At 71.8% G+C, this 55,545-nt stretch carries 55 protein-coding genes and 2 tRNA genes (1 of these 57 only partly in view); 33 read left to right on the top strand and 24 right to left on the bottom strand.

Going from position 1 to position 55,545, the window contains the following annotated elements; genetic code table 11:
* From VAB18032_RS25175 to VAB18032_RS25155, 5 genes are all read left to right on the top strand, one after another.
* A protein-coding gene (locus VAB18032_RS25175; RefSeq protein ID WP_193386271.1) for a UPF0182 family membrane protein crosses the window boundary here: on the top strand, positions 1 to 985 show its 3' end. It extends 2,021 nt beyond the left edge of the window; the window shows 985 of its 3,006 coding nt (coding positions 2,022-3,006); its start codon lies beyond the left edge, outside the window; its stop codon occupies positions 983 to 985.
* Between the two features lie 166 nt (positions 986 to 1,151).
* Positions 1,152 to 1,225 (top strand) — tRNA-Met (locus VAB18032_RS25170).
* Between the two features lie 263 nt (positions 1,226 to 1,488).
* Positions 1,489 to 1,562, top strand: a tRNA-Met gene (locus VAB18032_RS25165).
* A 116-nt stretch (positions 1,563 to 1,678) separates the two neighbouring features.
* Entirely contained in the window at positions 1,679 to 1,915 is a 237-nt protein-coding gene (locus VAB18032_RS25160) for a hypothetical protein (protein ID WP_013735750.1), read from the top strand.
* 82 nt (positions 1,916 to 1,997) lie between these two features.
* Complete coding sequence (locus tag VAB18032_RS25155; protein WP_013735749.1) at positions 1,998 to 2,831, top strand: phosphoribosylaminoimidazolesuccinocarboxamide synthase; 834 nt, start codon at positions 1,998 to 2,000, stop codon at positions 2,829 to 2,831.
* On the opposite strand, the gene VAB18032_RS25150 is transcribed toward VAB18032_RS25155, so the two are convergent.
* Positions 2,832 to 3,302: an ATP-binding protein gene (locus VAB18032_RS25150; protein ID WP_043721844.1), complete on the bottom strand. Its 471-nt coding sequence runs from the start codon at positions 3,300 to 3,302 to the stop codon at positions 2,832 to 2,834. It abuts the gene before it with no gap.
* A gap of 117 nt (positions 3,303 to 3,419) precedes the next feature.
* On the opposite strand from VAB18032_RS25150, the gene macS reads away from it, so the two are divergent.
* Both macS and VAB18032_RS25140 read left to right on the top strand, forming a co-directional pair.
* Positions 3,420 to 4,538, top strand: coding sequence for a MacS family sensor histidine kinase (macS, locus tag VAB18032_RS25145; RefSeq protein WP_232510859.1), 1,119 nt, complete (start codon positions 3,420 to 3,422; stop codon positions 4,536 to 4,538).
* A gap of 14 nt (positions 4,539 to 4,552) precedes the next feature.
* A complete protein-coding gene (locus VAB18032_RS25140) occupies positions 4,553 to 5,191 on the top strand; it encodes a response regulator (RefSeq protein ID WP_043721841.1) in 639 nt (212 codons plus the stop codon).
* Between the two features lie 10 nt (positions 5,192 to 5,201).
* Here the strand turns inward: VAB18032_RS25140 and VAB18032_RS25135 are convergent, their stop codons facing one another.
* Positions 5,202 to 5,771 (bottom strand): DUF5709 domain-containing protein, encoded by a 570-nt coding sequence (locus tag VAB18032_RS25135; protein ID WP_013735745.1) that lies wholly within the window; start codon positions 5,769 to 5,771, stop codon positions 5,202 to 5,204.
* 71 nt (positions 5,772 to 5,842) lie between these two features.
* Entirely contained in the window at positions 5,843 to 6,841 is a 999-nt protein-coding gene (locus VAB18032_RS25130) for an SDR family oxidoreductase (protein ID WP_043725707.1), read from the bottom strand.
* A gap of 139 nt (positions 6,842 to 6,980) precedes the next feature.
* On the opposite strand from VAB18032_RS25130, the gene VAB18032_RS25125 reads away from it, so the two are divergent.
* Entirely contained in the window at positions 6,981 to 8,183 is a 1,203-nt protein-coding gene (locus VAB18032_RS25125; protein ID WP_013735743.1) for a glycosyltransferase, read from the top strand.
* Here VAB18032_RS25125 and VAB18032_RS25120 read toward each other — a convergent pair.
* From VAB18032_RS25120 to aroA, 4 genes are read right to left on the bottom strand one after another with little or no spacing between them, the layout of a single operon-like run.
* Positions 8,138 to 9,121: a hypothetical protein gene (locus tag VAB18032_RS25120; RefSeq protein WP_013735742.1), complete on the bottom strand. Its 984-nt coding sequence runs from the start codon at positions 9,119 to 9,121 to the stop codon at positions 8,138 to 8,140. The two genes, VAB18032_RS25125 and VAB18032_RS25120, sit on opposite strands and share 46 nt — an antisense overlap.
* A gap of 59 nt (positions 9,122 to 9,180) precedes the next feature.
* Positions 9,181 to 9,984, bottom strand: a complete 804-nt coding sequence (gene hisN / locus VAB18032_RS25115) for a histidinol-phosphatase (protein WP_013735741.1) — start codon at positions 9,982 to 9,984, stop codon at positions 9,181 to 9,183.
* A gap of 49 nt (positions 9,985 to 10,033) precedes the next feature.
* Positions 10,034 to 11,182, bottom strand: coding sequence for a ribosome small subunit-dependent GTPase A (gene rsgA / locus VAB18032_RS25110; RefSeq protein ID WP_081476312.1), 1,149 nt, complete (start codon positions 11,180 to 11,182; stop codon positions 10,034 to 10,036).
* A complete protein-coding gene (gene aroA / locus VAB18032_RS25105; RefSeq protein WP_013735739.1) occupies positions 11,152 to 12,453 on the bottom strand; it encodes a 3-phosphoshikimate 1-carboxyvinyltransferase in 1,302 nt (433 codons plus the stop codon). The genes rsgA and aroA overlap by 31 nt, the downstream gene beginning before the upstream one ends.
* Positions 12,454 to 12,557: 104 nt before the next feature.
* Here aroA and VAB18032_RS25100 point away from each other — a divergent pair, with 104 nt between their 5' ends.
* The 5 genes from VAB18032_RS25100 (at position 12,558) to rsrA (ending at position 15,939) form a co-directional block, all read left to right on the top strand.
* Positions 12,558 to 13,268, top strand: a complete 711-nt coding sequence (locus VAB18032_RS25100) for an SOS response-associated peptidase (protein WP_013735738.1) — start codon at positions 12,558 to 12,560, stop codon at positions 13,266 to 13,268.
* Between the two features lie 199 nt (positions 13,269 to 13,467).
* Positions 13,468 to 13,860 carry a WhiB family transcriptional regulator gene (locus tag VAB18032_RS25095; protein WP_043721834.1) on the top strand — a complete coding sequence of 131 codons (393 nt, stop codon included), beginning with the start codon at positions 13,468 to 13,470 and terminating at the stop codon, positions 13,858 to 13,860.
* A 91-nt stretch (positions 13,861 to 13,951) separates the two neighbouring features.
* Positions 13,952 to 14,566 (top strand): alpha/beta hydrolase family protein, encoded by a 615-nt coding sequence (locus VAB18032_RS25090; RefSeq protein WP_013735736.1) that lies wholly within the window; start codon positions 13,952 to 13,954, stop codon positions 14,564 to 14,566.
* 268 nt (positions 14,567 to 14,834) lie between these two features.
* Entirely contained in the window at positions 14,835 to 15,650 is an 816-nt protein-coding gene (locus VAB18032_RS25085; RefSeq protein ID WP_043721833.1) for a sigma-70 family RNA polymerase sigma factor, read from the top strand.
* Position 15,651: 1 nt separating this feature from the next.
* Complete coding sequence (gene rsrA, locus VAB18032_RS25080) at positions 15,652 to 15,939, top strand: mycothiol system anti-sigma-R factor (RefSeq protein WP_013735734.1); 288 nt, start codon at positions 15,652 to 15,654, stop codon at positions 15,937 to 15,939.
* A 110-nt stretch (positions 15,940 to 16,049) separates the two neighbouring features.
* Here the strand turns inward: rsrA and VAB18032_RS33575 are convergent, their stop codons facing one another.
* The gene (locus tag VAB18032_RS33575) at positions 16,050 to 16,124 is read right to left on the bottom strand and encodes a 50S ribosomal protein bL37 (RefSeq protein WP_370461611.1); all 75 of its coding nucleotides are present in this window, start codon (positions 16,122 to 16,124) and stop codon (positions 16,050 to 16,052) included.
* A gap of 197 nt (positions 16,125 to 16,321) precedes the next feature.
* Here VAB18032_RS33575 and VAB18032_RS25075 point away from each other — a divergent pair, with 197 nt between their 5' ends.
* Positions 16,322 to 16,537: a biotin/lipoyl-binding carrier protein gene (locus VAB18032_RS25075; protein ID WP_013735733.1), complete on the top strand. Its 216-nt coding sequence runs from the start codon at positions 16,322 to 16,324 to the stop codon at positions 16,535 to 16,537.
* Positions 16,534 to 17,040, top strand: coding sequence for a GNAT family N-acetyltransferase (locus VAB18032_RS25070; RefSeq protein WP_013735732.1), 507 nt, complete (start codon positions 16,534 to 16,536; stop codon positions 17,038 to 17,040). The genes VAB18032_RS25075 and VAB18032_RS25070 overlap by 4 nt, the downstream gene beginning before the upstream one ends.
* Before the next feature lie 164 nt (positions 17,041 to 17,204).
* On the opposite strand, the gene VAB18032_RS25065 is transcribed toward VAB18032_RS25070, so the two are convergent.
* Entirely contained in the window at positions 17,205 to 18,872 is a 1,668-nt protein-coding gene (locus VAB18032_RS25065; protein WP_043721830.1) for a tetratricopeptide repeat protein, read from the bottom strand.
* 193 nt (positions 18,873 to 19,065) lie between these two features.
* Here VAB18032_RS25065 and VAB18032_RS25060 point away from each other — a divergent pair, with 193 nt between their 5' ends.
* The gene (locus tag VAB18032_RS25060) at positions 19,066 to 20,097 is read left to right on the top strand and encodes an SIS domain-containing protein (protein ID WP_013735731.1); all 1,032 of its coding nucleotides are present in this window, start codon (positions 19,066 to 19,068) and stop codon (positions 20,095 to 20,097) included.
* 25 nt (positions 20,098 to 20,122) lie between these two features.
* On the top strand, positions 20,123 to 21,661 hold the full coding sequence (locus VAB18032_RS25055) for a sensor histidine kinase (RefSeq protein ID WP_013735730.1): 1,539 nt from the start codon (positions 20,123 to 20,125) through the stop codon (positions 21,659 to 21,661).
* Here the strand turns inward: VAB18032_RS25055 and VAB18032_RS25050 are convergent.
* Positions 21,651 to 23,114 carry a glycosyltransferase family 39 protein gene (locus VAB18032_RS25050; RefSeq protein WP_050814792.1) on the bottom strand — a complete coding sequence of 488 codons (1,464 nt, stop codon included), beginning with the start codon at positions 23,112 to 23,114 and terminating at the stop codon, positions 21,651 to 21,653. The genes VAB18032_RS25055 and VAB18032_RS25050 overlap by 11 nt on opposite strands.
* 443 nt (positions 23,115 to 23,557) lie before the next feature.
* Here VAB18032_RS25050 and VAB18032_RS25045 point away from each other — a divergent pair, with 443 nt between their 5' ends.
* From VAB18032_RS25045 to VAB18032_RS25035, 4 genes are all read left to right on the top strand, one after another.
* Positions 23,558 to 25,270: a nitrite/sulfite reductase gene (locus VAB18032_RS25045; RefSeq protein ID WP_013735728.1), complete on the top strand. Its 1,713-nt coding sequence runs from the start codon at positions 23,558 to 23,560 to the stop codon at positions 25,268 to 25,270.
* A gap of 13 nt (positions 25,271 to 25,283) precedes the next feature.
* Positions 25,284 to 25,445 (top strand): hypothetical protein, encoded by a 162-nt coding sequence (locus tag VAB18032_RS32415; RefSeq protein ID WP_013735727.1) that lies wholly within the window; start codon positions 25,284 to 25,286, stop codon positions 25,443 to 25,445.
* The gene (locus VAB18032_RS25040) at positions 25,442 to 26,203 is read left to right on the top strand and encodes a phosphoadenylyl-sulfate reductase (RefSeq protein WP_013735726.1); all 762 of its coding nucleotides are present in this window, start codon (positions 25,442 to 25,444) and stop codon (positions 26,201 to 26,203) included. The genes VAB18032_RS32415 and VAB18032_RS25040 overlap by 4 nt, the downstream gene beginning before the upstream one ends.
* A 77-nt stretch (positions 26,204 to 26,280) precedes the next feature.
* Positions 26,281 to 27,030, top strand: a complete 750-nt coding sequence (locus tag VAB18032_RS25035; protein WP_043725694.1) for a sirohydrochlorin chelatase — start codon at positions 26,281 to 26,283, stop codon at positions 27,028 to 27,030.
* A gap of 107 nt (positions 27,031 to 27,137) precedes the next feature.
* Here VAB18032_RS25035 and VAB18032_RS25030 read toward each other — a convergent pair whose 3' ends face one another.
* Positions 27,138 to 27,395: a WhiB family transcriptional regulator gene (locus VAB18032_RS25030; protein WP_007072794.1), complete on the bottom strand. Its 258-nt coding sequence runs from the start codon at positions 27,393 to 27,395 to the stop codon at positions 27,138 to 27,140.
* Between the two features lie 445 nt (positions 27,396 to 27,840).
* Entirely contained in the window at positions 27,841 to 28,785 is a 945-nt protein-coding gene (locus tag VAB18032_RS25025; protein ID WP_013735724.1) for a diacylglycerol/lipid kinase family protein, read from the bottom strand.
* A 43-nt stretch (positions 28,786 to 28,828) separates the two neighbouring features.
* Here VAB18032_RS25025 and VAB18032_RS25020 point away from each other — a divergent pair, with 43 nt between their 5' ends.
* Positions 28,829 to 29,218: a hypothetical protein gene (locus tag VAB18032_RS25020; protein WP_043725689.1), complete on the top strand. Its 390-nt coding sequence runs from the start codon at positions 28,829 to 28,831 to the stop codon at positions 29,216 to 29,218.
* Positions 29,219 to 29,226: 8 nt separating this feature from the next.
* Here VAB18032_RS25020 and VAB18032_RS25015 read toward each other — a convergent pair whose 3' ends face one another.
* Both VAB18032_RS25015 and sodN read right to left on the bottom strand, forming a co-directional pair.
* Positions 29,227 to 29,634 carry an ATP-binding protein gene (locus tag VAB18032_RS25015; RefSeq protein ID WP_013735722.1) on the bottom strand — a complete coding sequence of 136 codons (408 nt, stop codon included), beginning with the start codon at positions 29,632 to 29,634 and terminating at the stop codon, positions 29,227 to 29,229.
* A gap of 297 nt (positions 29,635 to 29,931) precedes the next feature.
* A complete protein-coding gene (gene sodN / locus VAB18032_RS25010) occupies positions 29,932 to 30,336 on the bottom strand; it encodes a superoxide dismutase, Ni (RefSeq protein WP_013735721.1) in 405 nt (134 codons plus the stop codon).
* 69 nt (positions 30,337 to 30,405) lie between these two features.
* Here sodN and VAB18032_RS25005 point away from each other — a divergent pair, with 69 nt between their 5' ends.
* The 3 genes from VAB18032_RS25005 to VAB18032_RS24995 all read left to right on the top strand — a co-directional run bounded on the left by VAB18032_RS25005 (position 30,406) and on the right by VAB18032_RS24995 (position 33,109).
* Positions 30,406 to 30,753, top strand: coding sequence for a S26 family signal peptidase (locus VAB18032_RS25005; protein WP_013735720.1), 348 nt, complete (start codon positions 30,406 to 30,408; stop codon positions 30,751 to 30,753).
* Positions 30,754 to 30,891: 138 nt separating this feature from the next.
* Entirely contained in the window at positions 30,892 to 32,070 is a 1,179-nt protein-coding gene (locus VAB18032_RS25000) for an NAD(P)-dependent malic enzyme (RefSeq protein WP_043721824.1), read from the top strand.
* A 76-nt stretch (positions 32,071 to 32,146) separates the two neighbouring features.
* On the top strand, positions 32,147 to 33,109 hold the full coding sequence (locus VAB18032_RS24995; protein ID WP_086011304.1) for a zinc-binding dehydrogenase: 963 nt from the start codon (positions 32,147 to 32,149) through the stop codon (positions 33,107 to 33,109).
* A 91-nt stretch (positions 33,110 to 33,200) separates the two neighbouring features.
* Here the strand turns inward: VAB18032_RS24995 and VAB18032_RS24990 are convergent, their stop codons facing one another.
* Positions 33,201 to 34,199 carry an alpha/beta hydrolase family protein gene (locus VAB18032_RS24990; protein ID WP_043721821.1) on the bottom strand — a complete coding sequence of 333 codons (999 nt, stop codon included), beginning with the start codon at positions 34,197 to 34,199 and terminating at the stop codon, positions 33,201 to 33,203.
* Between the two features lie 328 nt (positions 34,200 to 34,527).
* On the bottom strand, positions 34,528 to 35,424 hold the full coding sequence (locus VAB18032_RS24985) for an alpha/beta hydrolase family protein (protein WP_013735716.1): 897 nt from the start codon (positions 35,422 to 35,424) through the stop codon (positions 34,528 to 34,530).
* A 124-nt stretch (positions 35,425 to 35,548) separates the two neighbouring features.
* Here VAB18032_RS24985 and VAB18032_RS32410 point away from each other — a divergent pair, with 124 nt between their 5' ends.
* Entirely contained in the window at positions 35,549 to 35,719 is a 171-nt protein-coding gene (locus VAB18032_RS32410) for a hypothetical protein (RefSeq protein WP_013735715.1), read from the top strand.
* Between the two features lie 36 nt (positions 35,720 to 35,755).
* Here the strand turns inward: VAB18032_RS32410 and VAB18032_RS24980 are convergent, their stop codons facing one another.
* From VAB18032_RS24980 to VAB18032_RS24950, 7 genes are all read right to left on the bottom strand, one after another.
* Positions 35,756 to 36,871, bottom strand: coding sequence for an acetate/propionate family kinase (locus VAB18032_RS24980; protein ID WP_013735714.1), 1,116 nt, complete (start codon positions 36,869 to 36,871; stop codon positions 35,756 to 35,758).
* A complete protein-coding gene (gene pta / locus VAB18032_RS24975) occupies positions 36,868 to 38,958 on the bottom strand; it encodes a phosphate acetyltransferase (RefSeq protein WP_086011303.1) in 2,091 nt (696 codons plus the stop codon). Before pta ends, VAB18032_RS24980 begins: the two co-directional genes overlap by 4 nt.
* 67 nt (positions 38,959 to 39,025) lie before the next feature.
* A complete protein-coding gene (locus VAB18032_RS24970) occupies positions 39,026 to 39,205 on the bottom strand; it encodes a DUF6104 family protein (protein ID WP_013735712.1) in 180 nt (59 codons plus the stop codon).
* A gap of 92 nt (positions 39,206 to 39,297) precedes the next feature.
* Positions 39,298 to 43,068: a multifunctional oxoglutarate decarboxylase/oxoglutarate dehydrogenase thiamine pyrophosphate-binding subunit/dihydrolipoyllysine-residue succinyltransferase subunit gene (locus VAB18032_RS24965; protein ID WP_013735711.1), complete on the bottom strand. Its 3,771-nt coding sequence runs from the start codon at positions 43,066 to 43,068 to the stop codon at positions 39,298 to 39,300.
* Between the two features lie 281 nt (positions 43,069 to 43,349).
* Positions 43,350 to 44,165 (bottom strand): ABC transporter permease, encoded by an 816-nt coding sequence (locus tag VAB18032_RS24960; RefSeq protein WP_013735710.1) that lies wholly within the window; start codon positions 44,163 to 44,165, stop codon positions 43,350 to 43,352.
* Positions 44,162 to 45,097, bottom strand: coding sequence for an ABC transporter ATP-binding protein (locus tag VAB18032_RS24955; protein ID WP_013735709.1), 936 nt, complete (start codon positions 45,095 to 45,097; stop codon positions 44,162 to 44,164). The genes VAB18032_RS24960 and VAB18032_RS24955 overlap by 4 nt, the downstream gene beginning before the upstream one ends.
* Before the next feature lie 143 nt (positions 45,098 to 45,240).
* Positions 45,241 to 45,891 (bottom strand): hypothetical protein, encoded by a 651-nt coding sequence (locus VAB18032_RS24950; RefSeq protein ID WP_013735708.1) that lies wholly within the window; start codon positions 45,889 to 45,891, stop codon positions 45,241 to 45,243.
* 166 nt (positions 45,892 to 46,057) lie between these two features.
* On the opposite strand from VAB18032_RS24950, the gene VAB18032_RS24945 reads away from it, so the two are divergent.
* The 7 genes from VAB18032_RS24945 (at position 46,058) to VAB18032_RS24915 (ending at position 53,886) form a co-directional block, all read left to right on the top strand.
* Positions 46,058 to 46,822, top strand: coding sequence for a GNAT family N-acetyltransferase (locus tag VAB18032_RS24945; RefSeq protein WP_043721815.1), 765 nt, complete (start codon positions 46,058 to 46,060; stop codon positions 46,820 to 46,822).
* Entirely contained in the window at positions 46,819 to 47,757 is a 939-nt protein-coding gene (locus VAB18032_RS24940) for a lysophospholipid acyltransferase family protein (RefSeq protein WP_013735706.1), read from the top strand. Before VAB18032_RS24945 ends, VAB18032_RS24940 begins: the two co-directional genes overlap by 4 nt.
* 67 nt (positions 47,758 to 47,824) lie before the next feature.
* Positions 47,825 to 48,526, top strand: coding sequence for a response regulator transcription factor (locus VAB18032_RS24935; RefSeq protein WP_043725686.1), 702 nt, complete (start codon positions 47,825 to 47,827; stop codon positions 48,524 to 48,526).
* Positions 48,523 to 50,076, top strand: coding sequence for a HAMP domain-containing sensor histidine kinase (locus VAB18032_RS24930; protein WP_013735704.1), 1,554 nt, complete (start codon positions 48,523 to 48,525; stop codon positions 50,074 to 50,076). Before VAB18032_RS24935 ends, VAB18032_RS24930 begins: the two co-directional genes overlap by 4 nt.
* Before the next feature lie 62 nt (positions 50,077 to 50,138).
* Entirely contained in the window at positions 50,139 to 51,779 is a 1,641-nt protein-coding gene (locus VAB18032_RS24925; RefSeq protein ID WP_013735703.1) for a trypsin-like peptidase domain-containing protein, read from the top strand.
* A gap of 214 nt (positions 51,780 to 51,993) precedes the next feature.
* A complete protein-coding gene (locus tag VAB18032_RS24920) occupies positions 51,994 to 52,668 on the top strand; it encodes a BON domain-containing protein (RefSeq protein WP_013735702.1) in 675 nt (224 codons plus the stop codon).
* Between the two features lie 156 nt (positions 52,669 to 52,824).
* Complete coding sequence (locus VAB18032_RS24915) at positions 52,825 to 53,886, top strand: glycosyltransferase family 4 protein (protein WP_013735701.1); 1,062 nt, start codon at positions 52,825 to 52,827, stop codon at positions 53,884 to 53,886.
* Between the two features lie 9 nt (positions 53,887 to 53,895).
* Here VAB18032_RS24915 and VAB18032_RS24910 read toward each other — a convergent pair whose 3' ends face one another.
* Positions 53,896 to 55,473 (bottom strand): serine/threonine-protein kinase, encoded by a 1,578-nt coding sequence (locus tag VAB18032_RS24910; RefSeq protein WP_013735700.1) that lies wholly within the window; start codon positions 55,471 to 55,473, stop codon positions 53,896 to 53,898.
* Positions 55,474 to 55,545: the final 72 nt, after the last annotated feature.

The raw sequence follows: 55,545 nt of genomic DNA, 5'->3' as shown, positions 1-55,545 counted from the left end.
GGCCTTCGGTGGTGACCTGATCAAGCCGCGCGCCGAGATCCCGGAGGCGCTGGCCGCCCACTTCCGCTACCCGGCCGACCTGTTCAAGGTGCAGCGCAACCTGCTCACCCGGTTCCATGTCACCAGCCCCGGCGACTTCTACTCCGGGCAGGACTTCTGGCAGGTCCCGAACGTGCCGGACGCGCCCGACAGCGAGGTCAAGCAGCCGCCGTACTACCTCTACACCCAGTTCCCCGAGCAGGACGCGCCGACCTTCCAGCTGACCAGCGCGGTCACCCCGAACGGTCGACAGAACCTGGCGGCGTTGATCTCCGGGTCGTACCAGGACGGCAAGCCCAGGTTGCAGGTGCTGGAGTTGCCCGACCAGACCCGGGTCTCCGGGCCGGTGCAGGTGCACCAGCAGATGACCAACAACGCCAACATCCGGCAGCAGCTGAACCTGCTCTCCTCCAACCAGGCTCAGGTGCAGTACGGCAACCTGCTCTCCCTGCCGTTCGGCAACGGGATGCTCTACGTCGAGCCCGTCTACGTCAAGAGCAACCAGACCGACGCGTACCCGCTGCTCCAGAAGGTGCTGGTGTCCTACGGCGACGGCGGTTCCTTCGTGGTGCTGGCCGACAACCCGACCGACGGCATCAAGCAGCTGGTCGAGCAGGGTAAGCGGGCCAATGCGGGCAATCCGCCGCCGGCCACCGAGGAGCCGCCGGCCGGCGATGACGAGCCGTCGGCCACTCCGTCGCCGACCCCGCCGGCTACTGACGCACCGCCGCTCACCGGCGACCTGGCCGCGGCCGCCAACCGCGTGCAGGCCGCGATCACGGAGGTGCGGGCCGCGCAGACGTCCGGCGACTTCGAGCGGTACGGCCGGGCGCTGAAGGAGCTGGACGAGGCGCTTACCGCGTTCCAGCAGGCGCAGCAGGCGGCCAGCGGAGGCGGCGCCCAGGGCGGTGCGACGCCCACGGGTGCTCCGACACCGAGCGGCTGACGTTCGTCGACCGCGAGGGCCTGCGATGGTGATTCTCCGATCACCATCGCAGGCCCTTTCGGCTTTCATGGTGAGGCTGGTGACCGTGGGAGCGGCCCGGGCCGAGCGGCCGTTCCGGCGTCGTTTTGCGGTGGCCAGGGGTGGTGCGCTACGGTGGATCTACCGACGCGGGGTGGAGCAGCTCGGTAGCTCGCTGGGCTCATAACCCAGAGGTCGCAGGTTCAAATCCTGTCCCCGCTACTGCCAGACGATGGCCCCGGACTCAGGTCCGGGGCCATCGTGGTCTCGGCGCGCTGTCGTGTCGGGCTCCTCGCCGGGTCCGGTACCGCGTCCGTCGTCGGGTCGGTGCCACCGCTGGTGCTCCAGCGGCATGCGTATGTGGGTCATGACTCGCGGCGGTGGTGCGCGAATGGCCCCGGTGGGCGGTGTTCGCACCGACTGCGTGCCGATGGTGGGGGTGGGTGATCGGTGCAGCGGTGGGTGCGGTAGGCTGAATCTACCGACGCGGGGTGGAGCAGCTCGGTAGCTCGCTGGGCTCATAACCCAGAGGTCGCAGGTTCAAATCCTGTCCCCGCTACTGCCAGACGATGGCCCCGGACTCAGGTCCGGGGCCATCGTCGTTTCGCCAACTCGCGTCGTCGACACAGCTGCCGTTCGTCGACCACGGTTGCGCTCGTCGGCGAGGATGAGCCCATGTCTTCGTTCAGCAAGTGGTGGGGGCGGCTCAGCACGCTCCTGGGTGTGGTCGTGCTCTCGGTGTTCGTTCCGGTCGCCGCCTGGGCCTCGACCGGGACCGGGGAGCTGGTCGTCGAGGCCGCCCGACGGCGGCGTGGTGGCGGCTTCTTCGGCTTCCTGAGCCTGCTCTGCTGCCTGGCGGTGGTGGCGGTGGTCGTGCTGCTGGTGGTCCGGATGACGCGCCGCCGGCGTTGACCTGGGCTCGGCTCCCGCACCGCCCTCGCCGAGGGCACCTTGCTTTTCGGCACCCTGCGCGGCACGTGGTCTACTTGTCGCCGTGGAACTTCTGCATTCGGGCAAGGTGAGGGACGTATACGCCGACGGCGACGATCTGATTCTGGTCGCCTCGGACCGCATCTCCGTCTACGACGTGGTGCTGCCGACCCCGATCCCGGACAAGGGCAAGCTGCTCACCGCGCTGTCGCTGTGGTGGTTCGAGCAACTGGCCGACCTGGTGCCGCACCACGTCATCTCGGCGACCGACGTGCCGGCGGAGTTCGCCGGTCGGGCGATCCGCTGCCGTCGGCTGGAGATGGTGCCCGTCGAGTGCGTCGCCCGAGGCTTCCTGACCGGTGGCGGCCTGAAGGAGTACGAGCGCACCGGCGCGGTTTCCGGAGTCGAGTTGCCGCGTGGGCTGGTCGAGGCGTCGATCCTGCCGGAGCCGATCTTCACCCCGTCGACCAAGGCGCCGATGGGTGAGCACGACCAGCCGATGACCTTCGCCGAGGTGGTCGACAAGGTCGGTGCCCAGACCGCCGAACGGCTGCGTCAGGTGACGATCGACGTCTACTGCCGCGGCACCGAGTTGGCCGCGCAGCGGGGCATCCTGGTCGCCGACACCAAGATCGAGCTTGGTTGGGCGGCGGACGGCACGCTGGTCCTCGCCGACGAGGTGCTCACCCCGGATTCGTCGCGGTTCTGGCCGGCCGAGTCGTACCAGCCCGGTCGGGCGCAGTTCTCCTACGACAAGCAGTACGTGCGGGACTGGGCGGCCAGCAGCGGCTGGAACAAGCAGGAGCCGGCGCCCGAGGTCCCGGCCGAGGTGGTCGAGGCCACCCGCGCCCGCTACGTGGACGTCTACGAGAAGCTGACCGGCAACCGCTGGGAGTGATCACTCCAGCCGGTGTCGGCCGATGTGCTGCTCGGTCACCACGGTCGCGGTGAGGATGCGTACCGTGGTGCCGGCCGGGCCGGTCGCGACATCCATCGCGTCGGTCAGCTCGCGGGCCAGCCAGAGGCCCCAGCCGCCGGCCGTGTCGGGCGCCGGCCGGTTGCGGTTGTCGAGTCGCTGGGCGCTGATGCCCCGGCCGTGGTCGGAAACCTCGCAGAGCAGCTGACCGGGCTCCGCCCAGAGGCGCAGCCAGCCCTGGCCCCCGCCGTGCCGCACGGCGTTGGTGATCAGCTCGTTGACGGCGAGCACGAAGTCGTCCAGACGCTCGTCGCGCAGCCCGGCGGCGTGCGCGCAGGAGGCGACCGAGTGTCGAAGCTCGGTCACCTGAGCCTGGTCGAAGGCATCGGCGATCAGGAGGGCGTGTTCGATGGGCACCACCGTACGCGGTGTAGGCGGTTCTGCGTTTGTCATGGCCCTGTCCCGACAGAAGATCGCGGAGCTTTACGCGGCATTTACCACCGTACGTCAGGGTTCGTTGGGCCGCATGGGCCGAGGTGCCGGCTGATCGCTTGTGGCATGGTGACGCACGTGCCCGCGCCCGGTGGTTTCGAGGTCCCGCTCTGGCGTGCCGTCGCGGTTTTCCGGGTGGCTTCCCTGGCGTACGTCTGCGTGGTCGTGGCCCGCGACGCGGACCGGTACGCCCACCCGCTCGCCGCCGGTGCGCTGGTCCTGGTGATGGCGGCCTGGACCGTCGTCACCGCGTTCGGCTACGCGGCGCCGGCCCGGCGCGGCTGGCCGCTGCTCCTGGCCGACCTGGGTGTCGTGGTGGCGATCCTGCTGGTCACTCCGTGGGTGATGGGCCGGGAAGCCCTCGCCGCCGGTCTGCCGACGCTGGCGATCGCCTGGCTCAGCGGGCCGGTGCTGGCCTGGGCCGTCTCCGGTGGCCGACGCCGTGGCGTGACAGCCGCGCTGGTGATCGGCGGAACCGACCTGGTGACCCGGGGCATGGTCACCCCGACCGCGATCAACGGCACGATCCTGATGTTGCTGGCCGGTGTGGTGGTCGGGCACGTGGCCCGGTTGGCGGTCCGCGCGGAGCAGCGGTTGCAGCAGGCCGTCGAACTGGAGGCGGCCACCCGGGAACGGGAACGGCTGGCCCGCGACATCCACGACTCGGTGTTGCAGGTGCTGGCCCTGGTGTCCCGCCGGGGCGAGCACCTCGACGGGGAGGCCGGTGAGCTGGCCCGGTTGGCCGGCGAGCAGGAGGCGGCCCTGCGCGCACTGATCTCCGACGCCGGTCCGCGTGCCACCGACGGGCCGGTGGACCTGCGTGAACTGCTCGGTCGGTACGCCTCGGCCACCGTCTCGCTGTCCACCCCCGCCACCGCGGTGCCGCTGCCCCCGCGGGTGGCCCACGAACTGGCCGCCGCCACCGGGGCGGCACTGGACAACGTGGCCCGGCACGGCGGCGGGCGGGCCTGGGTGCTGGTCGAGGACGAGGACTCGACGGTGACCGTGTCGATCCGGGACGAGGGACCGGGTTTCGCCCCGGACCGGCTCACCGAGGCCGTCGCCCAGGGGCGGCTCGGCGTGGCCCAGGCCATCCGGGGCCGGCTGACCGACCTCGGTGGTACGGCCACGATCAGCTCCGTCCCGGGCAGTGGCACCGAGGTCGAACTCACCGTGTCGAGGAGGAGGAACCCGTGAGCGGCGTACGAGTCATGGTGGTGGACGACCACCCGATGTGGCGCGAAGGGGTGGCCCGCGACCTGGCCGAGGCCGGTCATCAGGTGGTGGCCAGCTGCGGTGAGGGCCGCCAGGCGGTCCGGGTGGTGGCTGCCGCCCGCCCCGACGTGGTGGTGCTCGACCTGCAACTGCCCGACGTCTCAGGCGTGGAGGTGATCCGTGGGCTGCGCGCCGCCTGGCCGCAGGTCCGCGTGCTGATGCTCTCCGCCAGCGGTGAACAGCAGGGCGTGCTGGACGCGGTCAAGGCCGGGGCGACCGGCTACCTGCTCAAGTCCGCCGCGCTCGCGGAGTTCCTCGACGCGGTACGGCGTACGGCGGCGGGCGAACCGGTGTTCACGCCCGGCCTGGCCGGGCTGGTGCTCGGCGAGTACCGCCGGCTGGCCGCCGCCGGTGGGCCGGAGCCGGGTCAGGACACCGCACCCCGACTCACCGAACGGGAGACCGAGGTGCTGCGGCTGGTGGCGAAGGGGATGTCCTACAAGCAGATCGCCGAGCGGCTCGGCCTGTCCCACCGTACGGTGCAGAACCACGTGCAGAACACGCTCGGCAAGCTGCAACTGCACAACCGGGTCGAACTGACCCGCTACGCGATCGAACGCGGCCTGGACGAGTAGCGCGTCGCCGTCACACCGAATGCGGCGGACGGGTCTCGTGCACGGCCAACTCCTCGGCGCTGGCCCCACCACCGGCGCTGCCCGCGTCGTACGCGATGGCCTCGGCCTCCTGGTCGGTGTGCGTGCCCTCGTCCGGTTGGACCAGCCGACCCACGGTGGCGTTGCCCGCGCCCAACTGTCCGTGGTCGTAGAGAGAGACCGGGGACTTCGGGTCGGAGGTCGGGCCGGGGTCCATCACGTCGGCGTCGAGTTGCGCCTGCGCCGCCTGTTCCCGACTGTCCGCCTCGGCCGCGATGTCCGGGTCCACCGGCGCGGCCAGCGGGTCGTCGACCGGCAACTCGAACTGCTCCCGGCTCAGCTTGTAGTCCAGCGACTCACCGTCGAGCTGCTCGTCGGCGGTGGTGCCGAACTCGTCCACCGCCACCGGCACGCGGTCGCCGGGCAACTGGGCGGGGGCCGGGCCGTCCGCCTCCCGTCCGGTCAGTACGTCGTCCCCAGCCGTCGAGTCGTCGTCGGCGGTGTCGGGCAGACCGTCGGCCTCGGGGTCGGACAGCGGGGTCGGGTACTCGTCTTCGCGCATACCTGCACCACTACCCGCTGCCCCGGTGCCGTAACCGGCATCGTCGGTGCCGATCGGGGACGCCGAGGCCGTTACCGGACCTGACGACGCTGGCGGGCCATCGCCGCGACGGTGCCGACCGCGGTGCCGGCGGCGGCCAGACCGAGGGCGGCGGTCACCCGGACCACCTGACGGCGGCGACCGTGCCAGCCGCCCTCCGGGACGCCGTCGGCATCCGGCCGGAAGACGTTACCGCTGCTGTCGGCGGGCGCGCCGGGGCCGAACTGGGTGCGCTGGGCGTACCAGGCGAGGACCCGCTCGGTCAGCGCCGGGGCCAGTCGCCACTGCAGGCCGAGCAACCGGGCGGCACCCCCGGCGTACGCCTCACGGCGGGGACGCTGCAACAGCCGGACGATCGTCTCCGCCACCATCGTCGGCGGGTAGACCGGCGGTGGCGGCGCGAACACCTGACCACTGTGGTTGGCGGCGTGCCGGAAGAAGGGCGTGTCGATGGCGGCCGGCAGCACCGTGCAGATCGAGATGTCGCCCCGGCCGGTGAGCCGCAACTCCTGGCGTACCGTGTCGGACAGCCCTCGGATGCCGTGCTTGGCGGCGTTGTAGGCGGACTGGTACGGCATCGCCACCTCGGCCAGCACCGAGGCGTTGTTGACCACCACACCGCCACCGGTGGCGCCGAGATGCGGCAGCGCGGCCCGCATGCCGTACGCGGTGCCGAGCAGATCCACCTCCAGCACCCGGCGGAACTCCGCCACCGGGATCTCGTCGAAGAGCCCGACCACGCCGACCGCGGCATTGTTGATCCAGGCGTCGATGCGGCCGAACTGGGCGACCGCGCTCGCGGCGAGCCGCTCGACCGCCGCCGGGTCGGTGACGTCGGTGGGTACGACAAGGCTCCGACCGCCCAACTCGTCGCAGCGCCGGGCCACCGCCAGCAGCGCCGGCTCGGTCCGGGCGGCCAGCACCAGAGCACATCCCCGTCGGGCCAGGGCGTACGCGGTCGCCGTGCCGATACCGCTGGAGGCGCCGGTGATCACCACGGTGCTGTCGCTGATCGGTCGAACGAGAGGCATCAAGTACCGATACCCCACCGTGTCGCCGGTCATGCCGCCGCCGAGCAGCGGCGATCTGCCAGGTTTCGGCTCGTCGGGCCCCGGTTAATGGGACGCTCTGACCGGAGGACCACCGCACAATTACGCATGGAGGTGACCCATGCGCGTCGGCCTTGTCTGCGCCCACGCCGCTGCGCCGACCTCCGGCGACGGGACCGTCGTCGGCACCTACCAGCACATCGCACGGGTCGCTGCCGAACTGGCCGGACGCGGGCACGACGTGCGGGTATACACCCGACGGGACGATCCGGACGTGGCCGACACCGACCTCGTCGACGGCTACCGGATCGAGCGGGCACCGATCGGACCGGTGGCCCCGACCCCCACCGCCGACCTGGTGCCCTACGTGTCGGAGTTCGGCCAGTGGCTCGCCGACCGGTGGGCGACCGACTGGACGCCTGAGGTGGTGCACGGTCACTACTGGATCGGCGGGCTGGCCGCCGCGCACGCCGTACGGGAGACCGACATTCCCGTCGTGCAGACGTTCCACTCGATCGGCATGGAGCAACTGCGGCACCTCGGCCCGCGCTACGACGGACCCGGTACCCGCATTCCGCTGGAGCGGGCGCTGACCCGGGCGGTGGACATCGCGGTGGCCCAGTGCAACGACGAGGTGGAGGAACTGACCCGGATGGGTCTGCAACGCATGTCGGTGGCGATGGTGCCGACCGGTGTGGACACCGGGCAGTTCCATCCCGACGGCGAGGCCGCGCCGCGTGACCAGCGCCCCCGGATCCTCTCCGTGGGTGGGCTGTCGCCCGGCCACGGTCAGGACGACCTGATTCGCGCGATGCGCCTGGTCGGCGAGGCGGAGCTGGTGATCGCAGGTGGCCCGCCGGCCGGTCAGCTGGCCGGTCACGCCGAGGCCCGCCGACTGCGCGAGCTGGCCGAACGGGTGGGCGTGGCCGACCAGGTGCACCTGGTGGGTGCGGTGCCGCACGACCAGATGGCCACCTGGTACCGCTCGGCCGACGTGGTGGCCTGCACCCCGCACTACTCCTCGGCCGGCCGAGTGTCCCTGGAGGCGATGGCCTGCGGCGTTCCCGTGGTCGGATACGCCATGGGCGGCATCGCCGACACCGTGGTCGACGAGGTCACCGGCAAGCTGGTGCCGCCGGGCGACGTACGCACACTCGGGATGACCCTGCGCCGGCTGATCACCGACAACGCGGGCCGGTTCGCGTACGGGCACGCGGCCGTCGACCGGGTCCGGTGCAGCTACACGTGGGAACGGACCGCGAGTGCCCTGGAACGGCTCTACGAGCGGGTGATCGGACGGCGTAAACCGGTCGAGGCGGCCTGAGTCGAGGCGGCCCGAGTCGGGCCGGTCGACTCCGAGTCGCACAGCCGACCCTCGGCCGGTCGAGGGGCCACCAGAGGCAGCTGCCGGCCGCCCACACCGCCGTCCAGCACGGCCCGGGTGGTCTCCTGCGCGACCGCGTGATGGTGTTGCGGCTCGGCGTACCGGGTGAGCCCGATGACCGCCGCAAGGGTGATCAGGAAGCCGGTGCCGGCGAGCCATTCCCGGCCGGGCCAGATCTTGTCGTTGAGCAGCAGCAGGCCGACGATCGCCGCGGGTACCGCCCCGGCCGCGTCCATCGCGGCCACCGCCGCCGTGGTGGAACCCCGCTGCATCGCCAGCCCCAGCAGCAGTTGGCCGACGATCGAGTGGCCGATGAGCAGGTACAGCAGCGGATCGGTGAGGAACGCGTCCCAGGTCGACGCGGAGGCCAGCGGCCGGGCGGCCACCGCGGCGGCGGAGAACCCCAACCCGGCGAGGGAACCGAGCGCCACCGAGCCCGGCGCGCCCTGCAACCGGACCGCGAAGATGCCCAGCACCGCGATCGCCCCCAGGGCCACCAACAGGGCGATCACCCCGGCCGTGCCGAGTGGCTTCGACGGTGCCGGCTGCGCGGAGAGCACCAGCGCGGTGATCCCGGCGAAGAGCAGCAGCAACAGGACGACCTCGGCCATCGGCAGTCGCCACTTCAACACGATCACGCCCAGCAGGGCGGTGACACCCAGCCCGGCGGCCACGCTCGCCTGCACCAGGAACAGCGGCAGGTCCCGGCGGGCCAGGAAGGCCAGCACGAATCCGCCCACCTGGCAGACCAGACCGACCAGGTAGGCGCGATGCCCGGCCAGCCGCAGCAGCAGCCCGGGATCGAAGGTGTGCTGCATCGTGGTGCGAGCGGCGGCGACCGACTGCAACAGGTTGGCGATGCCGTACGCGACGATCATCGCCGCCAGAAAACACCAACTCGCGGTAGCCACCTGGCGAGGATAGAGGCTACCGGGCGTCAGCGCGCGGCCGGCCGACCGAGCCTTTCGAGGATGTCCGGGTGCAGCATCGCGTTGCTGGCCACGGCGCTGGTCTCGGCTCCGGCGGGGGTTGGACGACCGTCCAGATCGGTGAATATGCCCCCGGCTTCGGTCACGATGGGTACCAGGGCGGCCACGTCCCACAGCGACAACTCGGGCTCGATCATGATGTCGAGGGCACCCTCGGCCAGCAGCATGTAGCCGTAGAAGTCGCCGTAGGCGCGGCTGCGCCAGGTGTCCCGCATCAACTGGAGCACCGGCTCCAGCCGGCCGTTCTCCTCCCAGCCGCTCAGCGACGAGTAGCACAGGCTCGCGTCGGAGAGTTGGCGTACCCCGGAGACCCGGATCGCCTCGCCCCGGTCGGGGGTCGGGCCCGCGTACGCCCCGCTGCCCTGCGCCGCCCACCAGCGGCGGCCGAGCGCCGGCGCGGACACCACGCCGACGACCGGACGACCGTCCTGCAGCAACGCGATCAGGGTGGCCCAGATCGGTACGCCCCGGACGAAGTTCTTGGTGCCGTCGATTGGGTCCACCACCCACTGGCGGGTGCCGGCGGTGGGTGTCGCGCCGTACTCCTCGCCGAGCAGGCCGTCGTCGGGTCGCTGCTGCGCCAGCAGCGCGCGGATCTCGCGTTCCACCGCGGTGTCCGCGTCGGAGACCGGGGTCAGGTCCGGCTTGGACTCCACCCGCAGGTCGAGGGCGCGGAACCGGGCCGTGGAGATGGCGTCGGCGGCGTCGGCGAGGCGGTGGGCGAGGGCGAGGTCGTCGGCGTACCCGGTCATGGGTTGCACCGTAGCGACGCCGCTGGGGTGCCGGCGGAGTGGGTCGCGCTCACTCCGCCCGCCCGCGCGGATCGTGCTCGGGCTCGTCCCGGGGGTTCGTCGCACCGCGCGGGTCGGTCTCACCGGCCCGGGAGGCCAGCAACCGGTGGTACGAGGCCAGCCGGCGCGGATCGGCCCGACCGTCGGCGACCCAGGCGGCCAGCGCGCACTCGGTCTCGTCGGCGGTGTGTGTGCAGTTCGCCGGACAGTCGACGGTGGCCTCGACCAGATCCGAGAAGCCGTGCAACAGGCTCTCGGCCGACACGTGCGCCAACCCGAAGCTGCGCACCCCGGGGGTGTCCACGATCCAGCCCGGGTCGTCCGGCAGGCCGGCCACCGTGGGCAGCCGCAACGCCACCGCACTTGTCGACGTGTGCCGTCCCCGGCCGATCGCGCTGACCGTGCCGACCGCCCGCTCGGCCTCCGGCACCAGGCGGTTCACAAGCGTCGACTTGCCGACCCCGGAGTGCCCGACGAGCACCGACACCCGACCGGCGAGCAGGCTGCGCAGCGCGTCCAACGACGAGTCCGGCCGGATCAGCACGTACGGCAGTTCCAGCTCGGTGTAGTAGTCGAGCACCGTTTCCGGGCCGGCCAGATCGGCCTTGGTCAGGCAGAGCAGCGGCTCGATGTCCGCGTCGTACGCGGCCACCAGGCACCGGTCGATGAAGCCGGTACGCGGTGGCGGGTCGGCCAGCGCGCTGACGATCACGAGCTGGTCGGCGTTTGCCACCACCACCCGTTCCAGCCGCCCTTCGGCGGTGCTGGCGTCGTCCTCGGCGGTACGGCGCAGCACCGACCGGCGCGGCTCGATCCGGACGATGCGGGCCAGCGCACCGGGGGCCCCGGAGGTGTCGCCGACCAGTCCGACCCGATCGCCCACCACCACCGACTTGCGGCCCAGTTCGCGGGCGCGCATCGCGGTGACGGTGGGGGCGTCCGGCGCGGCTGCGGCCAGCACGCAGGTGTACCGCCCCCGGTCCACCGCGATCACGAAGCCGTTCTGCGCGTCGGTGTGCCGGGGCCGGGTGCGGGTACGCGGACGGGACGATTTACCGGGCCGGACCCGTACGTCGTCCTCGTCGTACTCGCGCCGCTTGGTCGCCAGGACCGCTCCCGTCTCTGCGTTCAGCTCTTGCCGGTCACCATCGCCGACCACAGCGCCGGAAAATCGGGCATGGTCTTGGAGGTGCACGCCACGTCGTCCAGCTCGATCCCGGGCACGGCCAGGCCGGCCACGGCGGCGGCGTGCGCCATCCGATGGTCATCGTAGGTGTGGAAGACCCCACCGCGCAGCGGCCGGGGGTGGATCTGCAGCCCGTCGGCCGACTCGGTGACGTCCCCGCCCAGCGCGGTGAACTCACGGGACAGCGCGGCCAGCCGGTCGGTCTCGTGGCCCCGGATGTGGCTGACCCCGGTGAACACCGAGGGAGAGTCGGCGAGCATGGCCAGCCCGGTCAACGCGGGGGTCAGCTCGCTGACGTCCGACAGGTCGGCGTGTACGCCGCGCACCCTGCCGGTGCCCCGCACGGTGAGCCCCTCGGTGGTCAGCGCGACCTCCGCACCCATCTGCTGCAACAGCGAACGCAACCGCTCCACCGGCTGGGCGCTGCTGCGTGGCCAGCCCTGAAGGGTCACCTCACCGCCGGTGACCAGGGCCGCGGCGAAGAACGGCACCGCGCCGGACAGATCCGGCTCGATCTCCCAGCCGCGGCCGCTCAGCGGACCCGGCTCGACCACCCAGACGTCGGTCGTGCTGTCGTCGACCGCCGCACCGGCGGCCCGCAGCATCTGCACGGTCATCCGCAGGTGGGGCGCGGAGGGCACGGGCGGGCCGACGTGCCGGATCACCAGCCCGCGGTCGAACCGCGGCGCGGCCAGCAGCAGCCCGGAGACCAGTTGGCTGGAGGCGGAGGCGTCGATCACGACCTCACCGCCGGTGACCCGACCGGTGCCCTGCACCGCCAACGGCAGACTGCCGGTGTCGGGGGTGTCGACGCGTACGCCCAGCGAGCGCAGCGCCTCGATCAACGGACCGAGCGGGCGGGTCCGGGCGGCCGGGTCGCCGTCGAAGGTGACCCGGCCCTCGGCCAGCCCGGCCACCGGTGGCACGAAGCGCATGATCGTGCCGGCCAGCCCGACGTCGACGTGCGCCGGGCCGACCAGCCGGTGCGGCCGGACCAGCCAGCGCTCGTCGTCGGCGATCGACACGTGGGCGCCGAGCGCCCGCAGCCCGCCGGCCATCAGCTCGGTGTCCCGGGCGCGCAGCGGCTTGGCCAGGGTCGAAGGGCCGGCGGCCAGCGCGCTGAGCACCAGGGCCCGGTTGGTCATCGATTTGGATCCGGGCAGCCGCAGCGAGGCCGTGACCGGATTGCTGGCGGTCGGGGCGGTCCACGGCTGCAGCGGCCGGGTCGCGGTCAGGTTCCCCACGACTACATTCTGCCGCGTCGCGGTCTGGTGGTCCGCCCGCCGCCGGTACCACTCCCGGTGGACGGGACATCGCAATCGGCCGTCGGCGCGCTAGCGTGTGCGGCATGTGCGGGAGGTACGCCACGACCCGGAGCTCCGGTGAGCTGAGCGGACTGTTCGAGGCCACCGACGAGACCGAGGGTGCGCTGGTCGTCGACTACAACGTCGCGCCGACCGATCCGGTGCCCCTGGTCCGGCTCGACGCGCAGGGGCACCGGGCGCTGTCGCTCGGTCGCTGGGGCCTGCTGCCGGCCTGGTCCCGGTCGCCCGCCAACGCCGCCCGCATGATCAACGCCCGGGCCGAGACGGTGGCCACCAGTCGGGCGTACGCCCCCGCCTTCGCCCGCCGCCGCTGCCTGGTCCCGGCCGACGGCTGGTACGAGTGGGTCCGGCGGCCGGACGGCTCGAAACAGCCGTACTACATGACCTCGACGGACGATCCGGTGCTCGCCTTCGCCGGCATCTGGTCGGTGTGGGAGGGGCCGAGCGGTCCGCTGCTGACCCTCAGCGTGGTGACCACGGCCGCGCTCGGCGAGTTGGCCGAGGTGCACGACCGGATGCCGCTGTTGCTGCCGCGTCAGCGGTGGGCGACCTGGCTGGGCCCCTCGGACGACCCGGCGAGCCTGCTCGCGCCGCCGCCGCTTGAGTGGCTCGCCGGCGTCGAGATCCGGCCGGTGGGGCCGGGCGTGGGCAACGTCCGCAACGACGGCCCTGAGTTGATCGCCCGGGTGCCGTCGATGCCTGCGGCGGAGCCGGCGGACGTCACGCTGTTCTGACCGGTACGCCCGCGCATTGTCGGGAGTGATTTGCCGCGGTTGCGGATGAAAGGTCAGCTAATCGTTCTGCCAACTTCGCGGCGAAGTCTTGTCTCGATGTGCACAAGTGCGATAGAACACAGCGCCGGTGGTGGGTGTCGCTCTCTTCTAGTCGAGTGATATTCATCGATCTTGCTGGTCCCACGGGGGAGGTGGGTGGATGACTCGGGCACGTATGCCCCGTCCACATGAGGTCGCCGCTGCGCGGCGTGATCCGCGACTGTTGCGGGCCCTGCGCGAGCGTCGACAGGATGAAGCCTGGCGTACCAGAGGTACCTGCCAGAGCGTCGATCCGGAGACATTCTTTCCGGCGCCGAACGAGCCGGCCGACGCCGCCGTGGCGTTGTGCCGCAGCTGCGACGTGCAGGGCTCGTGCCTGGCCTGGGCATTGGAGGTCGGCGACTGCCACGGCGTGTGGGGCGGCACCACCCCCCGCGAGCGGCGGGCGATGCTGGTGGCCTGGCGTGACGAGGTGCAACCGGATCCCGATGTGGCGAGCGAGGCGGGCCCTCCCGTCCGCGACCAACTGCTCGCGCTGGTGACGTCCCGCTGAGGACCGGGCTGCCGCGTCGACCGTGACCGCGGCGCACCTTTCCTGCCGAGGTCTGCCTCGCGTCGGGGAGGCGGGGCCGCAGAATGAGGCGGTGCCGCAGGACGAGATCATCCAGACCCCGCGTGGCCCGGCCCGGGTGGACATCGACACGCCAACCGGACCGGGCTCGTCGCTGCTCGTGCTGGGCCACGGCGCGGGTGGGGGTGTGGATGCCCCCGACCTGTGCGCGCTGCGCGATGCCGCAGTGTCCGCCGGGGTGATCGTCGCTCGGGTGACCCAGCCGTACCGGGTCGCCGGTCGGCGTGCGCCGGCACCGGCCGGGCACCTCGACGAGGCGTGGGGCGTGGTGCTCGCCGTGCTGCGGGACCGCTGGCCGGGCGTACCGGTGCTGGTGGGTGGCCGGTCCAGCGGGGCCCGGGTGGCCTGCCGCACCGCGATCACGGTCGGGGCCGTCGGGGTGGTCGCGCTCGCCTTTCCGCTGCATCCGCCCGCGCGGCCGGAGCGCAGCCGGGCCGGTGAGCTGGCGAGCGGAGTGCCGACCCTGGTCGTCAACGGCGACCGGGATCCCTTCGGCGTGCCGGAACCCGCTCCGGGGGTGCACGTGGTGATCCGGCCGGGGGAGCGGCACGATCTGCGGCTCGACCCGACCGGCACGGCCGCTGTGGTGCTCGACTGGTTGCGCCGACACGGCTGGGCGCAGGACTGACTGCTGCAAGGCCGTCGGCACCGTGCTCGCGTCGGGCTGAGGCCGCTCTGCCGGGGTGGGTCGCCGTTTCCGGCTGCCCTCCGGGTCGTTGCACCCGATGGTGTCACCCGGGGTTCGGGTGGCACCGGGCTCCCAGGCCCTTTCCCGGTCCCGGCCGTGGTGCACCCACCCCCGGCCGGGACCAGGAATGGGAGGACCGAGATGGAATGCCCGGACCTGCGACGGATGTTGCACCCCACGGACGAACACTGTGCGAGGGGGGTGACCGGTGCCGATCCAGTTCCGGATCCGGGAGCGCGACGAACGGGAGGCCACGCAGCTCAGGCAGCTGTTGGCCGGACCGGAATGGCCCGCGGCGCAGCCGCCGGCCAGGGTGGTGACGGGCACACCCGTCGGAACCCGATCTCCCGGCAGGTCTGGACGCGTATCCTCGGCGAGGAAGCATCCGACCCGAGGGGATGTGCGGTTGACCACCGAGAAGACGGACGAGCGCAGGGCCCGGTTCGAACGGGACGCGATGCCATTCGTCGACCAGTTGTACGCGGCGGGGCTGCGGATGACCCGTAACCCGGCGGATGCCGAGGACCTGGTCCAGGAGACCTACCTGAAGGCTTACGCGGCCTTTCACCAGTTCGAGCAGGGTACGAACCTGAAGGCCTGGCTCTACCGGATCCTGACCAACACCTACATCAACACCTACCGCAAGCGGCAGCGACAGCCGGTGCAGGCGCCGACCGACGAGATCACCGACTGGCAGCTCGCCGAGGCGGAGTCGCACACCTCCAGCGGTCTGCGTTCGGCGGAGACCGAGGCGCTGGACCGGCTGCCCGACAGCGACGTCAAGGAGGCCCTCCAGCAGTTGCCGGAGGAGTTCCGGCTCGCGGTCTACCTCACCGATGTCGAGGGGTTCTCCTACAAGGAGGTCGCCGACATCATGGGTACGCCGATCGGTACCGTGATGTCACGGTTGCACCGCGGTCGTCGTAATCTGCGCAAGCTGCTTGAGGGCTATGCCGCGGAGCGCGGCTTCTCCGCCGCGCCGTCGGCCCGGAGTTCGGCCGCTGCCAGTGGCCGGGAGGTGTGACGTGAGCTGTGGAGATCCGCATGAGACGGATTGCCGTGAGGTTCTCGCCGAGGTCTACCTCTACCTCGACCTGGAGTGCGCGCAGGAGCGCCGGACGCTGATCCGGCACCATCTCGACGAGTGCGGCCCCTGCCTGCGGGAGTACGGCATCGAGCAGGAGGTCAAGGCGCTGGTGGCCCGCTGCTGCGGCAACGAGTCCGCGCCCGACGAACTGCGCGAACGGCTGCGGGTACGGATCAGCGAACTCGTCATCTTCGAGAGCACCGAATCGCGCGAACTGGCCGACTGAATCACTTTTCGTACGCCGACGCCGGTGGCCCGAACTGGGCCACCGGCGTTTTGGCTATGACCCGAGCCGGGTCATCGACGTTTCCTGTCCGGTCCGCGATGCGGACCAGCTCAGGAGTTGGGGCGCTTGCCGTGGTTGGCGGCGCTCTTCTTACGGGCCTTCTTCTTGCGAGCCTTCTTCGCCATGCTGACCTCCTCGTGATGGTCGGATCGCCTGCGCACGACCTCGGCGCCGGTGCACGCACCGGTCCTCCCGGCGCCAGGGTCCGACCTGTTGATGTTAGAGCCAGCTCCCGGCGAACGCGGGCGGGGCTGCTCCGGCCCATGGGCGGCCGTCGCATGATTTGATACGTCGCAGGCAGTCGCGAGGGAAGGGGCCGAAGATGGCCGAGGAGATCCGCGCCGAGATGGTGGCCAACGTGTGGAAGGTCGTCGCGGCGGCCGGGGACACCGTGTCCGAAGGCGACACCCTGGTGATCCTGGAGTCGATGAAGATGGAGATTCCGGTGGTCGCCGAGTCCGACGGTGTGGTGCAGCAGCTCGCGGTGAACGAGGGCGACGTGGTGCAGGACGGCGACCTGATCGCGGTGATTGGTTGACCGGCCCGCTGGTCCGTCCGGCCGTGCCGGCGGACTATCCGGCCGTGGCCCGGCTCACCGTCGCCGCGTACGAGGCGGACGGGCAACTCAAAGGCGAGAACGGGTACGCCGACGTGCTGGCCGACGTGGCCGGTCGGGCGGCGCACGGTGAGGTGCTGGTCGCCGCCGACCCGGCCACCGGGCAACTGCTCGGCTCGGTCACCTTCGTCCTGCCCGGCAGCCCGTACGCCGAACTGTGCGGTCCCGGGGAGGCCGAGTTCCGGATGCTGGCGGTGGATCCGGCGGCACAGGGCCGAGGTACGGGCGCAGCACTTGTCGAGGCGTGCGTCGCCCGTGCCACCGAGCTGGGCTGCACCGCCCTGGTCATCTGCGTACGCGACGGCCTGGCCGAATCCGCCCACCACCTCTACCGCCGCCACGGCTTCACCCGTACCCCCCGCCTGGACTGGACCCCCCTACCCGACGTCCACCTCCTGGCCCTCCGCCGCCCCCTCACCCCTTGACCCCCTGACTCCCCAAGGCCTCCCCGAGGCCTCCTCGCCGATCTTGCACTTTTGGTCGCCGATATGTCGTGCCTGTCAGCTTTATCCCGACCATAAGTGCAAGATCGCGGGGGCGGGCGCGGGCGCGGGGGAGGGGGAGGGCGCGGGGAGGGGGAGGGTAGGGGTTAGGGGGGTGGGCTGGGGAGGCGGGGGCGGAAGGGGCGGAGGAGGCGGCCGAGGAGGCCGCGGAGGGTGCCGCGGCCGGGGCGGGCGGGTGCGCCGGCCAGCATGCGGGCCAGGGTGGCGCATTCCGGGTCGAGGCCGGGGGTGGCCAGCGCCAGGTGGGCGAGGGAGACGGTGACCGGTAACGGTCCTGCCCGGTCGCTGGCCGCAGCCGCGAGCCGTTCGGTGACCACCTGGGCCACGTCGGGTCGGATCGACGGGTCGACCCAGGCTGCCGTCACCAGGGCGAACAGGGCCGCTTCGGCGATCTCCGCGGCCTGGGCCAACTCCACCAGCACCTGCCGGCGGGTCGAGGAGGGCCAGGGTTCGTCGGTGCGGTGGTGCAGCAGGCCGAGGCAGGTCCACACCTGCACGCACCGTACCCACAGGGCGGGGTCCTGGCCGGAAAGCACCCGTCCCAGCGCGTTCTCCGGGGTCTCGGGCGGATGCGCCAGCAGGCCGAGCAGGTCGGTCAGGTCGAGGGTGGCCAGTGCCACCGCCGTGTCGTACGCGGCCGGTGGGTGTGGCCAGGCCAGGTGCGCCAGTTGGCGCAGCCGGCGGGTGGCTTCCGCCGACGGGGGCGGGGTGCCCGGACGTCCTGTCGACGGTTCGGCGCTGGTGAGGGGCAGGGGTTGGGGGCGGACCGTCGGTGGAGTCAGCTGCCCCAGCCACGGGCGACCACGGCAGCATTCGGCCAGATCGGCGTGCTCGTGCGAGTCGTCCGGGTTGTCGCGGATGTAGTCGGCCAGCGCGACCAGGTGACGGACGTCGCCGTCGCGCTGGAACCGCAGCCGGTGGGCGGTGTGCACCGCGCAGTCGAAGGACGGGTTGCGTGCCAGGGCCCGCTCGATCCAGCTCAGCGCCTCGTCCAGCCGGCCGTGATCGGCCAACGTGCCGGCGATGTCGGCGTACACCGCCAGGTCGTCCGGGTCGTGGTCGACGGCGCGGCGGAGCGCGGCGAGGCCCTCACGGGTGCGGCCGGCGCTGCGCAGCGCGTACCCGAGCCAGACCTCGCCCATCTTGGACGGTGCCGCGCGTACTCCCCGGCCGGCCCAGCGCACCGCGAGCGGCACCTCGCCCGCGCGCCGGGCCAGCGCGGACGCCGTGCCCAGCAGCAGGGCGTGCTCGGGGTGAATGGTGATCGCGTTGCGGGCGAGCGTCAGGTACGGCGTCAGGGCGGCCCGGTCGGACCGGGGCACCGGGTCCGGGGCGGCGGCGCAGACCTGCATCAGCACCCGAGCCACCTGGTCCGGGCCGATCCGCTCGGCCAACTCGGGGGAGGTGACCCAGGGCACGCCCGCCCAGTCCGTTCCGGGTGCGTGCGCGGCGGCGGCGACCAGCAGGTCGAGCCCTTCGGCCGGGTGACCGGCCGCGGCCAGCAGGTGTGCCCGGGCGACCACCGCCCCGACGAAGGTGTGATGGTGCAGCGGGAAGAGGTCCAGACCGCCGGAACCGCCGGCCGTGGCCAACCGGGCGAGTGTCTCGTGCACCTCGGGCAGGGTCGGCGCCCGGGCGAGCGCGTTCGCGACATGGTCAGCGGCACGCGTCAGGTCACCGGCTTGCAGGGCCTCTCGGGCCAGTGCCAGTTCCTCCGTCGCCGGCAACGCCCGATCGTCCGTTCCCTCGGCCACGTCGTCCTCTCACTTGTCGGTACCGGTTGGCGGTGCGGCCGGGTCAGCGTAGGTGACGGCATCGACTTTTGGTGATTGGCTGCGCGATCCTGCTCATAAAATTGCATCTGGACGCCTAAAGGTGCAAGACTGAGCAGAAAGCGCGCGAGTATCGCGCAGGGGAGGAGTTTTCGTGACGCGCCCAGGAATCGGCATGGCCGCCGACATCGACGAGCAGCCGGCGGGTTACGAGCGACTGCTCTCCGCCGAGTACGCCGCACCCATCGCCCGCGTGGCGGCAGCCATCGCCGAGCGCCGACCCCGGCACGTGGTCTTCACCGCGCGGGGCACCTCGGACCACGCCGCGCTGTACGGCGCCTACCTGGCCGAGATCCGGCTCGGCCTGCCGGCCGGTCTCGCCTCCCCGAGCGCGATCACCCTCTTCGGCGCCCGACCGGACCTCTCCGACGCGCTGGTCGTCGGAGTCAGCCAGAGCGGCGGCTCACCCGACCTGACCGAGGTGCTGCGGGTCGCCCGCGAGGCGGGCGCGCTCACCCTCGCGGTGACCAACGCGCCGGACTCCCCGCTGGCGGCGACCGCCGAACTCGGCGTGGACATCGCAGCCGGGCACGAGCGGGCGGTGGCGGCCACCAAGACGTACACCGCGGAACTGCTCGCCCTGCTGCTGCTGGTCGAGGGCATTCGGGCCGGCGACGGTGTGCTGCCCGAGGAGGAACGCCGGGCCGTGGCCGAGCTGCCCGAGTTGGCCGCCCGCACGCTGGCCGACCCCACCGCGAGCGAACTCGCACCGCGCTACCGGTTCGCCGGGCAACTGGTCACCACCGGCCGGGGGTACGCGTACCCCACCGCACGGGAAGCCGCGCTGAAGCTGATGGAGACCTCCTACCTGCCGGCCCTGGCCTTCTCCGGCGCCGACCTGCTGCACGGCCCGCTGGCCATGACCGACCCGGACGTGCCGGTGCTGGCCGTGGTCGGTTCGGGCCCCGGCGGTCAGTCGATGGGCGAGGTGCTGCCCCGGTTGGGCGAGCGGCGGGCCGACGTGCTCGTGGTCGGCTCCGCCGAGGTCGCCGGCGCCACCCGGATCGCGGTGCCCGAGGTCGACGAGCGGTACGCCCCGCTGCTGGACATCCTGCCGCTGCAACGGTTGGCCCTGGCCCTGGCGCTGGCCCGGGGTGAGGATCCGGACGCGCCACGAGGGTTGAAGAAGGTCACCGCGACGATGTGACCGCTCGCATGGCACGCTGGGCGGCGTGTCCACGCTGCGCGACCTCGCCGAAGAGCACACCCGTCTGCGCCCGGCCGACATCGACCACCTGCACCGGATAGCGGGTGACTGGCAACTGCTGTCCGACCTCTCCTTCGCCGACCTGCTGCTCTGGGTGCCGGTGGACGGGGAGGGCACCTTCCTCTGCGTCGCCCAGGTCCGTCCGACGACCGCGCCCACCGCCTACCAGGACGACCAGGTGGGGCGGATCGTCGGCGGGCCGGAAGTGGCGCACCTGGAGGTCGCCTACGGGCAGGGACGGATCTGGCGGGAGGGCGACCCGGTCTGGTACGGCGACGTGCCCGCCCGGCACGAGGCGATCCCGGTCCGGCTGCGGGCCGCTGACGGTGAGTCCGGCGAGGTGATCGCAGTGGTGGGTCGCGACACCAACCTCTCCACCGCGCGTACCCCAAGCCAGCTGGAACTGAACTACCTGACCACCGCCGACGACCTGGCCCAGATGATCGCCGACGGCACCTTCCCGCCGCCCCGGCATCCCGGCGAGACCACCTCGGCGCCACGGGTCGGCGACGGTCTGGTCCGGCTGGACGCCGGTGGCAAGGTCACCTACGCCAGCCCGAACGCGCAGTCGGCGTACCGGCGGTTGGGCTACGCCTCCCACCTGGTGGGCGAGGATCTCGCGGCGCTGAACCGCCGACTGGCAAGCGATCCGCTGGAGGGCACGGAGGCGGCCAACGGCATCCTCGCCGCGCTGCGCGGCGAGGCGCCACCCCGGCGGGAGATCGACGCCCGCGGCGCGACCATGCTGACCCGGGCCCTGCCGCTGATGCCCGCCGGAGTGCCGATCGGCGCGCTGGTCCTGGTCCGCGACATCACCGAGGTACGCCGCCGCGACCGGGCGCTGATCACCAAGGACGCGACCATCCGGGAGATCCATCACCGGGTGAAGAACAACCTCCAGACCGTCGCGGCCCTGCTGCGCCTGCAGGCCCGTCGGGTCGGCATGCCCGAGGCCAGGGTCGCGCTGGAGGAGTCGGTACGCCGGGTCGCGTCGATCGCCCTGGTGCACGAGACCCTCTCCATGTCCAGCGACGAGGCGGTCGAGTTCGACGGGATCGTGGACCGGGTGGCCAGCGCGGCGACCGAGGTGGCGGCGACCGAGGTGTCGGTCGGCATGCGGCGCGAGGGCAGCTTCGGCGTACTCCCCGCCGAGATCGCCACGTCACTGGTGATGGTCCTCAACGAACTGCTGCTCAACGCCGTCGAGCATGGTTTTCCGCCGGCCGACGAGGGCGGGCCGGAGCCGGTGCCGCAGGAACCACTGGCACCGCCGCAGGTCGTGGTCACCGCGCACCGGCTGCGCAAGACACTGCACGTCACGGTCGCGGACAACGGTCGGGGACTGCCGGCCGGGTTCGACTCCGAGGGGGGTGCCAAGCTCGGGCTGCAGATCGTCCGGGCGCTGGTCACCGGCGAACTCCGCGGCAGCATCGAGTTGCGTCCCGGTGCCGAGGGCGGCACCGAGGCCGTCCTCACCGTCCCCCTGGCCCGGGCTAGCGGGTGAGCAGGGCGACGGTGAGACCGGGGCGGGGCCAGATCCGCTCGACGCTGTAGGCGGCGCGCAGCGCGTCGCCCTTGGCACCGGGGACGGTGTCCAGCGGTCCGTCGCCCCGGCCGGCGACGACCAGCCAGACCCGGTGCACGTCGGTCAGGCAGTCGGCCGGGCGGTCGCACTCGGCGGCCCACAGGTCGCCCCGATGCTGCTGCCCCTCGGCCAGCAGCGCGTCGCGAGGTGTCTGTTCGTGCAGGTGGTAGCGCACGCCGAGGTCGAGGAAGAGCCAACTGTCGCGGGGGTGGTAGACCACCGCGTCGCCGGCACGCTGGCCGGCGGCGATGATCTGTGCCGCGCCCCGGTAGTCGACGGTGGCGGTACGCGGCCACTCGTGCGTACGACGGAGCGCCACGTGGTCCGGCAGGCCGAGCAGGCCGGCCAGGCTCACCACGACGAGCGCGACCCGGAAACGCGCCGAGGCCAACGCGGCACCGGCCAGCAGACACCCGAACGGCACCACGAAGATCAGGTAGCGGGGCACCCACAGCGGGACGACAAGTCCGGCGGCGAACAGCAGCAGCACCGGCAGCAGCAGGCAGGCCACCGGCAGCGACGCGCGTCGACCGAGTCGTCCGGCGCCGAGTACCGCGAGCGCCACCAACAGGCCGCCCACCGCCGCGGTCTGCGCCAGCCCGCCGGGAAGCGCGGCCAGGTCGCCGAGCCGGGCGGTGTCGACCCAGTCGAGTTGCCGCTCCCGCTGCTCACGGGCGCGCAGGGCCAGCGGCGTGACCAGCACCGCCGTCGGCACCAGCGCGAGGAGGAAGGGCCCGAGCGGCCCGAGCCGGCCCGCCCGCCCGCGACCGGCTGGCGCGTAATGGGCCGGCGGGTGGTCGGCCGGAGCGTGGTCGGTCGGCGAGTGGCCGGCACCCGTCGGTGCGGCGGTTCGCGGCCGGTACGTGAAGACCACGACGGCGTGCGCGACGACAAGCGTCAACGCGATCAGGTGGGTCAGCCCGAGGGCGGCCGTCGCGACGGCGTACGCCACCCACCGACCCCGGCCGGGCCGGCGCAGGGCGTCGACCAGCAGCAGCGTGCTCAACAGGGCGAGGGCGGTGGCCAGGGCGTACGGTCGGGCCTCCTGTCCGTACCGGGCGGTGGCGGGCAGCACCGCGAAGAGCAGACCGGAGAGCGTGCCGACGCGGGTGTTCCACAGCCGTTGACCGAGTACGGCGGTGAGTCCGGCGGCCGCCGTCATCGCCAACGCGGACGGCAGCCGCAGTGCGGCCACCGTGTCGCCCGCGACCAGCAGCCAGTAGTGCATGAACAGGTAGTACGGCCCGGTCGCGGCGTCGATGGTGCCGGCGAGCCGGAACAGGCCGGCCACTCCGCGGCTGGCGGCGCTCCAGGTCGCCAGCTCGTCGCGCCACGGCTGTGCGGCGTCCAGCCCGACCAACGTGACGAACATGGTGAGGGCCGCCGGCACCAGCCACACCGGCAGCGAGCGCAGCCGCCACCCGGTGAGCCGTACGCCCGTCCCGGCGGTCGGAATCGACCTACCGGACAAATCACCCATGACGTGAGCCTGCCACACGGTCGTGCCCGCCGATGGCGGCAGCGATCGCCCGTGATGTGGGATCTCGCACGCACTCATTGGCCGGCCTGTCGGCGGTGTGGCAGCATGAGCCTCATGACTGCCGCCGTGGTACGCCGCCTCGTGGCTCGCCGCCACGTTGATTACGGCCGCGTGCGCAGCGCCATCTGTCCGGCCCACTGACGACGCCCGACCATTCTGCCTCGGGTACGCAGCGCGCCGGCCGCCCAAGACACCGTTGTCCACGGCCCCACCGGGAGCCGGTCGCTATGTCCGCGTACCCATGCGAGGCACCGCAGACAACGGAGGACGCCGCGATGGCGGTCAGCGACATTCCGGCCCGCACGGGGAACCTATCGGCGCGCCCGCCCCGGGCACCACGCCGTGCCCGCGGTGAGGGTCAGTGGGCACTCGGTCACCGCGAGCCGCTCAACCCCAACGAGCGGATCAAGAAGGACGACGACCCGCTGAACGTGCGGGACCGCATCGAGAACATCTACGCCCATCGTGGTTTCGCCTCCATCGACCCGCAGGATCTGCGTGGCCGCTTCCGCTGGTGGGGTCTCTACACTCAGCGTAAGGCAGGGATCGACGGTGGTCGTACCGCCGTGTTGGAGCCGCACGAGCTCGAAGACGAATACTTCATGCTCAGAGTGCGGGTCGACGGTGGTCAACTCGATCTGGCGCAGCTGCGGACGATCGCCGAAATCTCCCGGGAGTTCGCCCGGGACACCGCCGACATCACCGACCGGCAGAACATCCAGTACCACTGGATCCGGGTCGAGGACATGCCGGAGATCTGGCGGCGACTGGAATCGGTCGGCCTGCAGACCACCGAGGCGTGCGGTGACTGCCCCCGCATCGTGCTGGGCAGTCCGGTCGCCGGGGTGGCCGAGGCGGAACTGGTCGATCCGACTCCCGCGATCGACGAGATCGTCGCGCGGTACGTGGGCGACAAGCAGTACTCCAACCTGCCGCGCAAGTTCAAGTCGTCCATCTCCTGGCTGGTGGACACCCCGTACGAGGCCAACGACATCGCCTTCCTCGGTGTCGACCACCCCGAGCACGGCCCCGGCTTCGACGTGTGGGTCGGCGGTGGGCTGTCCACCAACCCGATGCTCGCCCAACGGCTCGGCGTGTGGGTGCCGCTGAGTGAGGTGCCGGACGTCTGGGCCGGAGTGGTCGGCATCTTCCGCGACTACGGCTACCGCCGGCTGCGCCACCGGGCCCGGCTGAAGTTCCTCGTCGCCGACTGGGGCGTGACGAAGTTCCGCGAGGTGCTGGAGAAGGAGTACCTGGGCCGGACGCTGCTCGACGGGCCCGCCCCCCAACTGCCGGACAAGCCGGTCGACCACATCGGCGTGCACCGGCAGCGGGACGGCCGCAACTACGTCGGCGCTGCCCCGGTGGTCGGTCGGGTCTCCGGCACCCAGCTCGCCCAGTTGGCCGACGTGGTGCAGGCGCACGGCAGCGATCGGGTGCGGCTGACGCCGTACCAGAAGCTGCTGGTGCTCGACGTGCCGCCGGAGCGTACGGAGTCCCTGGTCGCGGGCCTGCGCGAGATCGGCCTGGAGGCCCGCCCCTCGGCCTGGCGGCGCGGCACCATGGCCTGCACCGGTATCGAGTACTGCAAGCTGGCAATCGTCGAGACCAAGGCGCGCGGCGAGGAGCTGGTGGCCCGGCTGGAGCAGCAGCTGCGCGACTTCGACGCGGACATCTCCATCCACATCAACGGCTGCCCGAACGCCTGCGCCCGTACCCAGGTCGCCGACATCGGCCTCAAGGGGCAGCTGGTCACCGGGCCGGACGGCCGCCAGGTCGAGGGTTTCCAGGTGCACCTGGGTGGCGGGCTGGGCATGGCCGAGGGACAGACCGCCGGCTTCGGCCGCAAGCTGCGCGGATTGAAGACGACCGCCGACGAGCTTCCCGAGTACGTCGAGCGGCTGGCCCGGCGCTATCTGGCGGGCCGCACCGAGGGCGAGACCTTCGCCAACTGGGTGATCAGGGTCGACGAGGAGCAACTGCGATGAGCGAGGTGACGCGATGAGCAGCGAGACCCGTGCCGCACCGCTGTACTGCCCGTACTGCGGTGAGGAGGACCTGCGACCGAGCGAGACCGGGCACGGCGCCTGGGAGTGCCACGGCTGCGCCCGGGTGTTCACCGTCCGGTTCACCGGCCTGCTCTCCCGGGCGGTGCAGCGATGAGCGCGTTGGTTTCCGCCGCCGGCCTGGGGCTGGTCGGCACCGCACCGACTGCGACCAGCGGTGGGCGACGTGGCCCCGAGCAACTACGGGAGCTGGCCGAGCGCGCCGGCCGGGAGTTGGAGGGCGCGCCCGCGCTGGAGATCGCCCGGTGGGCCGCGGAGACCTTCGGTGACCGGTTCTGCGTGACCAGTTCGATGGCCGACGCGGTACTGGCCCACCTGGTGTCCCGGGTGGCGCCGGGGGTGGACGTGGTCTTCCTCGACACCGGTCTGCACTTCCCGGAGACCCTCGCCGTCCGGGACGCGGTCGCCCGCACGCTGCCGGTCAACGTCCGCTCCATCCGGCCCCGGCTCACCGTCGGCCAGCAGGACGGCGAGTACGGGCCACGACTGTTCAACAAGTCGCCGGACGAGTGCTGCCAGCTGCGCAAGGTGGAGCCGCTGGAGCGGGCGCTGGCCGGATACGACGCCTGGGCCGCCGGGCTGCGGCGGGACGAGTCGCCGACCCGGGCCAACACGCCGGTGGTGACCTTCGACGCCCGTCGGGGCAAGGTCAAGGTCAACCCGATCGCGGCCTGGAGCCAGGCGGACGTCGATGCGTACATCGCCCGGTGGAACGTGCCGGTCAACGAGCTGTTCCGGCGCGGCTACGGTTCCATCGGCTGCTGGCCGTGCACCCGGCGGACGAAGGCCGGCGAGGACCCGCGGGCCGGCCGCTGGGCGATGTTCGAGAAGACCGAGTGCGGACTGCACCTCTGACCGACCAGGCAGAGGCACCCGCCGATCCGGCCCGGTCGGGCGACCGGGCCGGTGGCGTAGCTGCGTCCGCCGAGCCGGTGGTCCTGGTCGCTCACGGCAGTCGTGATCCTCGGGCGGCCGAGGCGATCCGGGGTCTGGCCCGGGCGGTCTCGGTCGCCCGGCCGGGGCAACCGGTGCTGGCCAGCTGGCTGGACCACACCGAGCCCGATCCGACCACGGTCCTGCGTGAGCTGGCTGCCGCCGGGCACTCCCGGGCGATCCTGGTGCCGCTGCTGCTCACCGCCGCGTACCACCGGCGGGTGGACATCCCCACGGCGGTGGAGGCTGCTCAGCGGTCCGGGCTGACGATCCGGGTGGACATCACCGATGTGCTCGGCCCGGTGGGCGACGAGGTGGACCCGGCGCTGCTGGCCGCGTTGCGACACCGGCTGGCCGAGGCGGATCCCGGCCGGTTCGACGCGCTGGTGCTGGCTGCGGCCGGCACCAGGGATCCGGCGGCGCGGGCGTCCGTGGGTCGGGTGGCCCGGGCCCTCGGTGCCGCCCTCGACATGCCGACCCGTGTCTCGTACGCCTCTGCGGCACCCCCGGCCGTCGACGTGGCGGTGCAGCGGCTACGGGCCGCCGGTGCGCAACGCGTCGCCGTGGCTGCGTACTTCCTGGCCCCCGGGCTGTTCCACGATGCGGTGACGACCGCGGCCCGTGCCGCCGGTGCCATCGCGGTGTCGGCCCCCCTGACCACTGCCCCGGACCTGGTGAACCTCATCCTCCACCGCCTCTCCCAACCACCTCACGCTCTTGTCGAGCATGAGGTCGACGGCAGTCGCTGATCTCTGAACCGCCGCTGAACGGGGGCCTGGGGGGTACGGGAGAGCAGGGGAGCAGCAGGACGCCCCGGCGGGCTTGGGGCCGGCCGGGGCGTCCTGGGTGTAGTCGGTCAGGCGGAGTGAGCGCGCAGCACCCGGAGGCCACCGCGCCGCTTGACAGCGCGCCGCTCCTCCTCGCTCATCCCGCCCCAGACGCCAGCGTCCTGACCGGACTCCAGCGCCCACTGCAGGCACTGGTCGGTCACGGAGCAGCGCCGGCAGACGGCCTTGGCCTGCTCGACCTGCAGGAGAGCCGGACCGGACGTCCCGATCGGGAAGAACAGCTCCGGGTCCTCGTCGCGGCAGACAGCATGGTGACGCCAGTCCATGGCGGCAACACTCCTCATTCTGGATGGGTGGCAGATGTTGCTGTTGGTGCTTTTCTTATATGCATCCGCAATGTCGACAGTGACGGTTTGCAACCATCAATTCGGCAATGCGTGAGCAGGCTGCTAGCTCCGGGACCTGCTGGAACGACTCAACCTGTTGAGCGTGTCCAGGACATGTCCCGGTAACTCAAGTTCGCTTGTGAATACTTTCACGAACTTACGCAATGTCAAGGGTGGCGCTCGGAAAAACTCCGCGCGGTGAGCAAGCCCACAACCCATTTGTCCGGGTTATGGATCACTCCAGGCACCCGGGCTTACCACAGTCGAGAATCAATATAGTACAGTCCGCCGGACAATGCTGACATTTCCGGCATCGTTCGGGGTGTCGCGGTCGTCACGCGCTGGGGGGCGCTGCGGCCAACTTCCACCCGGTGGTACCGGAGACCTAACAGATTACTCTGAGTGCGGCCGGAACGGAGGTGAATCTGACTTTTTCCCGCTCGCCAAGATAGTCCCCGTCGAGCTGGAACGCTTGCGGACGGCTCGCGACCAGCGTGAACTCCGCTACGTCATGACGCCGTACAAGTTGGCGACCGTGCGGATTGGGCGTGGCGGAGAGGAATTGCCTCACGGTGCGTGTTGTACTGGCGACGCCAAGCTGACGAAAGGCCAGTACGTCCAGCCCGAGATCGAACGACGCCTCCGGGTTCGGGTTGGCCTCCCGATCCCCGACGAACGTCCAGGGGGCGGTGTTCTGCACGATGATGCTCGCCAGGTCACCCTCTGTCGCCTCGCCCGGCTGCTCCAGCCGGATCGCCGGGTGTCGCCGTTCGGCACCGAGCAGGAACTGTGCGGTGAAGGCGCGGAAGTAGAGCCCCGGCGAGGGGACGCGGCCCCGGCGACGGGCCTCCTCCACCCGGTGGATGACCGCAGCGTCGAGCCCGAGCCCCGCGCAGAACGTGAAGTAGCGGTCGTCGGCGCGGCCGAGGCCGATAGTGCGGCGACGACCCAGCCGCAGCCCTTCCATGATCATGCTGGCGCCTTCGGCCCACTCCTTGGGCAGGCCCAGCGCCCGGGCGAAGACGTTCGTCGAGCCGCCCGGCACCGTCGCCAGGGCGGGCAACCGCTCGGCGGTGGGCGGCTGCCCGGCGACGCTGGTCGCCGTCATCAGCCCGTTGACCACCTCGTTGACCGTCCCGTCGCCACCGAGTGTGACCACGACGTCGACGCCCTCCACCGCGGCCTCTCTGGCCAGATTGGTGGCGTGGCCACGCCGGCGGGTGTACCGCACGGAGAGGTCGACTTCGCTGCGCAGCGCCCGGACCAGTACGTCCCGCGCGCGCTCGCTGGTGGTGGTGGCCTTCGGATTGACCAGCAGGACGGCCCGCATGGGCCGCACTGTACCGCGCGACGGCACGGGTATCGTGACCCGCGTGACCATCGACTCCAACCCGACCCCCGTCACGCTCCGTTGGGCGGTCCGGCTGCTACGCGTCGAGGCGGTCGCCGTCGGGCTGGTCGCCGCCTGGCTGATCGTGGCCGACCTCACGGCCAGTACCACCGACCTGACGTCGGCGTTGTTGGTCACGGCCTTCGCCATCGGTGCCGCGGTCGCGCTCTGGGCGTTGGGAAGCGCGCTGGTGCGCCACCGGGCCGGTGCCCGCGCTCCCGCCATCGTGCTTCAGCTCATGCTGCTGCCGATCGGCTGGTTCATGATCCAAGGCGGTCTGGGCTGGCTCGGGGTGCCGCTGATCGCGCTCGGGCTCGGCGTCACCTGGCTGCTGGTGAGCCCGCCCACGACCCGTGCCCTCGGATTCGAGTGAACCGGCCGTCACCAGCCTGACGCGCGGCGGGTGAGCAGAGAGATGGTGGCGCGGCCGTCGGTCGCGGTCGCCGACGCCGACGTGGTGAGCGCCGTGAGCACCTTCCACGCGAACGAGGACTCGGCGGGGAGCCGGGCGTCCCGCACGGTGGGCACGGTCACCTCGACGGTCAGCGCGTCCTCGGTGACCGCGAAGCGGCAGTCGAGTTCGGCCCCCCGGGGCGCGATGGCCAGCAGCATGGCGCACGCCTCGTCGACGGCGATGCGCAGATCCTCGATCTCGTCGAGCGCGAACTGCAGGCGGGCCGCGAGGCCGGCGGTGGCGGTACGGAGCACGCCGAGGTACCCACCGTCGGCGGGCACGGTGAGGTGCACGATGTCGTCGTCGGTCGTCGGTTGGCCGGTCAGTTGAGTCACCACTCATCCCCCCGGTCGGGGACTCTACCCGCTGAGTCGGTCATCCGGTCGACTCGCATCGCTGTCGCCGACCGGCGGGCACCGGAATCAGCGGTCACGCACCTGGTCGCGGCGGCTGCACGCGCCGTCAACGGCGGCGTACGCCCGGTGCCGGAAGACGGAATTCGAGTTCCACGACGGCGTACGTCCAGTGCCGGAACGACGGAATCCGGGCGATGTGGCGGGGTGCGCGCTGCGCCGGGACGACGACGGCCGGCCCGCCCCGGAAGGGGTGGACCGGCCGTCGAGGGCGGGCACTCAGGCCTGCTTGGTCTCCCAGAAGATCTTGGAGATCTCGTCGATCTTCTGGAGCAGTTCGTCGGCCTTGGCCGGGTCGGTGGCACCCTTGGCACCGGCGGCCCCGGCCAGCTTGGTGGCCTCGTTGAACAGCTGGTGCAGGTGGGGGTACTTCTCGAAGTGCGGCGGCTTGAAGTAGTCGGTCCACAGCACCCAGAGGTGGTGCTTGACCAGGTCAGCCCGCTGCTCCTTGATCAGGATGGCGCGGGTCCGAAACTCCGGGTCGGTGTTGGCCTGGTACTTCTCGCAGATCATTTTCACCGACTCGGCCTCGATCCGAGCCTGGGCGGGGTCATAGACACCGCAGGGCAGGTCGCAGTGCGCGCTGGCGGTCAAGCGAGGCGCGAGGATGCGGGCAAGTCGCATCAGGATCCTCCATAGGACGTTTGCGATGATCCAAGACGACATTACTCCTGGACGAGGTCCCCGAGAGCGGTGGAGGCGAAACCGGTGTCCGTGCTGCGGTTGCGATGGCCACTGTCGCCCGTACTCGTGACCGGTCCCTCCATGTCGCCGACGCTGCGGCACGGCGACGCGGTGCTGGTCCGCCGCGGTGGTCGGGAGATCCGGCCCGGCGACGTGGTGATCGCCGTCTTCCGTAGCCGCCCTGACCTGCTGGTGGTCAAGCGCGCGGTCCGTCCGACCGACGGCGGGTGGTGGCTGTACGGCGACAACGACCTGGTCACCGACGACTCCCGGGCGTACGGGGTCGCCGACGTGCTCGGCCGGGTGGTGGCCCGGTACTGGCCCCGCCCCGGGCGGGTACCGCCTCGACCGTTATGACCCTGCCCACATACTGGGCCGCTCGACCCCACTATGCTCGGAAGCGCCCGGGTGACCCCCCGCACCACGCGCCGCCGCTCGTCGCCTCACCGTGCGCCCCGACCGGCTGGCCTCTGCTCGACAGAACCTGGAGTCACCATGCCTACGTCCACCGTGGACCCTGCTGATCCCGTCTTCCAACTGCACCGGGGCGGCAAGATGGCCGTCGTCTCGACCGTCCCGCTGACCAGCCGTGACGACCTCTCCCTCGCGTACACCCCGGGGGTGGCCCGGGTCTGCGAGGCCATCGCCGCGGAACCGGCGCTCGCCCACGACTACACCTGGGCGTCGAACACCGTCGCGGTCGTCACCGACGGCACGGCCGTACTCGGCCTCGGCGACATCGGCCCGCGCGCCGCGCTGCCGGTGATGGAGGGCAAGGCCGTGCTGTTCAAGCAGTTCGGCGGGGTCGACGCGGTACCGGTCTGCCTGGACACGCAGGACGTCGACGAGATCGTGGCGGTGGTCAAGGCGCTCGCGCCCTCGTTCGGTGGGATCAACCTGGAGGACATCAGCGCACCCCGCTGCTTCGAGGTGGAACGCCGACTCGACGAGGCGCTGGACATCCCGGTCTTCCACGACGACCAGCACGGTACGGCGATCGTCGTGCTGGCCGCCCTGCGCAACGCGGCCACCCTGCTCGACCGCAAGCTCGGCGACCTGCGGGTGGCGGTCAGTGGGGCCGGCGCGGCCGGGGTGGCGGTGACCAAGATGCTGGTGGCCGGGGGAGTGGACCCCGACCAGGTGGTGGTCTGCGACTCCAAGGGGATCATCTCCGCGTACCGCACCGGACTGACCGGCACCAAGGCGGAGCTGGCCGAGCTGACGAACGCCGACGGGCGGCAGGGCGACATCGCCGAGGCGCTGCGCGACGCCGACGTGCTGATCGGCGTCTCCGGCGGGCAGATCCCCGAGCACGCGGTGGCCGGGATGGCCCCCGGGGGGATCGTCTTCGCGCTGGCCAACCCCACCCCGGAGGTACACCCCGAGGTGGCCGCGCGGCACGTCGCGGTGGTCGCCACCGGCCGCAGCGACTTCCCGAACCAGATCAACAACGTGCTGGCCTTCCCGGGTGTGTTCCGGGGCGCGCTGTCGGCACGGGCCACCCGGATCACCGACGCGATGAAGGTCGCCGCGGCCGACGCCATCGCCTCGGTGGTGGCCGAGGCGCTGACCCCGGAGGCGATCGTGCCCTCTCCGCTGGACCCGCGCGTCGCCCCCGCCGTCGCCGAGGCGGTCGCCGAGGCCGCCCGTCGCGACGGCGTCGCCCGCGCCTGACGTGTAAGGAAGGTGCCCTTCTTAACGCCTCGTGCATAGGAAGGGCCCCTTCTTAACGGGCGCTCAGCTTGTTACCGTGCGGATCATGCGTGCCGCCTTCGCCTCCCGATTCGACGACGCCGACCCGCTCGCCGCGCTCACCGTCGGTGAGCAGCCCGAGCCGAGCCTGCCTGACGACAGCTGGGTGACGCTGCGTGTCACGGCCAGCTCGCTCAACCACCACGACCTGTGGTCGTTGCGCGGCGTCGGGTTGCGCGCCGAACAGCTACCGATGATCCTCGGCTGCGACGCGGTGGGCATCGACCCCGACGGCAACGAGATGGTCGTGTACCCGATCGTGCCGACACCCGGTGACCCGCGCGGCATGTCCATCCTCTCCGAGCACTTCCCGGGGACCCTCGCCGAGCGGGTGGCCGTACCCCGGTCGAATCTGCTGCCGCTGCCGGCGGGGCTGGCGGCGACCGACGCGGCGTGCCTGCCGACGGCCTGGCTGACCGCGTGGCGGATGCTCACCACCAAGGGCCGCGTCGACGAGGCCGAGGCCGTGCTGGTCCAGGGCGCCGGGGGCGGCGTGGCCACCGCAGCGGTCGCGCTCGCCGCCGCGATGGGCAAACGGGTGTACGCGACCAGCCGCGACGCCGCCAAGCGGGAGCGGATCGCCGAGCTGGGTGCGACGGCCTTCGAGCCGGGTGCGCGACTGCCCGAACGGGTCGACGTGGTGGTCGAAACCGTCGGAGCGGCCACCTTCGACCACTCCCTCAAGTCCGCCGCCCCCGGGGCACGGATCGTCGTCTGCGGCGCGACCGCCGGCCACGAGCCGAAGGTCAACCTGCGCCGGGTCTTCGCCATGCAGCTGGAGATCCTGGGCACCTCGATGGGCACCCCCGCCGACCTGGCCGACCTGCTCGCCTTCTGCGCCGAGCGGAACGTGCGACCGGTGGTGGACAGCGTGGTGCCGTTCAGCCGGGTCGCCGACGCCTTCACCCGCCTGCACTCCGGAGAGGTCTTCGGCAAAATCGTCATCGACCACGGCGCGTGACTCAGGCCGTGCTGGTGCGTGCCGGCGTGCCGGTGTGTGCTGGTGTGCTGCTGGGCGGTGTTCGGTGGTCAGGCGGGGGACCGCCCTTCGGTCACAGGTGGTTGTCGAGGGTGGCGACGTCGTCGCGGGCTGCGGCGCTGGCGATGCGCTCCTTCGCGCCGGCGTCGCCGTAGAGCGTCCAGCGCAGGAACTCGGTGGTGGTGTCGGCGACGACCCGTAGCGAGGTGCTGTTGCCCAGCAGGGCACGACCGTGGTCGCCGTTGGGCAGGCTCAGCATCGCCTTCGGCCAGGGCACCTTGTCGTACACCGCCTTGCCCGCCGCGTACTCCACCACCTCGTCGGCCTCACCGTGCACGAACAGTTGCGGTGCCGCCGCACCCGCGAAGGCGGTCCCCACCCCCAGCGCGGTGCCGGCGAAGACGATCCCGGCGGCCAGCCGCTCGTCCCGCCCGGTGGTGAACAGCCCGATCGTGGTCACTCCGCCCGCCGAATGCCCGGCGGCAGCGACCCGGTCGGTGGCCAGCCGGCCGCGCAGCACGTCGCCGTCGCGGGCGTCCAGGGCGAGCACCTGGCTCAGCGCGTACGACACGTCGGCCGGCTGGTTGAGCACGTCGAGCACGTTGGGCTGGCCCGACCCGGAAGTGTGCGGGAACATCGGCGCGGCCACCACGAAACCGGCCGCCGCCCAGCGAGTCAGCAGCGCCTGGTAGTCCTTGGGCTGACCGCCCAGCCCATGGCTGAACATGACCACCGGGAACCGCCCGTCAGCCGCCCGAGCCGACTCCGTCGGCTTCCCACCCGCCCGGCCCGCCGCCGGGTACCAGACCGTGATCGGAAGCGGCCGGTCGCCGTCCCGGTTGCGCTTGAGCTGTCGTACGCCGACCGCGAAGCTGTCAGCCGGCGCGTTACCGGCCGGAATCGCCGGAGCCGACGCGCTGGCCGAGGGCGCTGCCGTGGCCGTCGGCGTGTCCGTGGCACTCGTGGCTGTCGTGCCTGCCAGCGGGGCCGACTCGGGATCAGCGGAGCACCCCACCACCCCAGCCGCAACCAGTGCACCCACAAGCAGAACCGAAACCCCACGACGCGCCATGCCCCCGATTCTGCCCTCCCCATGCCCTCCCCACCCCATGCCCTCCCTCCCGACCCCTCCCCACCCACCCGCCCCCGCCTCGCACACCTCGCACCCCGCGCGCCCCGCTCCTCGTGGCGCGACCCGCCTCGTGTCGGCGATCTTGCACTTTCGGTCGCTGATACGCGCCTTTCGAGCGTTATGCGGCGACACAAAGTGCAAGATCGCCGCGCCTCGGCGGTGGGCGGACGCCGTAATGCACCCCTCGCCCTGTGCTGCGCTTGCCCTGTGCAAGATCGACGCGCGGGGCCGGGCAGGGCGGGAGGGGAGGGGCGGGGCGTGGGGGGGGTTAGGAGGGGTGGCGGGTTTCTAGGGTGGTGATGTTGGGGGGATGGGCGTGGGTGGGGAGGCGGCGGGCGGCCTGTTGGTCGCCGTAGAGGGTCCAGCGGAGGAAGTCGGTGGTGGCGCCGAGGACCTGGGTGAAGCCGGGGCGGCCGGGGATGAGGTACTCGCCGTGTCCTTGGCCGAGCAGGCTGAGGAAGGTGGACGGTCCGGTCGTACGGCGGTAGGCGGCACGGCCGACGCTGAGGGGTACCACCGGGTCGGCGGTGCCGTGCACGAAGAGCATCGGCGCGGGTGGCTCCGCGAAACCGCCCGCCATTCCGCCGCCGGCGATCACGATGCCGGCGCGCAGCCGGGCGGGGCGGCCGCTGGTGAACATGCCCGAGGTGGTGAAGCCACCCGCCGAATGACCGGCCGCAGCGATCCGCTGCACGTCGAGGTGGCCGGCGAGCGGATCGGCGGCCCGGCGGTCGAGCCGGACCAGGTGCCGGATCACCCGCCAACCGTCGGCGGGCTGGTGGCGTACGTCGGCGCGGGAGAACGTGGCGGCACCACGCCGGGTGTGCGGGTACGCCGGGGCGGCCACCACGAAACCGGCGGCGGCCCATCGGGCGGTCAGGCCGGCGTGCAGTTCGGGCAGGCTGGCCAGGCCGTGGCTGTAGAGCACCACGGGGAACCGTCCGTCGGCGATCCGGGTGCCCTGGGTCGGGTACCAGAGGGTCACCGGCAGCGGTCGGGCCGAGCCGGGGTCGACGACGAACGTCCGAACGCCGACCGCGTACGGCACCTGTGGGGCGGCACCGCTCGGTGCCGGCTGGCCGGGCGGGTCACCGGGCGGGGCGCAACCTGTCAGCCACGCCAGCAGCAACGTTACCGCCGACGCGGCGAACCGCCGTCTGATCATGCCCACGACATCACGGTAGAGCCAGCGATCACCCGTCCGGGTCCGGTTGCCCGGTGCCGTACGCGAGCCGTTCGGCCGACCAGCCAGGGCCGTCCGACCGGTCCGGCTTCGCTAAGGTTCCGGCATGGCTGAGAACTACACCGACCCCAGCGGCAACACCCAGGCATTTCGCGCCTTCGCCGCCGACACCACCGACACACCGGCCGAGTCGTCCTCCCGCACCGGCCTGATCATCGGAGTGGCCGTGCTCGCGGTGCTGCTGATCGCCGTCGCCGGCTGGATCGCCCTCAGCTGACCTCGGACCGTCGCGCCCCGCTGATCCTCGGGCCGGTCAGGTGGCGTTGACGACTGCGCGGGCCGCTCGGGCGATCTCCCGCTCCTCGTCGGTGCCGATCACGCAGACGGCGACCTCGGCGCCGTCCGGCGAGATGAGGCGGTCGCCGCTGCCGGTGTTGCGGTCCGCGTCGACGGTGATGCCCAGCCGGGTGAGGCCGGTCAGTGCGGCGGCCCGTACCGGGGCGGCGTGTTCACCGACGCCGGCGGTGAAGGTGACCGCGTCCACCCGGCCGAGCAGCGCGTAGTACGCCCCGACGTATTCGGTGATCCGGCGGCAGTAGACGTCGAAGGCGAGCGTTGCCGCCTCGTCTCCGTCCGCCCGCCGGGCCAGCACCTCGCGCATGTCGTTGACGCCGGTCAGCCCGAGCAGGCCGCTGCGGTGGTTGAGCAGGTCGTCGATCTCGTCGACCCCCAGGCCACCCTCCCGGCGCAGGTGGAACACGATTGTCGGATCCAGATCGCCGCTGCGGGTGCCCATCACCAGGCCCTCCAGCGGGGACATGCCCATCGAGGTGGCGACGCTGCGTCCACCGGCGATCGCGCACGCGCTGGCCCCGTTGCCCAGGTGCAGGCTGATCGTGTTGACCTCGGCGTACGGGCGGTTCAGCAGTTCCGCCGTGCGCCGGGAGACGTACGAGTGCGAGGTGCCGTGGAAGCCGTACCGGCGCACGCCGTACCGCTGCGCGGTGTCACGGTCGATCGCGTAGGTGGCGGCGGACTCGGGCAGGGTGTGGTGGAACGCCGTGTCGAAGACGGCGACCTGCGGCACCTGCGGCAGTGCCGCGCGCGCCATCTCGATGCCGGCGAGGTTCGCCGGGTTGTGCAGCGGGGCCAACGGCACCAGGTCGGCGATGGCGGCCAGCACCGCGTCGTCCACAAGCGCCGGAGCGGTGAAGCGTCGGCCGCCGTGCACCACCCGGTGCCCGACGACGGTGAGCCCGCTCAGGTCCAGCCCGGCCAGGATCTGCCGGACCGCGGCGGCGTGGTCGGGCGGGCCACCGTCCGGCTCCCCGACCCGTTCGACGGTGCCCTTGGTGAGCACCCGGTCGTCGTCGTACAGCCGGTATTTGACCGACGACGACCCGCAGTTGAGCACCAGCACCTTGCTCACGACGTCGCCCCGTTGTCGGTAAGCGTGGCGGCCTGGATGGCGGTGATCGCCACGGTGTTGACGATGTCCGGCACGGTAGCCCCTCGGGAGAGATCGTTCACCGGCCGGCGCAGACCCTGCATCACCGGCCCGACGGCCACCGCTCCGGCCGAGCGCTGCACCGCCTTGTACGTGTTGTTGCCGGTGTTGAGGTCCGGGAAGATGAAGACGGTGGCCCGGCCGGCGACCGTGCTCTCGGGCAGCTTCGTCGCCGCCACGGCCGGGTCGATCGCGGCGTCGTACTGGATCGGTCCCTCCACGGCCAGGTCGGGCCGGCGCTCGCGGACCAGCGCGGTGGCCTCCGCGACCTTCTCCACGTCGGCACCCGCGCCGGAACTGCCGGTCGAGTACGACAGCATCGCCACCCGGGGTTCGAGGCCGAACCGGGCCGCCGTGTCGGCCGACGAGATCGCGATGTCGGCGAGCTGGGCGGCGTCCGGGTCGCGGTTGACCGCGCAGTCGCCGTAGACCAGCACCCGGTCGGCCAGCAGCATGAAGAAGACGCTGGAGGCGACGGAGACCTCCGGCATGGTCTTCACGATCTCGAACGCGGGCCGGATGGTCGCCGCCGTGGTGTGCGTGGCGCCGGAGACCATGCCGTCGGCGTAGCCGGCCCACACCATCATGGTGCCGAAGTAGTTCGGCTGGGCCACGATGTCGTACGCCAACTCCACGGTGACGCCCCGATGGGCGCGCAGCTTCGCGTACGCCTCGGCGAACTCGTCGCGCCACTGGCTGTCGGCCGGATCCACCACCCGGGCCGTGCCGATGTCCACGCCCACCTCGCGGGCCCGACGGGCGACCTCGTCGGGGCGGCCGAGCAGGGTCAGGTCGGCCACTCCGCGCCGCAGCAGGATCTCCGTGGCGCGCAGGATCCGCTCGTCGGTCCCCTCGGGCAGGACCACGTGCCGGCGGCGACTACGCGCCCGGTCGATCAGGTCGTACTCGAACATCAGCGGGGTGACCCGGGTGGAACGGCTGACCCGCAACCGGCTGGCCAGCTCGGTGGTGTCCACGTGCGCCTCGAAGGCGCCGAGCGCGGCCTCCACCTTGCGCGGGTTGGCGGCGCTGGGTCGGCCCTCGATGCGGCTCGACGCGGCCACCGTGTGGAAGCTGTCGGTGGGCACCGAGAGCACCGCGAGGCGGGCGTTGAGCGCCTCCACCAGCTGCATCGCCCGGGGGTCGGGGGCCACGCCTAGGGTGAGCACCAGCCCGGCCAGCGACACCTGACCGGCCACGTGCGCCGCGCTCGCGGCCACCAGAAGATCGTCGCGGTCACCCGGCATGATCAGCAGAGCGCCCTCGGTCAGGTGTTCCAGCACGGTCGGCACGTGCGCCGCGCCGACCACGTAGTCGAGCACGTCGCGGGCGAGCGCGGTGTCGTCGCCGGCCAGTCGGGTGGCGCCGAGCGCCGCCGCCACCTCGGCCACCGTCGGCGCGGAAACGCTTGGCACCTCGGGAATCGCGTACGCGGGCACCGGCAGCCGGGGCAGTCGCATGCTGCCCGGCACCCGGTTGGCGAGCACGGCGAGCACTGTCGCGCCGAGGTCGACCACGTCGTGGTACGCCCCCCGGCTGGCCGCGGTGATCGCCGCCGGCTGCTGCCCGAACCCGTCGACCACGGGCACCACGACACTGCCGAACTCGGTGGCCAGCCGGGCGTTGAACGCCAGCTCGCGCGGCCCGGCACCGTCCCCGGCGTCGGCGAAGTCGCTGCCCACCACGACCATGGCCGGAAACCGTCGTTCCACGTCCCGGTAACGCTCGACGATCCGGGTGATCAGTTCTTCCCGCCGGCCGTCGGCGACGAGCGCGGTCGCCTCGGCGTACGTGGTGCCGGAGAGGTCGGCCACCGGCAGCCCGACCCGGTACCGCTCGCTGAGCAGGGCGAGGATCGGGTCCGGCCGGTCCGACGCGACCAGAGGACGGAACACGCCGATCTGGCCGACCTGGCGGGACAACAGTTCGGCCAGGCCCAGGGCGATGGTCGACTTCCCCCCGCCCGAGCCGACACTGGTCAGGTACACGCTTCGGGCCACGGACCTCACGCTACAAGATCCAGGTGGCTCCCGCCCGGGTCCTCGTACCCGGGCGGTCGGGCCCTCCGGCGGTGTGTCAGTCGTCGTCTTCGTCGTCGAGTCGAGCCAGCCAGGTGGCGAAGCGCTCGATCGGCGTCTCGAACTCCGGGTTCAGGTCGACGAAGTCCCGCAGCCGCTCGCCGAGCCACTCCAGGCTGACCTGCTCCTCGCCGCGCCGTTCGACGAGTTCCTCGATGCCCCGGTCGGTGAAGTACATCCGCCTACTCGCTTCCCTCACCGGTGTCGTACCGGTGCAAGCCGGCCGGTCCCGCCACACCTTCAGATGGGACGGGACCGGGATGGTTCTCGTCAGGGTCGGGGAAGTGCCGCTTCGAGGAGCGCGACCTGCTCGACCTCGTGCATCTTCGCCGAGCCGACAGCCGGGGCGGCGGCGGCGGGGCGGGAGATGCGGCGCAGCCGTACGCCGTCGAGGTGCTCCAGCAGGTTGAGCGCCACGAACGACCAGGCACCCTGGTTGGCCGGCTCCTCCTGCACCCAGGCGAAGTCCTCGGCGTTCGGGTACTGGGCGAGAGCCGCCCGGATCTCCTCCACCGGCATCGGGTAGAGCTGCTCCAGCCGGATGATCGCGGTGTCGGTGACGCCGCGCTCCTGCCGGGCCTGGAACAGGTCGTAGTAGACCTTGCCCGAGCAGAGCAGCACCCGCTTGACCTGCTCCGGCGCCGGAGCGGCCGGGTCGGCCAGCACCGGGGCGAAGGTGCCGGTGGTGAAGTCGTTCACCGAGGAGACGCAGAGCTTGTGCCGCAGCAGCGACTTCGGCGTGAACACCACAAGCGGCTTGCGCTTGGGCGACAGCGCCTGACGGCGCAGCAGGTGGAAGTAGTTCGCCGGGGTGGTCGGGATGGCCACCCGCATGTTGTCCTCGGCGCAGAGCTGGAGGAACCGCTCCGGGCGGCCGGAGGTGTGGTCCGGACCCTGCCCCTCGTGGCCGTGCGGCAGCAGCAGGGTCACCGCGGAGCGTTGACCCCACTTCACCTCACCGGAGGAGATGAACTCGTCGATCACCGACTGGGCGCCGTTGACGAAGTCGCCGAACTGCGCCTCCCAGCAGACCAGGGCGTTGAGGTTCTCCACCGAGTAGCCGTACTCGAAGCCCATCGCGGCGTACTCGGACAGCAGCGAGTCGTGCACGAAGAACCGGGACCGCTCGCCGTCACCGGTGAGCGACTGCAACGGCAGGTAGTCGTCGCCGGTCTCGGCGTCGACGATGGAGGCGTGCCGCTGCACGAAGGTGCCGCGACGCGAGTCCTGCCCGGCCAGTCGGACGGTGACCCCGTCGTGCAGCAGGGAACCGAAGGCGATGATCTCGCCGAAACCCCAGTCGATGTTGCCCTCGACGGCCATCTTGGCCCGCCGGTCGAGCAGCTGCTGGATCCGCTTGTGCGGCGTGAAGCCTTCGGGCAGGTTGACGTGCGCCTCACCGATGGCCTTTATCACCGACGCGTCGGTGGCCGTGTCGACCTGCGGCTCCGGCTCGTCCTCGCGGGGCGGCCGGCTGAGCTGGCGCGGGGTGGTGGCCGCGTCACGGGTGGCCTTGAAGACCCGCTCCAGCTGGGACTGGTAGTCGCGCAGCAGCTCCTCCGCGTCTTCCACGGTGATGTCGCCGCGGCCGATCAGCTCCTCGGTGTAGAGCTTGCGGACCGAGCGCTTCGAATCAATGATCTTGTACATCTGGGGGTTGGACATCGAGGGGTCGTCGCCCTCGTTGTGCCCGCGCCGCCGGTAGCAGACCATGTCGATCACGACGTCCTTGTTGAACGTCTGCCGGTACTCGAAGGCCAGTCGGGCGACCCGGACCACGGCCTCGGGGTCGTCGCCGTTGACGTGGAAGATCGGCGCCTGGATCATCCGGGCCACGTCGGTGCTGTAGAGGCTGGAGCGGCTGTACTCCGGCGCGGTGGTGAAGCCCACCTGGTTGTTGACCACCACGTGGACCGTTCCGCCGGTGCGGTAGCCGCGCAGCTGGGAGAGGTTGAGCGTCTCGGCCACCACACCCTGACCGGCGAAGGCGGCGTCACCGTGCACCGCCAGCGGCAGCACGGTGTAGCCCTCCAGCTTGAGGTCGATGCGGTCCTGCTTGGCCCGGACTATGCCCTCCAGCACCGGGTCGACCGCCTCCAGGTGCGACGGGTTCGCCACCACGGAGACCTTGACCGAGTGGTCGCCGTCGGGGGTGGTGAACTTGCCGCTCTGGCCGAGGTGGTACTTCACGTCGCCGGAGCCCTGCGTGGAGCGTGGGTCCAGGTGCCCCTCGAACTCCGAGAAGATCTTCTCGTACGGCTTGCCGACGATGTTGGCCAGCACGTTGAGCCGGCCCCGGTGGGCCATGCCGATGACGACCTCGTCCAGGCCACCCTCGGCGGCGGACTCCAGGACCTCGCCGAGCAGCGGGATCAGCGACTCGCCGCCCTCCAGCGAGAAGCGCTTCTGGCCGACGTACTTGGTCTGCAGGAAGGTCTCGAAGGCCTCGGCCGCGTTGAGCCGGTTGAGTACGTGCTTCTGCTCGTCGGCCGGCGGCTTCTCGTACTTGCGCTCGACCCGCTCCTGGATCCAGCGACGCTCGGCCGGGTCCTGGATGTGCATGTACTCGATGCCGACCCGCCGGCAGTACGAGTCCCGCAGCACGCCCAGGATCGAGCGCAGCTTCATCCGCTGCTTGCCAGCGAAGCCGTTGACCGGGAAGGTGCGGTCCAGGTCCCACAGGGTCAGCCCGTGCTGGAGCACGTCCAGATCCGGGTGCTTGCGGATCTTGAACTCCAGCGGATCGGTGTCGGCCATCAGGTGACCGCGGACCCGGTAGGAGTGGATCAGCTCGTGCACCCGGGCGGTCTTGTTGATCTGGCCTTCGCTGTCGACCGCGACGTCGCGCATCCAGCGCACCGGCTCGTACGGGATGCGCAGCGAGGTGAAGATCTGGTCGTAGAAGCCGTGCTCGCCGAGGAGCAGCTCGTGCATGACCTTGAGGAACTCGCCGGACTGCGCGCCCTGGATGATCCGGTGGTCGTACGTGCTGGTCAGCGTGATGACCTTGCTGACCGCCAGCTCGGCCAGGGTGGCCTCGCTCATGCCCTGGTACGGCGCCGGGTACTCCATCGCGCCGACCCCGATGATCGCGCTCTGGCCCTGCATCAGGCGCGGCATCGAGTGCACGGTGCCGATGCCGCCCGGGTTGGTCAGCGAGATCGTGGTGCCGGAGTAGTCGTCCATGGTCAGCTCGTTGCGGCGGGCGCGCCGGACCACGTCCTCGTACGCCTGCCAGAACTGCCGGAAGTCCATCTGCTCGCAGCCCTTGATGGAGGGGACCACCAGGTTGCGGCTGCCGTCCGGCTTGGCCAGGTCGATGGCGATGCCCAGGTTGACGTGCTCCGGGCTGACCATCGTCGGCTTGCCGTCGACCTGGGCGTAGGAGTTGTTCATCTCCGGGTGCGCGACCAGCGCCCGGACCAGGGCGTACCCGACCAGGTGGGTGAAGCTGACCTTGCCACCGCGGCCCCGGGCCAGGTGGTTGTTGATCACGATCCGGTTGTCCACCAGCAGCTTCGCCGGGACGGCGCGCACGCTGGTCGCGGTCGGCACGGCCAGCGAGGCGTCCATGTTCTGGACGATCTTGGCGGCCACGCCGCGCAACGGGGTGGTCTGCGGACCGGTGGCGGTCGGCGCGGTCTTCGCCGGGGCGGTCTTGGCCGGCGCCTTCGCCGGCTCGGTCCGGGGCTGGGCCTTGACCGGCGCAGTCTTCGCCGGCGCGGTACGCGACTCGGTCTTGGCGGGCTCGGTCTTGACGGCCGGCTCGGCCTTGGCGGGCTCGGTCCTGGTGGCGGTCGCGGCCTTGGCCGGGGCCGACTCCTTGCGGGCAGGCTCGGCGGCGCTCGTCGACCGGCCGGCGCCCTCACCGTCGCCCTTGGCCGCACCCGGCCCGGGCCGGTAGTCGGCGAAGAAGTCGTGCCAGGCCGGGTCGACGCTGCTGGGGTCGGCGAGGTAGCGCTGATACATCTCCTCGACGACCCACTCGTTCGGGCCGAAACCCGCCAGTGGGTTCTCCTGCGAAGTCTGCTGGGTCGACACGGCCGGTAATCGCCTCTTTCACGCGGGTTTGTGTGTCACGCGGTCGTCCGCCAGCGCCGGGACGGGCGCAGAGGACGGATCCCAGGCTACGCCGTGCCGATCGCCAAGGCATTTCCGCCTCCGCCGCGTGGCCCGATTCACAGAAGATGCTAGAAGTTCAGTTGGCCCCGCGTGTCCAGTTGCTGACGGTAACGGCCTGATGGGCCCGGTTGTCCGACCGTTCGCCGGTGCACCGGGCCCATCGTGGGACCGCTGAGACGGGTGGGTCGCACCCGTGAGCGTCAGGAGATGTCGCGCCGCCGGGTGAGCAGCAGGCCGACGATGCCGCTGGCCAGCGCGTAACCGACAAGCACGAGCGCGCCCACCCACCAGGGCGGGAACATCTCGCTCTCGCCCGGCGTGATCATGATCTGGGACGCGGCAGCCGGCCAGATCACCTGCCACTTGAGCACGGCCATGCTGTCCAGCCAGCTCGACAGCAGCAGGAAGAGCACGCCGATGACCTGGGTGCCGATCAGGTAGAGCACCGAGGCGGTGATCACCGCGCCCAGCTGGTTGGTGATCAGGGTGCCGATGCCGACGCCGAGCACGGTCCAGATGGCGTACGCCATCAGGTTGAGCAGCAGCGCCCGTTGGACCTCCCACTCGCCGAGCAGGGTGCCGTGGTCGTTGAGGGCCAGGAAGGCGGCCCCGGCACCGAGGTCGATCACCGTGGTGACCAGCCAGAACGCGAAACCGAGCAGGCTCGCCGCGATCAGCTTGCTGACGATCACCGCGGAGCGCCGCGGGGTGGCCAGGAAGGTCGTGGTCGCGGTCTGGTGGAAGAACTCGTTGGTGACCATCAGGATGCCGATCAGCATCACGAACAGCAGGCCCAGGTACTGGCCGGAGGTGTAGAGGTTGGCCGCCTGGGCCGGAGCGGACGCGGCGTCGCCGGTGACCCCCAGCTCCTCGCCGCCGCCGTCGACCGTCGTGTTGAACAGCCAGGCGTTGAGCGGGAAGGCCATCGCGATCGACAGGAGCGCCCCGATGGCCAGCCACCACCAGGTGCTGGTCGTGCGGATCTTGAGCAGTTCGGAGCGGACCAGGTTGCTCATCGAATGCCCGCCTTTCCAGCCGTCAGCTCCAGGAACACGCGTTCCAGGTCGGGTCGTTCGGTGGTCAGCTCGTGCAGCTCGACACCGGCGGTCAACGCCACCCGGCCCACCGTCGGGGCGTCCACCCCGCCGATCAGCAGCACGCCGTGCTCGTCGGTCTGCACCGTGGCCGGCCCGTCGGCCAGCGCCGTGGTCAGCGCCTCCGCCTGCGGGGTACGCACCCGGACCCGGATGCTCTGCGCCATCGAACCGATCACCTGCTCGACCGGACCCTGCCGGACCAGCTGACCCGCCGCGATGATCACCACGTCGTCGGCGAGCAACTGCATCTCCGACAGCAGGTGGCTGGAGACCAGCACCGTACGACCCTCGGCGGCCAACGCCTTGAGGAACCCGCGCATCCACCGGATGCCCTCCGGGTCCAGACCGTTGGCCGGCTCGTCGAGGATCAGCACCCGCGGGTCACCGAGCATCGCCGCGGCGATGCCGAGACGCTGCTTCATGCCGAGTGAGTAGCCCTTGAACTTGCGCTTCGCCGCCGGGGTCAGGCCGACCAGCGCGAGCGCCTCGTCGGCCCGCTGCCGGGGCAGCCCGGCCGCGGCGCAGATCACCCGCAGGTGGTTGATCCCGGTACGGCCCTTGTGCGCGCTGGACGCCTCCAGCACCGCACCGACGTGCCGCAGCGGCTCGGTCAACTCCGGGTACCGGCGTCCGCCGATGGTCGCGGTACCGGCGGACGGGGTGACCAGGTTCAGCAGCATGCGCAGCGTAGTGGTCTTACCCGCGCCGTTCGGCCCGAGGAAGCCGGTGACCCGGCCCGGCGCGACCGTGAACGACAGGTTGTTGACCGCCAGCACGTTGCGGTACTGCTTGGTCAGGCCGGAAACCACGATCTGCGCGTCATTGGTGGGGCGTGACTGCCCGTCGGACATCATTCTCCTCCCGTGGCGCCGAGATGCGCCGTTGCACAGCGTGACGGTAGCGGTCAACCAAATCAATCGGGCGCACTCCGGAGATCGCCATCCGCCCCAGGCAGGAGTCGCCTCATCCCCAGGGACGACGGGATCGACAGTCTTTACTGGCGGCCGATCCAGGTGGCGCGGGCGTGACCGAGCAGGGCGCCGTCCGGCCCGTACAGGCTGGTGCGCACCAACGCCTTACGCCCCATGGCTTCCACCACCGCGCCGGTCACCACACACTCGTCGCCGGGCCGGGGCAGCGCCTCGACGTGGGCCGCGATCCGGCCCAGCACGTACGGTCGACCGGCCTCGATCACCGCCCAGCCGCCGGGGCAGTCCAGGGCGGCCCAGACCGTGGCGACGCTCACCTGCGCGGGTGCCTGGAACGGTGCCGCGGTCCGGCCGTCGGGCAGCCGCCCGGGGAAGATCCGAAGCCCGTCGAGGCGCTGCGGCCCGCAGACGTAGCAGCCGGGAAACGGGTGGTCGGTCAGGCCGGGGTACGCCGCCGAGGCGGCCCGCGCGGTCGCCGGATCGACCGGCGGCACGACGTCGTCGAGCTCCTCAGCCGGACGGAGTTGGGCGATCACCTCCCCGTCCGGGTCGTGCACCTGGTCATCGGTCAACGTCAGCGGGGTGTCCAGCGGCGGCGGTCGGCGCAACGTCACCTCGACCGGGCGCTGCCCGCCGTACGCGGTGGCGAAGACGCCCGCACTCCAGCCGCCGTTGCCCGTGCCGGGCGGTCCGTTGAACCGCGCCTCGATGATCATCGGATTCCTCCCGCCGTACCGGCCGGTCGTCGGCCACCCGGGCAGCCTCGCACGACCCGCGCCGGGGCGGCGGAGGTGGGCCAGCGCCCGATCGCCGACCGGCGTTCACCGGATCGACACCGCCATCCACCAGGGCCGGCAACCCGCCGGGCGCTACACAGTGGGCATGGCCGCGCTACCCGCCGCGCAGGTGACTCTGACCACCAGCGGCTACGCCCTTTCCCTCGCCGACGACCACGACCAGGTCGAGGCCGCGCAACGCCTGCGTCACCAGGTGTTCGCCGCTGAACTGGGTGCCACCGGAATCACGGACCCGACCGGTCTGGACCGGGACGCCTTCGACCCCTACTGCGACCACCTGCTCGTACGGCAGGAGAGCACCGGGGAGGTGGTCGGGACGTACCGGCTGCTGCCGCCGGGCCGGACCGTTCGCCGCTACGCCGAGGGTGAGTTCGACCTGACCGCACTCGACCCGTTGCGCGCCCATCTGGTGGAGGCGGGGCGCTCCTGCGTACACCCGGACCACCGCAACGGAGCGGTGATCAACCTGATGTGGGCCGGCATCACCCGCTACCTGCACCTGCGCAACCTGCGGTGGCTCGGCGGCTGCGCCTCGACGCCGGTGGCCGACGGTGGCCTCGCCGCCGCCGAGGTGTGGGCCCAGGCCCGGGCCCGGCACCTGGCACCGCCGCCGCTGCGGGTGCGCCCGCTGCGACCCTGGTTCGCCGAACCGGGCGTACCGCAGGAGCCGGTGGCCGCAACGGCCCGGCTGGTCCCCCCACTGCTGCGCGGGTACCTGCGGCTCGGCGCCTGGATCTGCGGCGAGCCGGCGTACGACCCGGACTTCGGGGCCGCCGACTTCTACGTACTGCTGTCCATGGACCGGATGAACCCCCGCTACCTGCGACACTTCCTCGGCGGACAGCCGTGAGCACGGCGGCGCACCCGCTGTGGCGGCCGGTCTCCGGCTGTGGTCCGGACTGCCTGCCGCTACCCGGACACGCACCGACCGTGCCGCCGGCCCGGCAACTGGGGCGGGCCGTGGCCCTGCTCGGGATGCTCGGGCTCGGCATCGGGCTGGCGGCGGTGCTGCCGGTGCTGCCCGCCCGGGAGCCGCACGCCGCGACCCGTGGCTGGGCGCGGGCGACGGCGCGGGCCTGCGGCGTACGGCTGACTGTTCGGGGCAGGCTGCCCCGGCGTCGGGCGCTGGTGGTGGCCAACCACGTCTCGTGGTGGGACGTCCTGGCGATCCTCGCGGTCGCGCCGGCCCGACTGGTGGCCAAGCGGGAGGTGGGCCGCTGGCCGCTGATCGGCCTGCTGGTCCGCGCCGCGGGCACCCTCTTCGTGGACCGGTCCCGCCCCCGCAACCTGCCGGCGGCCGTGGCCCGGGTCGCGGCCGCGCTGCGCGCCGGACGGACCGTCGCGGTGTTCCCGGAGGGCACCACCTGGTGCGGCCGGCAGACCGGGTGCCGGCCGGTCACCGGCTTCCGGCCGGCGATGTTCCAGGCCGCGATCGACGCCGCGGCCCCCGTGGTGCCGGTACGCATCGGCTACCGCGACGCCACGACGGGCACCTCGACGAGTGTCGGGGCCTTCATCGGCGACGAGACCCTGCTGCGCTCGGTACGCCGGCTGCTGGCCGCCCGGCACCTGCAGGTCACCGTCGAGATCGGCGCAGCGCTGCACCCGGGCCGCGACACCGACCGCCGAGCCCTGGCCCGGGTCGCCGAATCCGCCGTCCACCTGGTGCCGGCCGCGGCGGGAGCGCCGCCCCGCACGGTCGACCCGGTGCCGGCGGCACACCGTCCGACACCGGCCCGGTTGCCGGCCGATCCGTCCGGTCGAGGGTTGTCCCTGGCAGCCTGAGCAGTGCACAGGCTTTTTTCAGGTACCGCCCAGCGCAGGCGCAGCGATGACGCGGATGATGGGCGGCATGGCGGCTACCCAGACCGAGGCGCGACTGCTCGTCGTCGAGGACGACCCCAACATCCTCGAACTGCTCTCCGCGAGCCTGCGCTTCGCGGGTTTCGACGTGGCCACCGCCACCAGCGGCAGCGCGGCGCTCAACGCGGCCCGTGACCACCGGCCCGACCTGGTGGTGCTCGACGTGATGCTGCCCGATCTCGACGGCTTCGAAGTGATCCGGATGATGCGCGAGGGCGGCACCCGTACGCCGGTGGTCTTCCTCACCGCCCGCGACGCCACCGACGACAAGATCCGTGGCCTGACCCTGGGCGGCGACGACTACGTCACCAAGCCGTTCAGCCTGGAGGAGCTGACCGCCCGGATCCGCGCGGTGCTGCGCCGCACCAGCACCGGTGAGCAGGCACCGGCCCGGCTCACCTTCGCCGACCTCGAACTGGACGAGGAGACCCACGAGGTCTACCGGGCCGGCCAGCGGGTCCAGCTCTCGCCGACCGAGTTCAAGCTGCTGCGCTACCTGATGCTCAACGCCAACCGGGTGCTGTCCAAGGCACAGATCCTCGACCACGTGTGGAACTACGACTTCCGGGGTGACGACAACATCGTCGAGTCGTACATCTCGTACCTGCGGCGCAAGGTCGACAACGTCGAGCCCCGGCTGATCCACACCCTGCGTGGGGTCGGTTACGTGCTCCGCAAGCCGGCGGCGTGAACGCGCTCCAGCAGGGCAAGAGCCGGCTGCGCGCGGTACCGCTGCGGGTCAAGCTGGTCGCGGCCGTCCTCGCCCTGGTCGCCGCCGCGCTGCTGGTGATCAGCTCGCTGACCACGTTCTTCCTGCGCAGCTACCTGGTCGGCGAGGTGGATTCGGAGCTGGCCACCGCCACCCGCAACATCGAGCAGGTGGCGGCCCTGGAGCAGCCCGAGGCGCAGATCCCCACCGACTACCTGCTGGCCACCACCGACCCGCGTACCGGCGCCGCCGACTGGGTCTTCTTCGACAAACGGCGCTTCACCACCGCCGACCTGCCCCGCTTCCCCAACGACGCGGCCGGATTCGATCACCTGGCCGGCGAGCCGCGCACCGCCCGGGCCCAGGGCAGCGAGGTGCGCTGGCGGGTTCTCTACACCCAACTGCCCAACGGACAGCGGGTCGCGGTCGCCCAGCACCTCATCGACGTCGATCGGGCGGTCACCCGGCTGGTCTGGATAGACGTACTTGTCGGTGGGGCGGTGTTGATCCTGCTGGCCTCCATCGGCGCGGCGATCGTCCGGACCAGCCTGAAACCCCTTGTGGAGATCGAACGCACCGCCGCCGCCATCGCCGGTGGTGACCTCAGCCGCCGGGTCCCCGACCCGGAGCACGGGCAACCCTGCCCCACCTCGGAACTGGGTCGGCTCTCCCGGGCGTTGAACGCGATGCTCAGCCAGATCGAGATGGCCTTCACCGCCCGTGCCGCCTCGGAGAGCGCCGCCCGCTCGGCCGAGGCCGCGGCCCGGGACGCCGCCGAGGCGGCCCGCGCCTCCGAGGCCCGGGCCCGCCGATCCGAGGAACGGATGCGGCAGTTCGTCGCGGACGCCTCACACGAGTTGCGTACGCCGCTGACCACCATCCGCGGCTTCGCCGAGCTGTACCGGCAGGGTGCCGGCCGCGCCCCCGAGCAGACCGCTGACCTGTTGCGTCGCATCGAGGACGAGGCCGCCCGGATGGGCCTGCTGGTCGAGGACCTGCTGCTGCTGGCCCGGCTGGACCGTGAGCGTCCGCTCTCCCTCGCCCCGGTCGAGCTGCCGGTGCTGGCCGCCGATTCGGTGGCCGCGGCCCGGGCGATGGCGCCGGATCGGCGGATCGAGCTGGACATCGCGCCCGGTTCGGGGCCGTTGGTGGTCCGCGGCGACGACGCGCGGCTGCGGCAGGTGATCGGCAACCTGATGACCAACGCGCTGCGGCACACGCCGCCGGAGGCGTCCGTGACGCTGCGACTGCGCTCCGAACCGGGCAACCTGGCGGTGATCGAAGTGGCCGACACCGGCCCGGGACTCACCCCGGACCAGGCGGAGCGGGTCTTCGAGCGCTTCTACCGGGCGGACGCCTCGCGGACCCGACGGGTGGGCGGAATCACCGGCACCGGGCTCGGCCTGGCCATCGTCGCCGCGCTGGTGACCGTGCACCAGGGCACCGTGGAGGTGACCGACACACCGGGCGGAGGTGCTACCTTCCGGGTCCGACTGCCGCTCGCCCCGGACATCGACGGCGAGCCCGAGTGACTTTCAGCGAACGCTCAGGCCAGGCTAAGGCGGAACGCAGAGCGATGGGAGAAGGTGGGGACATGACCGAGTACGAGTCCGACCCGCGCCGGCCGGCCCCCACCGACGCCGAGCCGTCGCATCCCGAGCTGCCCCGCGCCGAATACGCGCGGTCCGACTCCCCGACCGAGCCGGTGGTCGGCAGCAGCGCCGATCCCACCGCCGAGTCCCCGACCATCCCGGTCCATGCCGTCGAGACGTCTCCCGCCGGCAACCAGGACGCCGAGCCGACCATGGTGGGCCTGCCCGTCGCCGGCATGCCCCCACCGCCGCAGACCGGCCCGTCCAGCCCGGCTCCGGGTCAGCCCGCACAGGCCCCCGATCAGCCTGCACCGCAGGCTCCCGGTCAGCCCGCGCCGCAGGGACAGCCGGTCGCCGGCCAGCATCCCTGGGGTCCGGCCGGCTCGCAGCCGTACCAGCCCGGGTCGCGTTATCCCGCTGCGCCCTGGTACCCGGGCCAGTCCGGCTGGGCCGGGTCGCAGCAGCCCTCGCCGGGTGGGCACCCCGGCTACCCCGGCCAGCCGTCGGCCGGTTACCCCGGACAGCCGGGCGCGCAGACGGCCGGTTACCCCGGCCAGCTGCCGCCGTGGGCGGCACCGCAGCAGTCCGTCGCCGGGCCCCGGCCGGGCCGGATCGCCAAGTTCGTCGGTGCCGGCGTCGCGGTGTTCGCGCTGATGCTCGGCAGCGGTATCGCCGGCGGCACGCTCGCCCTGGCACTGAGCGATGGCGGCACGGTCACCCGCACCTTCTCCGCCGCTCCCGTGATCGACGGTGCTGATCTGCCGCGCATCGCCGCGGCGGTGCAGGACAGCGTGGTGTCGATCACCACCGGCAGCGGCGAGGGCTCCGGCGTGGTGCTCACCGCCGACGGGTACGTGCTGACCAACAACCACGTGATCGCCGAGGGCGGTGACACCGTACGGGTGATCTTCGCCAACGGCACCAACGCCCAGGCGGACGTCATCGGCACCGACCCGCGTACCGACCTCGCGGTGTTGAAGGCCAACGGGGTGAGCGACCTCAAGGCCGCCACCTTCGGCGACAGCGACGCGATGCAGGTCGGCGACCAGGTGCTCGCCCTGGGCAGCCCGCTCGGCCTCCAGGGCTCGGTGACCGCCGGCATCCTCAGCGCCCGGGACCGCACCATCCAGGCCGGCAGCGGTGACCGGCTGCCCGGTCAGGCGGTCAGCTCGATCTCCGGGCTGCTCCAGACCGACGCGCCGATCAACCCCGGCAACTCGGGCGGCGCCCTGGTCAACACCCGCGGCGAGGTGATCGGCATCAACACCGCGATCGCCACCGCCGGGCAGGGCAACACCGGCAACATCGGCGTCGGCTTCGCCATCCCGAGCAACAAGGCGAAGGACATTGCAGACAAGCTTCAGCGGCGTGAGAAGATCAGTCACCCGTCGCTCGGGGTGAGCGTGACCGGCACCAGCGACGGCGGGGCGCTGATCAACGCCGTCACGCCGGGCAGCGCGGCCGAGCGGGCCGGGCTGGAACGCGGTGACGTGATCACCCGGTTCGGCGACAAGGTGATCAATGACTCGAACGACCTCGTCGGTGCCGTACAGGCCGGCAAGGTCGGTGACCAGGTCGAGGTGACCTTCCAACGGAATGGTGCCGAGGCGACGGCAACCGTGACGCTCGCCGAAGCGTCATAGTCACAGACCTGCCTCCCTACCGGGCGGCGGGTGGCGCGGCCAAGGGGGTTGGTCGCGGCACCCGCCGCCCTTCCTTTCGCCCCCACCCCGACTGCTGTCTTCACCCGACTGGCTGTCTTCACCCGAGTGCTGTCTTCACCCGAATCGGGTGAGCCCGGCTCACCCCGGGTGCGGGCAGCGTTCGTGGAGAAGACCGCAGAGCCATGGGGGTGACATGACCGCCACCGCGTCCGCCGTACGGACCGACGACCAGATCCAGCGGGACGTCCTCGATGAACTCAGCTGGGACCCGCGCGTCCTCTCGACCGACATCGGCGTCACCGTGCACGACGGCGTGGTGACCCTTACCGGCCAGGTGGACGGGGCGGCGCGCAGGTGGGCAGCGGTACGCGGCGCGCAGCGCGTCCGTGGCGTACGGGCGGTCGCCGACGACATCGAGGTGATCCCGGTCGGACCGGTCCCCGTCACCGACGGCGCGCTGGCCATCGCGGCCGGCCGGGCGCTGGAGTGGAACAGCTTCGTGCCGGCACAGCGGCTGGACCTCACCGTCGCCAACGGTTGGATCATGCTGCGCGGCGAGGTGGAGTTCGGCTGGCAGCGGCGTACCGCCGAACGGGAGCTACGCCGCATCCGGGGCGTACGCGGGGTGACCAACCTGGTCGAGGTTCGGCCCTCCGCCCGCCCGGACGCCGACCGGACCCGCCGCGACCTGCAGCGGGCGTTGCTGCGCGGCATCGGCACCGAGCGGGTGACGGTCGAGGTGCACGGCGACACGGTGACCCTCCGCGGGGTGGTGCGTACCTGGTGGGAACGGGATCAGGCGGACCGGGTTGCCTGGTCGGCCGAGGGCGTCTGCGCGGTACGCAACGAGCTGCTGGTGGGCGGCTGAGCACCGGTCGTGTCCGGTTTGCCGTTACCCGGAAACGGGAAACCGCTTCGACCCCCCGGCCCGCGGAGTACGGCGGACCGGGCCGACGCCACAGACCGACGGGGAGGACTCGTGTCCCACAACCACGGTGCGGGCGAGCGCCAGTTGCGGATAGCGATGGTGGTGCCACCCTGGCTGTCGGTGCCGCCACCCGGCTACGGCGGGTTGGAACAGGTGGTGGCCAGCCTGGTGGACGCGCTTGTCGACCGGGGACACGAGGTGACGTTGATGGGTGCCGGTGGCGAACACGGCACCACTGGCGATTTCCTGGCCACCCTGGACGAGTTGCAGTACGACCGGCTCGGTGAGTCGCTGCCCGAACTGGCCCATCTGGCCCGGGTGAACCATCTGCTCAGCGCGGCCGACTTCGACCTGGTCCACGACCACAGCACGATCGGTCCCCTGGTCGCGGGGCGGCGCGACGTACCCACGCTGGCGACCGTGCACGGCAACCCGGTGGGGGAGTACGGCACCGTGCTCAGTGACACCGACCGGGGTGTCGGTCTGGTGGCCATCTCGCACGCCCAACGTCGGCTGAACCCGCGCCTGCCATGGGTCGGCACGGTGCACAACGCGATGGACATCGGCGACTTCCCGCGCAAGCAGCGACCCAGTCACGGGGCGGTGCTGTGGCTTGCCCGGTTCAGCCCGGACAAGGGGCCGGAACTGGCCATCGAGGCGTGCCGGGCGGCGGGACTGCCGCTGGTGCTGGCCGGCAAGTGCAACGAGCCCGCCGAGCGGCGTTACTACCACGAGGTCATCGTGCCGATGCTCGGACCGGATGTCACCGTCGTGCTCGACGCGGACCGGGAAGCCGTACTGCGGCTGCTGGTGGAGGCCCGTTGCCTGATCATGCCGATCCAGTGGGAGGAGCCGTTCGGCATCGTGATGCTGGAGGCGATGGCCACCGGTACGCCGGTGGTGGCGTTGAACCGGGGGGCGGTGCCGGAACTGGTCCAGCCGGGCGTGACCGGGCTGATCTGCGAGCGACCCGAGGAGTTGCCGGCGGCACTGGCCGAAGCACCGCACCTCGACCCGGCGGACTGCGTGGCCCACGTCGCGCGGACCTTCTCCATCGAGCGGATGGCGGCCGGCTACGAGGAGGTGTACCGCCGGTTCCTGGTGGCGGCGACGCCGCGGTCGGCGATGCGGGAACCAGCGCGGATCACCCCGGGCTGAACCGCCCGGTCAGACCCGCGCCGCACTCAGCGCGGTGATCGCCGCGTCCAACTGCCGGGCGTACGCCGGGCTCAGCCCTTCCTCCCGGAGCCGGGTGGCCACCTTCTCGCGCAGCCGGGCCACCCCGGGGCCGAGTTCACCCTCACCGAGGCTGACCGCACGGGTCAGATTGCGTACCTCGTTGCGCAGGTCGAGGCCGACGTCCTCGCGGATGCCGCCGTCGGCGAGCCCGGAGCCGATCAGTTCTTCGAGCCGGCTCGCCGCCTCGACCAGCGTGTCCCCGGTGGTTTGCGTGGGCGGTGCGACCGTCGGTGGGGGTGGTGCGGCAGGGCTCGACGCCGGTGGCGGCGACGGCTGCGGCTGGGCGCTCTCGGTGGGCGTGGTGGTCGGCTCGGGGGACTCGGTCGGCTCGGTGGTCGGCAGCGCGGCGGGTGGCTCGCTGTTCTTCGGCCACAACGCCGGCACCACCAGCGCCGCCCCGAAGAGCAGCACCAGGACCGCGAGGACCGGACGCAGCCACGACCGACCGTTGCTCGGCTCGTCGCCGGCGCGGGGGGCCTGGGCGTCCGTGGTGAAGCTGCCCGCCTCCGGTACGCCGACGACCGGCGCCCCGGTGGCCGCTGCCGCGGCCGACGCGTCGACGGCCGCCGGACCGGACCCGGCACCGCCGTGGGCGGATCCGGCGGGCGGCGGTGGCGTGACCGCGGGCAGGGTGACCGTCGGGGCGAGCATCGTGATCGCCTGCGGATCGGCGGGCAGCATCTGCTCGCGCAGCACGGTGGCGACCTGGCGGGCCGTGGGCCGGTCGGCCGGGTCGCGGGACAGGCAGCGCAGGCAGATCTGGGCCACCACCGGCGGTAGCCCGGGCACCTCGGTGAGCGTGGGTGGCGGGCGGTCGGCCAGCGCCGCGCTCAGCTCCTCCCAGGTCTCCGCCGGGTACGGCACCCGGCCGGTCAACGTCTCGTGCAGCAGCACACCGAGCGAGTAGACGTCGGTGGCCGGCTGCGCGGGTGCTCCGTCGAGCCGCTCCGGGGCGACGTAGGCGGGGGTGCCGAAGGTGGCGCCGTCCTCGTCCTCGTCGGGGGCGCCGATGCGGGTCGCGATGCCGAAGTCGAGCACCTTCGCCCCGACCTGGGTCATCATCACGTTGGCCGTGGTGACGTCCCGGTGCACGATGCCGAGCCGGTGTGCGGCGGCGAGTGCGTCGGCGACCTGCGCGGCGATCTCCACCGCCTCCGGCCAGGGCAGCGGACCCTCGGTGAGCCGGAACTCCAGTTCCTCACCGGAGAGTAGTTCCATCACCACGAACGAGGTGATGGTGCCGTCCGGCGACACGGTCTCGCCGTAGTCGTGGACCGATGTCACGTGTGGATGGACGAGCTGCGCGGCGGCTCGTGCCTCCTCCCGGACCATGTCGCGGAACCGGGCGTCGGCGGCCAGCGACGGGGCGAGCACCTTCAGCGCCACCACCCGGTCGAGAACCTCGTCGTGGGCCCGCCAGATGACCGACATGCCACCGGCACCGATCTGGTCGATCAGCCGGTATCGGGTGGCCAGCAACCGACCGGGCTGCAGTGCTGGCTTCACGTTTTGCACCTGCCTCGTAGCGGGGAGCGGTATCAGGTTGCGCGAATGTTGCTGCGCTGTCAACGGTCTTGG

Origin of the sequence: Micromonospora maris AB-18-032, from assembly GCF_000204155.1 — a bacterium.
In the GTDB taxonomy this organism is placed as follows: domain Bacteria; phylum Actinomycetota; class Actinomycetes; order Mycobacteriales; family Micromonosporaceae; genus Micromonospora; species Micromonospora gifhornensis.
The sequence above is the reverse complement of the archived record's forward strand: the minus strand, read 5'-3'. Positions and strand labels throughout refer to the sequence as shown.

Excerpts from the sequence above, each read along its gene's own strand:
- VAB18032_RS32415 (WP_013735727.1), top strand. The coding sequence starts at position 25,284 with ATGAGCAGCGAGACCCGTGCCGCACCGCTGTACTGCCCGTACTGCGGT.
- VAB18032_RS25150 (WP_043721844.1), bottom strand. The coding sequence starts at position 3,302 with ATGACAAACGCAGAACCGCCTACACCGCGTACGGTGGTGCCCATCGAA.
- VAB18032_RS24920 (WP_013735702.1), top strand. The coding sequence starts at position 51,994 with ATGACCGCCACCGCGTCCGCCGTACGGACCGACGACCAGATCCAGCGG.
- VAB18032_RS24970 (WP_013735712.1), bottom strand. The coding sequence starts at position 39,205 with ATGTACTTCACCGACCGGGGCATCGAGGAACTCGTCGAACGGCGCGGC.
- VAB18032_RS24955 (WP_013735709.1), bottom strand. The coding sequence starts at position 45,097 with ATGTCCGACGGGCAGTCACGCCCCACCAATGACGCGCAGATCGTGGTT.
- VAB18032_RS25075 (WP_013735733.1), top strand. The coding sequence starts at position 16,322 with ATGGCCGAGGAGATCCGCGCCGAGATGGTGGCCAACGTGTGGAAGGTC.
- VAB18032_RS25040 (WP_013735726.1), top strand. The coding sequence starts at position 25,442 with ATGAGCGCGTTGGTTTCCGCCGCCGGCCTGGGGCTGGTCGGCACCGCA.
- sodN (WP_013735721.1), bottom strand. The coding sequence starts at position 30,336 with ATGCGACTTGCCCGCATCCTCGCGCCTCGCTTGACCGCCAGCGCGCAC.
- VAB18032_RS24925 (WP_013735703.1), top strand. The coding sequence starts at position 50,139 with ATGACCGAGTACGAGTCCGACCCGCGCCGGCCGGCCCCCACCGACGCC.
- VAB18032_RS25095 (WP_043721834.1), top strand. The coding sequence starts at position 13,468 with ATGACTCGGGCACGTATGCCCCGTCCACATGAGGTCGCCGCTGCGCGG.
- VAB18032_RS25140 (WP_043721841.1), top strand. The coding sequence starts at position 4,553 with ATGGTGGTGGACGACCACCCGATGTGGCGCGAAGGGGTGGCCCGCGAC.
- VAB18032_RS25045 (WP_013735728.1), top strand. The coding sequence starts at position 23,558 with ATGGCGGTCAGCGACATTCCGGCCCGCACGGGGAACCTATCGGCGCGC.
- VAB18032_RS25030 (WP_007072794.1), bottom strand. The coding sequence starts at position 27,395 with ATGGACTGGCGTCACCATGCTGTCTGCCGCGACGAGGACCCGGAGCTG.
- VAB18032_RS24915 (WP_013735701.1), top strand. The coding sequence starts at position 52,825 with ATGGTGGTGCCACCCTGGCTGTCGGTGCCGCCACCCGGCTACGGCGGG.
- VAB18032_RS24950 (WP_013735708.1), bottom strand. The coding sequence starts at position 45,891 with ATGATCATCGAGGCGCGGTTCAACGGACCGCCCGGCACGGGCAACGGC.
- hisN (WP_013735741.1), bottom strand. The coding sequence starts at position 9,984 with ATGACCGGGTACGCCGACGACCTCGCCCTCGCCCACCGCCTCGCCGAC.
- VAB18032_RS25025 (WP_013735724.1), bottom strand. The coding sequence starts at position 28,785 with ATGCGGGCCGTCCTGCTGGTCAATCCGAAGGCCACCACCACCAGCGAG.
- VAB18032_RS24935 (WP_043725686.1), top strand. The coding sequence starts at position 47,825 with ATGGCGGCTACCCAGACCGAGGCGCGACTGCTCGTCGTCGAGGACGAC.
- VAB18032_RS24945 (WP_043721815.1), top strand. The coding sequence starts at position 46,058 with ATGGCCGCGCTACCCGCCGCGCAGGTGACTCTGACCACCAGCGGCTAC.
- VAB18032_RS25135 (WP_013735745.1), bottom strand. The coding sequence starts at position 5,771 with ATGCGCGAAGACGAGTACCCGACCCCGCTGTCCGACCCCGAGGCCGAC.
- VAB18032_RS25100 (WP_013735738.1), top strand. The coding sequence starts at position 12,558 with ATGTGCGGGAGGTACGCCACGACCCGGAGCTCCGGTGAGCTGAGCGGA.
- VAB18032_RS25120 (WP_013735742.1), bottom strand. The coding sequence starts at position 9,121 with ATGATCGTCGCGTACGGCATCGCCAACCTGTTGCAGTCGGTCGCCGCC.
- VAB18032_RS24990 (WP_043721821.1), bottom strand. The coding sequence starts at position 34,199 with ATGGCGCGTCGTGGGGTTTCGGTTCTGCTTGTGGGTGCACTGGTTGCG.
- VAB18032_RS25000 (WP_043721824.1), top strand. The coding sequence starts at position 30,892 with ATGCCTACGTCCACCGTGGACCCTGCTGATCCCGTCTTCCAACTGCAC.
- VAB18032_RS24960 (WP_013735710.1), bottom strand. The coding sequence starts at position 44,165 with ATGAGCAACCTGGTCCGCTCCGAACTGCTCAAGATCCGCACGACCAGC.
- VAB18032_RS25160 (WP_013735750.1), top strand. The coding sequence starts at position 1,679 with ATGTCTTCGTTCAGCAAGTGGTGGGGGCGGCTCAGCACGCTCCTGGGT.
- VAB18032_RS25060 (WP_013735731.1), top strand. The coding sequence starts at position 19,066 with ATGGCCGCCGACATCGACGAGCAGCCGGCGGGTTACGAGCGACTGCTC.
- VAB18032_RS32410 (WP_013735715.1), top strand. The coding sequence starts at position 35,549 with ATGGCTGAGAACTACACCGACCCCAGCGGCAACACCCAGGCATTTCGC.
- VAB18032_RS25050 (WP_050814792.1), bottom strand. The coding sequence starts at position 23,114 with ATGTTCGTCACGTTGGTCGGGCTGGACGCCGCACAGCCGTGGCGCGAC.
- VAB18032_RS25125 (WP_013735743.1), top strand. The coding sequence starts at position 6,981 with ATGCGCGTCGGCCTTGTCTGCGCCCACGCCGCTGCGCCGACCTCCGGC.
- VAB18032_RS24985 (WP_013735716.1), bottom strand. The coding sequence starts at position 35,424 with ATGATCAGACGGCGGTTCGCCGCGTCGGCGGTAACGTTGCTGCTGGCG.
- VAB18032_RS25130 (WP_043725707.1), bottom strand. The coding sequence starts at position 6,841 with ATGCCTCTCGTTCGACCGATCAGCGACAGCACCGTGGTGATCACCGGC.